46 protein-coding genes (2 of these 46 cut by a window edge) are annotated in these 57,671 nt (G+C 42.6%); 33 read left to right on the top strand and 13 right to left on the bottom strand.

Annotated features, from left to right (window positions below; all coding sequences use genetic code 11):
- Positions 1-319 carry the 3' portion of a hypothetical protein gene (locus M1L62_RS06515; RefSeq protein WP_254412220.1) on the top strand. The gene continues 20 nt to the left of window position 1, outside the view, so only the last 319 of its 339 coding nucleotides appear in the window; its start codon lies beyond the left edge, outside the window; the stop codon is at positions 317-319.
- 77 nt (positions 320-396) lie between these two features.
- On the opposite strand, the gene M1L62_RS06510 is transcribed toward M1L62_RS06515, so the two are convergent.
- Both M1L62_RS06510 and M1L62_RS06505 read right to left on the bottom strand, forming a co-directional pair.
- Positions 397-954 carry a hypothetical protein gene (locus tag M1L62_RS06510; protein ID WP_254412219.1) on the bottom strand — a complete coding sequence of 186 codons (558 nt, stop codon included), beginning with the start codon at positions 952-954 and terminating at the stop codon, positions 397-399.
- A gap of 350 nt (positions 955-1,304) precedes the next feature.
- Complete coding sequence (locus tag M1L62_RS06505) at positions 1,305-1,685, bottom strand: hypothetical protein (RefSeq protein ID WP_254412218.1); 381 nt, start codon at positions 1,683-1,685, stop codon at positions 1,305-1,307.
- Between the two features lie 11 nt (positions 1,686-1,696).
- Between M1L62_RS06505 and M1L62_RS06500 the strand changes: the two genes are divergently transcribed.
- The 22 genes from M1L62_RS06500 (at position 1,697) to M1L62_RS06395 (ending at position 28,683) form a co-directional block, all read left to right on the top strand.
- Entirely contained in the window at positions 1,697-6,934 is a 5,238-nt protein-coding gene (locus M1L62_RS06500) for a fibronectin type III domain-containing protein (RefSeq protein WP_254412217.1), read from the top strand.
- A gap of 2 nt (positions 6,935-6,936) precedes the next feature.
- Positions 6,937-7,434, top strand: coding sequence for a hypothetical protein (locus M1L62_RS06495; protein ID WP_254412216.1), 498 nt, complete (start codon positions 6,937-6,939; stop codon positions 7,432-7,434).
- Positions 7,435-7,761: 327 nt separating this feature from the next.
- Positions 7,762-8,247: a hypothetical protein gene (locus M1L62_RS06490; protein ID WP_254412215.1), complete on the top strand. Its 486-nt coding sequence runs from the start codon at positions 7,762-7,764 to the stop codon at positions 8,245-8,247.
- 213 nt (positions 8,248-8,460) lie between these two features.
- Positions 8,461-9,018 carry a hypothetical protein gene (locus M1L62_RS06485; protein ID WP_254412214.1) on the top strand — a complete coding sequence of 186 codons (558 nt, stop codon included), beginning with the start codon at positions 8,461-8,463 and terminating at the stop codon, positions 9,016-9,018.
- A gap of 9 nt (positions 9,019-9,027) precedes the next feature.
- Positions 9,028-9,783 carry a PoNe immunity protein domain-containing protein gene (locus tag M1L62_RS06480; protein ID WP_254412213.1) on the top strand — a complete coding sequence of 252 codons (756 nt, stop codon included), beginning with the start codon at positions 9,028-9,030 and terminating at the stop codon, positions 9,781-9,783.
- Positions 9,784-9,898: 115 nt separating this feature from the next.
- Entirely contained in the window at positions 9,899-10,042 is a 144-nt protein-coding gene (locus M1L62_RS06475; protein ID WP_254412212.1) for a hypothetical protein, read from the top strand.
- Positions 10,043-10,102: 60 nt separating this feature from the next.
- Positions 10,103-10,477: a hypothetical protein gene (locus tag M1L62_RS06470; RefSeq protein ID WP_254412211.1), complete on the top strand. Its 375-nt coding sequence runs from the start codon at positions 10,103-10,105 to the stop codon at positions 10,475-10,477.
- Positions 10,399-10,920: a hypothetical protein gene (locus tag M1L62_RS06465; RefSeq protein ID WP_254412210.1), complete on the top strand. Its 522-nt coding sequence runs from the start codon at positions 10,399-10,401 to the stop codon at positions 10,918-10,920. The genes M1L62_RS06470 and M1L62_RS06465 overlap by 79 nt, the downstream gene beginning before the upstream one ends.
- A 5-nt stretch (positions 10,921-10,925) precedes the next feature.
- Complete coding sequence (locus tag M1L62_RS06460) at positions 10,926-11,186, top strand: hypothetical protein (protein WP_254412209.1); 261 nt, start codon at positions 10,926-10,928, stop codon at positions 11,184-11,186.
- Between the two features lie 30 nt (positions 11,187-11,216).
- Entirely contained in the window at positions 11,217-17,501 is a 6,285-nt protein-coding gene (locus M1L62_RS29545) for a DUF3289 family protein (RefSeq protein WP_254412208.1), read from the top strand.
- Positions 17,502-18,840: 1,339 nt separating this feature from the next.
- A complete protein-coding gene (locus M1L62_RS06450) occupies positions 18,841-19,347 on the top strand; it encodes a hypothetical protein (RefSeq protein ID WP_254412207.1) in 507 nt (168 codons plus the stop codon).
- Between the two features lie 200 nt (positions 19,348-19,547).
- Positions 19,548-19,799: a hypothetical protein gene (locus tag M1L62_RS06445; protein WP_254412206.1), complete on the top strand. Its 252-nt coding sequence runs from the start codon at positions 19,548-19,550 to the stop codon at positions 19,797-19,799.
- Positions 19,799-20,047 carry a hypothetical protein gene (locus M1L62_RS06440; RefSeq protein WP_254412205.1) on the top strand — a complete coding sequence of 83 codons (249 nt, stop codon included), beginning with the start codon at positions 19,799-19,801 and terminating at the stop codon, positions 20,045-20,047. The genes M1L62_RS06445 and M1L62_RS06440 overlap by 1 nt, the downstream gene beginning before the upstream one ends.
- A 14-nt stretch (positions 20,048-20,061) precedes the next feature.
- The gene (locus tag M1L62_RS06435) at positions 20,062-21,087 is read left to right on the top strand and encodes a hypothetical protein (protein WP_254412204.1); all 1,026 of its coding nucleotides are present in this window, start codon (positions 20,062-20,064) and stop codon (positions 21,085-21,087) included.
- 22 nt (positions 21,088-21,109) lie between these two features.
- Complete coding sequence (locus tag M1L62_RS06430) at positions 21,110-21,496, top strand: hypothetical protein (RefSeq protein ID WP_254412203.1); 387 nt, start codon at positions 21,110-21,112, stop codon at positions 21,494-21,496.
- Between the two features lie 134 nt (positions 21,497-21,630).
- Positions 21,631-22,218: a hypothetical protein gene (locus tag M1L62_RS06425; RefSeq protein WP_254412202.1), complete on the top strand. Its 588-nt coding sequence runs from the start codon at positions 21,631-21,633 to the stop codon at positions 22,216-22,218.
- 284 nt (positions 22,219-22,502) lie between these two features.
- On the top strand, positions 22,503-24,359 hold the full coding sequence (locus tag M1L62_RS06420; protein ID WP_254412201.1) for an NHL repeat-containing protein: 1,857 nt from the start codon (positions 22,503-22,505) through the stop codon (positions 24,357-24,359).
- Positions 24,360-24,441: 82 nt separating this feature from the next.
- Positions 24,442-25,026, top strand: coding sequence for a hypothetical protein (locus M1L62_RS06415; RefSeq protein ID WP_254412200.1), 585 nt, complete (start codon positions 24,442-24,444; stop codon positions 25,024-25,026).
- A 243-nt stretch (positions 25,027-25,269) separates the two neighbouring features.
- Positions 25,270-25,923 (top strand): porin family protein, encoded by a 654-nt coding sequence (locus M1L62_RS06410; RefSeq protein WP_254412199.1) that lies wholly within the window; start codon positions 25,270-25,272, stop codon positions 25,921-25,923.
- 54 nt (positions 25,924-25,977) lie between these two features.
- Positions 25,978-27,519 (top strand): M43 family zinc metalloprotease, encoded by a 1,542-nt coding sequence (locus M1L62_RS06405; protein ID WP_254412198.1) that lies wholly within the window; start codon positions 25,978-25,980, stop codon positions 27,517-27,519.
- 213 nt (positions 27,520-27,732) lie between these two features.
- Positions 27,733-28,128, top strand: coding sequence for an inner membrane protein YiaA (gene yiaA / locus M1L62_RS06400; protein WP_254412197.1), 396 nt, complete (start codon positions 27,733-27,735; stop codon positions 28,126-28,128).
- A 258-nt stretch (positions 28,129-28,386) separates the two neighbouring features.
- A complete protein-coding gene (locus tag M1L62_RS06395) occupies positions 28,387-28,683 on the top strand; it encodes a hypothetical protein (protein WP_254412196.1) in 297 nt (98 codons plus the stop codon).
- A gap of 113 nt (positions 28,684-28,796) precedes the next feature.
- Here M1L62_RS06395 and M1L62_RS06390 read toward each other — a convergent pair whose 3' ends face one another.
- Positions 28,797-30,065, bottom strand: a complete 1,269-nt coding sequence (locus M1L62_RS06390) for a thioredoxin domain-containing protein (RefSeq protein WP_254412195.1) — start codon at positions 30,063-30,065, stop codon at positions 28,797-28,799.
- A 255-nt stretch (positions 30,066-30,320) separates the two neighbouring features.
- Here M1L62_RS06390 and M1L62_RS06385 point away from each other — a divergent pair, with 255 nt between their 5' ends.
- Positions 30,321-32,696: an ABC transporter permease gene (locus tag M1L62_RS06385; protein WP_254412194.1), complete on the top strand. Its 2,376-nt coding sequence runs from the start codon at positions 30,321-30,323 to the stop codon at positions 32,694-32,696.
- A gap of 165 nt (positions 32,697-32,861) precedes the next feature.
- Entirely contained in the window at positions 32,862-33,530 is a 669-nt protein-coding gene (locus M1L62_RS06380; RefSeq protein WP_254412193.1) for an FAD-binding oxidoreductase, read from the top strand.
- A 34-nt stretch (positions 33,531-33,564) separates the two neighbouring features.
- Here the strand turns inward: M1L62_RS06380 and M1L62_RS06375 are convergent, their stop codons facing one another.
- From M1L62_RS06375 to M1L62_RS06360, 4 genes are all read right to left on the bottom strand, one after another.
- Positions 33,565-34,233, bottom strand: coding sequence for a response regulator transcription factor (locus M1L62_RS06375; protein ID WP_254412192.1), 669 nt, complete (start codon positions 34,231-34,233; stop codon positions 33,565-33,567).
- A gap of 19 nt (positions 34,234-34,252) precedes the next feature.
- Positions 34,253-35,047: a sensor histidine kinase gene (locus M1L62_RS06370; RefSeq protein ID WP_254412191.1), complete on the bottom strand. Its 795-nt coding sequence runs from the start codon at positions 35,045-35,047 to the stop codon at positions 34,253-34,255.
- On the bottom strand, positions 35,026-35,676 hold the full coding sequence (locus tag M1L62_RS06365) for a hypothetical protein (RefSeq protein ID WP_254412190.1): 651 nt from the start codon (positions 35,674-35,676) through the stop codon (positions 35,026-35,028). Before M1L62_RS06365 ends, M1L62_RS06370 begins: the two co-directional genes overlap by 22 nt.
- Before the next feature lie 100 nt (positions 35,677-35,776).
- Positions 35,777-36,469 carry a hypothetical protein gene (locus tag M1L62_RS06360; protein ID WP_254412189.1) on the bottom strand — a complete coding sequence of 231 codons (693 nt, stop codon included), beginning with the start codon at positions 36,467-36,469 and terminating at the stop codon, positions 35,777-35,779.
- Between the two features lie 526 nt (positions 36,470-36,995).
- On the opposite strand from M1L62_RS06360, the gene M1L62_RS06355 reads away from it, so the two are divergent.
- From M1L62_RS06355 to M1L62_RS06325, 7 genes are all read left to right on the top strand, one after another.
- On the top strand, positions 36,996-37,697 hold the full coding sequence (locus M1L62_RS06355) for a hypothetical protein (RefSeq protein ID WP_254412188.1): 702 nt from the start codon (positions 36,996-36,998) through the stop codon (positions 37,695-37,697).
- A 763-nt stretch (positions 37,698-38,460) separates the two neighbouring features.
- Complete coding sequence (locus M1L62_RS06350; RefSeq protein WP_254412187.1) at positions 38,461-38,970, top strand: phage tail protein; 510 nt, start codon at positions 38,461-38,463, stop codon at positions 38,968-38,970.
- 44 nt (positions 38,971-39,014) lie between these two features.
- Entirely contained in the window at positions 39,015-39,521 is a 507-nt protein-coding gene (locus tag M1L62_RS06345) for a phage tail protein (RefSeq protein WP_254412186.1), read from the top strand.
- 53 nt (positions 39,522-39,574) lie between these two features.
- Entirely contained in the window at positions 39,575-40,090 is a 516-nt protein-coding gene (locus M1L62_RS06340) for a phage tail protein (protein ID WP_254412185.1), read from the top strand.
- Positions 40,091-40,132: 42 nt separating this feature from the next.
- Positions 40,133-40,636, top strand: coding sequence for a GNAT family N-acetyltransferase (locus tag M1L62_RS06335; RefSeq protein WP_254412184.1), 504 nt, complete (start codon positions 40,133-40,135; stop codon positions 40,634-40,636).
- Positions 40,618-40,926: a DUF6916 family protein gene (locus M1L62_RS06330; RefSeq protein WP_254412183.1), complete on the top strand. Its 309-nt coding sequence runs from the start codon at positions 40,618-40,620 to the stop codon at positions 40,924-40,926. The genes M1L62_RS06335 and M1L62_RS06330 overlap by 19 nt, the downstream gene beginning before the upstream one ends.
- A 53-nt stretch (positions 40,927-40,979) precedes the next feature.
- The gene (locus tag M1L62_RS06325) at positions 40,980-45,419 is read left to right on the top strand and encodes an Ig-like domain-containing protein (protein ID WP_254412182.1); all 4,440 of its coding nucleotides are present in this window, start codon (positions 40,980-40,982) and stop codon (positions 45,417-45,419) included.
- 90 nt (positions 45,420-45,509) lie between these two features.
- Here the strand turns inward: M1L62_RS06325 and M1L62_RS06320 are convergent, their stop codons facing one another.
- Both M1L62_RS06320 and M1L62_RS06315 read right to left on the bottom strand, forming a co-directional pair.
- Positions 45,510-46,760, bottom strand: coding sequence for a sensor histidine kinase (locus M1L62_RS06320; protein ID WP_254412181.1), 1,251 nt, complete (start codon positions 46,758-46,760; stop codon positions 45,510-45,512).
- A gap of 69 nt (positions 46,761-46,829) precedes the next feature.
- Positions 46,830-48,080 (bottom strand): styrene monooxygenase/indole monooxygenase family protein, encoded by a 1,251-nt coding sequence (locus M1L62_RS06315; protein WP_254412180.1) that lies wholly within the window; start codon positions 48,078-48,080, stop codon positions 46,830-46,832.
- 194 nt (positions 48,081-48,274) lie between these two features.
- Here M1L62_RS06315 and M1L62_RS06310 point away from each other — a divergent pair, with 194 nt between their 5' ends.
- Positions 48,275-53,935 carry a hybrid sensor histidine kinase/response regulator gene (locus M1L62_RS06310; RefSeq protein WP_254412179.1) on the top strand — a complete coding sequence of 1,887 codons (5,661 nt, stop codon included), beginning with the start codon at positions 48,275-48,277 and terminating at the stop codon, positions 53,933-53,935.
- On the opposite strand, the gene M1L62_RS06305 is transcribed toward M1L62_RS06310, so the two are convergent.
- From M1L62_RS06305 to M1L62_RS06290, 4 genes are all read right to left on the bottom strand, one after another.
- Positions 53,936-54,256 (bottom strand): Hpt domain-containing protein, encoded by a 321-nt coding sequence (locus M1L62_RS06305; protein WP_254412178.1) that lies wholly within the window; start codon positions 54,254-54,256, stop codon positions 53,936-53,938.
- Between the two features lie 11 nt (positions 54,257-54,267).
- Entirely contained in the window at positions 54,268-54,957 is a 690-nt protein-coding gene (locus M1L62_RS06300; protein ID WP_254412177.1) for a response regulator transcription factor, read from the bottom strand.
- Between the two features lie 268 nt (positions 54,958-55,225).
- Entirely contained in the window at positions 55,226-56,431 is a 1,206-nt protein-coding gene (locus tag M1L62_RS06295) for a serine hydrolase domain-containing protein (RefSeq protein WP_254412176.1), read from the bottom strand.
- Between the two features lie 373 nt (positions 56,432-56,804).
- Positions 56,805-57,671, bottom strand: the 3' portion of a protein-coding gene (locus M1L62_RS06290) for an LLM class flavin-dependent oxidoreductase (protein ID WP_310589960.1). 162 nt of this gene lie beyond the right edge of the window; 867 of the gene's 1,029 nt are visible here — the last part of the coding sequence; the start codon falls outside the window, past its right edge; it ends in the stop codon at positions 56,805-56,807.

Raw genomic sequence — 57,671 nt, 5'->3', positions numbered from 1 at the left:
AGACCAGCTCTGGCAGTATGGTAGTAATCGAGGTCAAGGACAACCAGACCCGGTTTGGGATCAGGATGGAGTGGCTCCGCAATGCTCAGTAACAGGGCTTACGGATCAGAGTAGAGCCTTTATCCCTGCTACCTATGGAAATGGAGAGAAAATTCCGAAAGGCTATTTAGAAAGTCATAAGATTAGTAATTATGGATGGATATTTGAAATTAAGTCTTCTGAACCAAAAGGTTATGTCATACCCTGCACAATCCACGAACAATCCGAGCAAAAACGTACGAATATTCGTACATGGGGGGTGAAAATTTTGAAAGAATAGTGTGGAACGAACGTAGCAATCCCCTGAGTATTTCGAGTGAAGGACCACTACGACAAAGAACGGCCAATTTTAACTGTTCACGTTTGGCAAACCTGATCGCAGGCGACTTTTCGGTTGGTCGCTATCCGGTCTTGTTTTGCTTTCTGGATTTTACTTTTGAAAAAATGCTTGTCGGGAATGGTGCCTGTCAAAACTTCGTCTGGAGTAAATCCGTGTAACTGGCCATTAGGCATGTTGTTATAGTTTTCAACTGCAAGTTCCAGCGTTTTTATTAATTCTGATGTATCCATAATCGGTTTTGGAAACAGATATCTATACTTGATAATCTTGTTGGCTGCTTCCACCATGCTGTTGCTTTGAATAATATCCACCTGGGCAACAATTTTCTTCCAAAGTGTGGCTGATGAAGCCAGCCATTTGGTAAGTTCACCTTGGTTTTCAGCTCCATCATCGGTGATCAGGCTTCCGGATTGTTTGAGTAGATCAAATTTTTGTAAAACGCTTTCCAGGGTTTGTCTGGCGATGTCGCTATTGTAAACAGCAGAAGCTTGGCAAGCAAGGATTGCTCTGCTGAAATTGTCTCGGATGACATATATGAAATGTTTTATACCGTTGATTGTACGGAAGATTGTCACATCTTGGTGTAAGATTTTTAAAGGTGCAATCGGCGAAAGAGGCTGGTAATTTCTTGGTTTTCGGATCGGTTTACGAGTAATGTTCAGAAGCCTGCAATATTTGTAAAATGTACTTTTTCAGCAATGCAATTTGTTTTTCCTCATCAGTTGGTAATAAATGCTGGACAAGGGCCAGTGGGTATAGTTTTCGTCAATGCAAGCCGTTGCTATTATTTCCTGTTCGGTCATGGAAAGTTGCTGTGAGTTTTGTTTACGGCAAAGGCCCAGGAGCGATTTCCAGCAATGTTTACGGCCATTCCAGGCACTCCATTGTTTGGAGGTAAAGGGCAGATATCGCCAGACAATCCGATCTAAATGATGTTGCTGGCAGGTTTGGAGAAGCCAATTTGTTCTTTTTTTACCTTCAAAAAATGGCTGTTTTTAATTGATATCAATGCCAGCAGCTCACGGTATAAAAGCAATAGTTGGAATGCTGCTTTCAATTGAATTCTAAGCAATTTATTTTCATCTTTTAGCCGAGTAATAAGCAAGTCACTATCTTTTTGATCTTCAAAAGTCAGTGGATTCCAGAACGAACCAGGGCTTTTGTCCTTCCAGCCCCGGCGGGTAGACCTGGGAATCAATCCTGAAATACTATCTGGCAAGGTTCCATTTCCATACTGGATTTTGAACTGGGAATGATAGCTTCGGTAGGATTGGGGCTTCGGTAACGATTTTATGACAGCAGTCATTGTGACAAGCGATGTCCTATACGTCACAGGTAAATACACGACAAACCCTGATGCCCAACCGCTTTTTCTGCAATTTGATCCTGTTTCTGGCAGCTGCTTTCAGCTTTCAGAAAGTCAGTGCCCAGTCGACCGACGGGGCGGCCTCCCGCCAAACCTACCCAGTCACAGCCCAGGCGTTCATTGTAGCGCAGCCCAACCAGCGTCTTTCATCTTATTTTTCCAGCAGCACGGCTCTTTCTGTGAACCTGTTGCTGAAAGATCTGACCAAGAACAGCATTCAGGTTTATCTGAGGTGGAGTATGGAGGGCCCTGGCGTTCGGGTGTCAAGCATGGACGGGTATATCCCTGCGAACCTGATTACACTGGACAGGGGCATGATCCGGCGTTTTAGTGGCCTGGACCTGCAACACGATTATTTTCGTCAGGATTTAATCGAGGAGCAGGGACTCGGGAACTCTCCATTACGGACAAACTTACCCGAAGGCTTTTACACCTTCCGGGTGCAGGCATTGGAAGCGGGCACGGGTCGTGAGGTCTCCAACATCGGTGAAACCTATTTCAGTATTACCACCCCTTTGCCGCCAATCATCAACATTCCTTTCAACGGGGCAGAACTGACGACGGCCGGCGTTCCGGGGACCGAGCCGCAAAGGGTAAATATCCAGTGGATGCCACGCCATTACCGGATGCCTGGCAATATCACGACGTACGACCTGAAAGTCTGCAAAGTGCCGGACGGATATGAGCCAACCGAAGCACTGGATGCCTGTGTAAACCCTGTGATCGATGACAAAGGTAACCCGGGTACTTTTTATCCGGGCAATACGGGTATCGGAAATAGCCTGATCGGTGCTTTGGAGCGCGGCGCCCGTTATGCGGCGCGGGTTACGGTGCATGAGTTTGATACGGATGGGAATGAGGTTGTTTTTGTAAACGAAGGCCGGAGTGAGGTGAACTGGTTCCGGTATGGGAAAGAATGTGTTTCACCGGAAAGTTTTGTGATTGCCGAAACGGGGCCGGGACGTTTGCAGCTATCTTGGGAAGCCGTGGCCGCGGCATCGGCCGCCGATATCAACAGTTACAAGGTTTTGTACCGCAAAGCCGGAGATAGTCAGTGGACCACGCAGGTGGTTACAGGAACCAATACCGGACTTTCGGATCTTAAAGCTGGCGGTCCGTCGCCCGAGAAAATAGAAATAGCGGTTCAAGCTGAATGTACAGATATTTTCCCTGGTAACGCGCAGGTTTATACGATTAATTCTACTGTTATTCCGGAACCTTCATCTGGTCCTTTGAACCCTTTGCAAATCGTAGTGAGTACCGCCGCCGGAGGTACTCCTTCGATTCTAATTGATGGCCTGCACAGTGTGCTCGATTCGATAAAAATTCCTTGTGCTTCGCAAATCAGCACATTTGATAATTGCGAGGCATCGCTGCCAAAGGTACTTCCAACAGGAACCAAAGAACTTACCATCCTGAATCCGGGCGATGTACTGAGCATTTATGACATGGCGGTGATTGTAACTTCTGTATTATCTGATAACGGGTTAAGCGGCAAAGGTCTGGCCAGATTACCCTTCGCCCAGAACGTGCTGACACCTGTTGAATTCAGCGGGGTGAAAGCCTATGCCGGAGAGGCAGGGACGAAAGGTGGCTGCGTATATCAGGTGGCTTCTTCCGGCGGATATTTCCGCATGCGGAGCGTTTCGGGCAGTGCGCTTGGACAAGAGCAGATCGCGGCAGTAAAAGCGCTTAATGGTGATGTCGGCGCGGATTCTTCGGGTTCAAAAAAAGGCTTCACCGGAACGATTGAAGAAGCTCTCGAAGCGATCGACAGCCTGCATTTGGTCATCGCTGGCGGGCAGGGTACGGCCGATACCGAAAAATTGTTGGATGATCTCCGCCAGACCGTGGTGGAGGCGACCCAGGCCTGGACCCAGCAGGTTAACACCCGCTATCCGGCGGGAACACCGGGCCGGGCGGCTGCGGATTCCATAGTCACGGCACTCAGCAGGTTCAGCAACGATATACGCACAGGGACAGCATCGGGAGGCGCAGCACCCGGTGGCACGCTATCTGTTGAACAGGTCTACAAAGATATTATCTATGACTTTAATCATCCGGTACCACCCACTGGGATCACAGGCGGGAATGTGACACTACTTAACGGCATTACGATAGCTGATCTTGGCGCGTGTCTGAACCAGGTAACAGGGTATGATCCGCTGAGCACAGCCGGGGAGCGGGGATTAACCTGCCTGGGGAACCTGAACGGAGCGCCATACTGGACCTACACCGATCCGGCAGGCAATACCATCTACATCACCGGACAACCGGCTGCGGACGGAACAATCAACTATTTTTCTGCCACTGAAACGGACTGGCGTGTGTGCGGGCGCAGTCCTGTTGAGCTATGTGCCGGTCTCTGGCATCCGGTGTCCATCGAGCCCGGAACACCGGACAGTCCCAATCCGCTGGTAGCAGCCATCAGCAACGTAATCCCTGACCCTGTGGGCAGTACTACGGCTACCATCAGCTGGGCCGGGCATAGCAGTTTTGCCAGGTATGTTGTGACTTATGTTGGCCCTGGGGGAGCGGAATTGCAGCAGGAGATCCGGAATACTACGGGCAGCAGCACCGGAAAACTGACGCTGAACAACCTGCTCGAAGCAAGCAGCTACACCTTTACCATAGATGCCTATGGAGCCGACGGCGCTCCGCTGTCCAGCTACAAGAACGGTGCATTCAGTACGGTTACTGAGAAGCTGGCGATGCCTGAAAACCTGCGGACAAATATCACCAACAGCAGCACCATTGTGCTTACCTGGGACAAGAACGTAACCCATGAAAGTTACGAGCTGGTATATACCGATGCGAAAGGTGAGAAACATAACATCCCGGCCACGACCAACAGCATCACCATTTCCGGATTGGACTCGACTGTGACCTATCCGTTTACCCTTGTAGCGAAAGGCAAGAGTGCAACAGGCAAAATACTTGTGAGTGACCCTGCCAGCGGGACGCTCACAACCAAGGCGGCGGAGCCATGCTCCCAGCCGCTGGTGGTTACAGCTTCTGTAAGTGCTGATGCCAAAGGCTTCCGGCTTGCCTGGGTGAGTATACCCGGGCAGACTGGTGTGGAAATCCGGTACCGTAAAGTTCAAAACCCGGAAGCATTGTGGACGACTGCAACCGTAACAGGGGTTAACGAATTTTCGGTAAAGTACCTGATCACACGGAGCCAGTATGAATACAAGGTAAAAGCAATTTGCAGCAAAGGTACTGCCACTGAGGAAGCGGGAGGTTTTGTAACGCTCAGTAAAGATAAGATCCGTCCAACGGTTGCGTATCAGTGTGGAAAAAGCAAATTGCCCCCCTCGAATAACAAAACCCCGCTGGATGTGCCGCTTGAAGTGGGAGATTATATTCTGATCGGGGATTTTCCGGCGCAGATAGACCGGCTTGAAACCGGTAGCGCTCCTTACCGTGGCCTGGCGCATGTGCTGGTGCCATATCTGGGCATGAGCAATTTCTTAATGGAATTTACCGGACTGGCTGTGAATACAGACTACGAGGTGCTTGCCGGGGAAATGCACAGTGTTACGGATCCGGTGGCGCTGTCGTCGATCAAAGAGCAGAATGCGGAGCGGATCAGGGAACAGATCGCAGCTGTTAAGCAGATCGTAACCGAGGCCAAAGAGCTGATCAAGGAAATTGGCGGCCTGTTCGCCAGCGGCCAGCCGGTTTCCAAGGAAAAGTATGATGCTTATGTACAGAAACAGAATGAAATTGTAGCTGAGCTAAACAATACTGATCCCGAACTCGCAGCGGAAATAAAAGCCAAACAGGATGAGTTAATGGCTATTTATATGAAGCCTGAGTACCTTACTGCCGGCACTAATGACTACAAACCCACGCTTTCAGCGGAAGACCAGGCTCAGGCGGCGGGTATTGCGGGAGAGCTTGGCGGCTTGAATGAAGAGGCTGAAATTGCAACCATAGCTTCCCTGCCTCCATTACCACTTAGCGTTGAGGTTGGAGGTTCTACTCCGGTTATTTCGTATCAAACGCTGATGAGCTGTGCAGATGGCTCAACGGTGGGGCAGCATTCGGGCAAGAGTGATTGCAGCTCGTGTAAAGGCAGTGGGTTGTGTTATTATGGCCCTTATTATCCAAACAGTAGTTATGAATATTGGTATTCTTCAACTGATAAGAAGTGGATAGCGCGTTCATTGTTTGTCGATGAGAAATTCGTTTACTTTGAGAAAGATGCTCAGGGAGACTGGCATGAATATGCTTTCGAGCCGGAAGGTTTGCCCCGGCCGTTTGCCGAAGTGATGCAAAGCTACACCGGGTTTTCTGTCATTGCCGATGCGATAGAGAATACCGTTGTATATGGCAGTGTAGCTGTTGGTACGGGTGGTTTGAGCCTGGAGTTACAGGCTGTGGCCCTCGCGTTTACAGAAGAAGCACTGGTAGAAAAACAGGGGATGAGTGTTGCGGGAGTTGCAGAAAAGACGATCCGTAACTATCTGGTAGGTAAAGCGGGTGAAGTGGTCATAGGAGCAATGGTTAAAGCATATCCATTGCTGAAAAACAGGTTGGGAGAGCTTTTAAGGAAGAAGGGCAAGGATATTGAGGTGGAGTTGCCTAAGTGGAGGCCGGAGGTTGGAGGACGATTTATTGCCAAAACAGGAATAGAATTAAGGGCATTCCTGACAAAACTTACTAACAAACCTGTAGGTAAAAGTTATAATGGCGATTTAATCCGCTCCCTCAGTAAATCTTCTGAAATTAATTTCGGGGCTCTTCCTGATCAGATGACAGATCATTATATCTACAGCTCTTGGGGCCGATATGATTTACCTGGTGCGGAAAATGCTATGTATTTAAGTAAAACTGTTGCAGGAAATCAAACTGAATTAGTGCCACACTATGGCGTTTGGAATGACTTTAGTACTTATAAGTATGTAAATATTCAAGTGGATAATTTATTGGATCTTACTGATGATGCTATTAGACTACAATTAGGGACTGAGTTTCAGCAATTAACTAAAGTACTCGATGATAAAGCTGACATGTATGAGTTTACAAATGAATTAGCTGAGTGGGCAAGACAAAATGGATATAACGGTTTAATTGTACCAGGTGCAAGAGGAGCTCAAAATTATGAGAATGTTATCGTATTTGAACAGTCCTACATTAATCAAATTTTGCAAGGTAAAACAGCAATACAAATCCCTAAGTAATAATGAATAAGATAGAAGTGAAAAAATATGAAAACTATCCGGATGGTAGTGGTGGAAGAAAGACATATGATATGTTTTATCTAACATTTCAAGAATATCTGGCTAAGTACTACAAGACACCTGATTTATCTCGATGGAACTATATAAATCAGAAATTTATAACACCTTTATTTGACGGAACAAGTTGGGAGGACTATTTGATTTTTTTACATGAAGTTAAACCGCCATTTATGCCTGATAAAACAAGAAAAATTGAATTTTGGGAGCAAATTAAGAATGATGCTAGATTTAGTGTAGAGTTGAAGCGCTTCTTTACTTTTCTGTACTCAATAGGTTTTTATAGGAGTTTATCATTTGAGGAATGGTTGGCATCCACTAACTGGATGCACCCTTGGTATGAAGATGAAAGTGGACATTTGGAATCTATTGTAGGATTATTGGCGTACAATTATTCAGAGAATTTCTTAAAGGAACGATTAGCCACGCTAAACATATTTTAAGAACATGTTTAAAAATTATAATTGGTCCCATTTAAAATCTGTTCAGGATTATTTGGCAATTGGCCCAAAGTATCCATGCTTCGGCACTGGTAGTGTCTCAAAAGTGTTGCTGACAGAAAAAAAGAGGTTTTAAACTCAAAGGAGTGACTTTCGGTCAAAATGGGGTCAAAAATGAGGGTAACGATAAGGCTACCTTTATTTTTTTCAAGGCTCAAACATTAAACCAGCGGCCAGCCGGTTTCAAAAGAAAAGTATGACGCTTATGTAGAAAAGGAAAGCGAAATTATTGGCGAAGTGAAAGGCAGCAGCCCTGATTTGGCTGAGGCAATGGAAAAAAACCGAGATGAGCGTAACGCGATCCTTGCTAAATACTCTACTGCAGATACCGGCAGCCCGAACCTAAGCCCAATAACAGATCCGGGTGATCAGGCTCAGTATGATCAGCTTGCCAAAGATATGGCGGTTTTGCAGGAGCAATCCAATTATGCCAAAGAAGCGTTGGGTATCAGTGATATCCTTGATTTTTTGACCGCGATGGACGGTTGTTATGAGGGATGGAAAGCGCAGACAAGGGGGATTGTTCCTGGTTGTCTTTGGGATAGCCGGGATGTTGTTAGTCCTTATATGGCTGGTTTTGTAGACCGGGGTTGGGAAATGGCATCAGGCGGAGATGTGAAGGCACTGATCGGAAGTTTTGATTATATGTATTGTGCTTATAACTGGCTGGCACGCAAAGTGCAACGTCAGATAAGTCTTGGCGCCTGCCGAGATATGAGTGAAGACGAAGCGCGCCAAATTCGGGATAAAACATAGGAGACGCTTCGCTTCGTAGCCAAATTTGTCGTAGATAACGAATTTAAGAAGGAAATCTGGGTTTCTGTCAGCGAAAAGGTAAACCAATATCTGGAACAAGTTCCAACGAGTAAAGAGAAGCAGTATCAGCTAGGGGGCCTTGTTTTCGATGCCGCCACGATCCTTGGGCCGATAGCAATTAAAGCGGTATCGAGCAGCCAATTGATTTCCAAATTGAATACGGCCTTTAATGATAGCAAGTTTACCAGCAAATTGTTAGATTTGATGGAAGCGAAAGGGTTTAAGGTGAAGCGTGGTGGTGGTCTTTTGGACGATATTTTTAATCTCCAAAAAGCAGTAGTCAATCAAAACAAAAACATTATTGCAAGTGCCTCAAACAATTCCAAAGGAGCTTTTGGCGAAATAGCTTCGGATGCGTTTCTAACAGAAAAAGGCTATGCGCCACTTCACCCGAGAAAAAAAGCTTTGACAGAAGGCTGGGGAGAAACCGGTATTGATGGGGTTTTTAAGAAAGATGGGGTTTATTATATTGTTGAGGCTAAGTATAAAGGAACGGCGACTTTGAGTACAATGGCTGATGGAACAAAACAAATGAGCAATACTTGGATTTTGGGAAATAATCGCTTAATAAATTCTGTGGGTCCATCTGTATTTCAGGATATTAACGCCGTTGGATATAAAAGCTTACTCGCAGAAATTGCACCAGATGGTTCGATTATCTACCGAGAATTAAACGTAAGTGCTAGTGTTATTGGAACATTTACACCATAATTATATACAATGATTAGGCAAAATATTAAGACGGAAGAATATTTTAAAAACTATTTAAATGAATATAAATCACATATCAAACGTGGTTTTGAAATGATTTCGAACGGGAAAGTATTACCTGAGAGAATGGTTTTTTTTAAAAAGGGGCAGCTAGACTTTATTATTAATTATTCAATCGCTACCTATACGTCTGGATTAGATATTACTATATTGAGAGAGGAATATAGCAAAGTACTCGATTATTGGCCCCAAGGTTGGTCAAAAAATATTGCTAATCTAATTATCGAAGGAGAAGTATACGATCAATACGTTTTATCTGCGTACGACGAGATGTTGTGGATGCTTTCTTTGGGTTATTTATTGGATGTAGGCGCTGGTGATTTCAATAAGCTGGTTGAAGTTATTGACCGGGACCAAGTAAAGGATTTTCTCTTTGAATTTATCATTGGTGCCCGGATAAAGGATCGGGAACCAATTGAGTTGGAGAGTTACCGGGAGTATTTTGGAGTGCCTAAGGTTTTTGAAAAGCTTCGGCAAGCTATCACAGAGACAGAAAAGGAGAAGGTTGAGAAATTAGTGAAAGAATTTGTGACCAGGGAATGGTACAAAAACCATAAAGACGCCGGGTGGTACAATAGCCATAAAAGCAAACATGATTCCTATTTTGGTTACTGGAGTTTCGAGACAGCGGCGGTGGTGAAGATAATGGGGCTGGATGACAGTAGTTTCAAAGATTGTCAGTACTATCCCGGGGATTTGGTTTGAGCAGGTTCTTACATAAGGTTATGTAATAGAGGATGGGCTGCATAATCCACGAACAATCCGAGTGAAAAAGTACGAATATTCGTACATGGGGCGTAAAAATTTTTGATAGAATAGTGTGGAACGAACATCTGAAGCTATTGGATTCCAGAACGAAAAACTATTTATTCCTTTCCAGCTCTGGCATGTGGACCTTGGAATGATTGCTGATACGTCGTCAGGCAAGGTTCCGTTTCCATACTGGATTTTGAACTGGGGATGATAGGTTCGGTAGGGTTGGGGCATGGTGATGATTTATGACAGCAGTCATTGTGACAAAGCGATGTCCTATACGTCACAGGTAAATACACGACAAACCCTGATGCCCAACCGCTTTTTCTGCAATTTGATCCTGTTTCTGGCAGCTGTTTTCAGTTTCAGGAGCACGTATTCCCAGTCGACCGACGGGGCGGCCTCCCGCCAAAACTACCCGGTCACCGCCCAGCCGTTCATTGTCTCTCAGCCAAACCAGCGTTTGTCGTCCTATTTTTCCAGCACCACCGGGACGCCGGCCGCCGCTTTAACGGTGAACCTGATGCTGAAAGATCTGACGAAAAACAGCATTCAGGTTTATCTGAAATGGAGTATGGAGGGGCGGGGGCGCCTAGCCCTGGCGTTCGGGTATCAAGCATGGACGGCTATATCCCTGCGAACCTGATTACACTGGACAGGGGCATGATCCGGCGTTTTAGCGGTCTGGACCTGCAACACGATTATTTTCGTCAGGATTTAATCGAGGAGCAGGGGCTGGGCGGTTCTCCTTTGCGAACGAATTTACCCGAAGGCTTTTATACTTTCCGGGTACAGGCATTGGAAGCGGGCACGGGTCGTGAGGTCTCCAACATCGGTGAAACCTATTTCAGTATTACCACCCCCTTTGCCGCCAATCATCAACATTCCTTTCAACGGGGCAGAACTGACGACGGCCGGCGTTCCGGGGACCGAGCCGCAAAGGGTAAATATCCAGTGGATGCCGCGCCATTACCGGATGCCTGGCAATATCACGACGTACGATCTGAAAGTCTGCAAAGTGCCGGACGGATACCGGGGCGCCGGACCGGAGCCAACCGAAGCCAACCGAAGCACTGGATGCCTGTATAAACCCTGTGATCGATGACAAAGGTAACCCGGGTACTTTTTATCCGGGCAATACGGGTATCGGAAATAGCCTGATCGGTGCTTTGGAGCGTGGTGCCCGTTATGCGGCGCGGGTTACGGTGCATGAGTTTGATACGGATGGGAATGAGGTCGTTTTTGTAAACGAAGGCCGGAGCGAAGTAAACTGGTTCCGGTATGGGAAGGAATGTGTTTCACCGGAAAGTTTTGTGATTACCGAAACGGGGCCGGGGAGGCTTCAGCTGAAATGAGAGGCGGCTGCAGACGTGGACAGTTATAAAGTGTTATACCGAAAAACGGGTGATACTAAATGGACAGCCCAAACGGTTTCAGCAACGACAGCCTCGATTACAGACCTAGCTTTGGGTAGTTATGAGTTTGCCATTCAATCGGGTTGTACGGATATAGTCCCCGACCATGTTCAAACCTTTGAGGTTACAGATGAAAGTGACGACTTGGAAGACCTTCCCATCGTGCTGGCAGATCCGATGCAAATCCCGGTTCAGGTTTCGGGTTGTACGGCGGTCACCCCCGGAGAGCTGGCAGATTATTATTCCAATTTTCCGGGAACAGATGGTACGGTTCCGTCTGATACTACCGGAAAGTTGAAACTTCCTGGCTGTGCTCTGCAAAGCAGTGCCTTTTCGGTTTGCAGTCCGGAGCATCCTATGGTGCCTTTGCCAACCGGTGGCACTGCCCTAACAAACCTGAAAACCGGGGATGTATTGGGGATTTATGATTTTGCTGTTTTTGTAACCGAAGTCAGCGGCTCCGAAAGTTTTAGCGGGAAAGGGTTGGTTCGTCTTCCGTTTATGGAGGGAACCCTGGCTTTGGCAGAATTCAGCGGTGTAAGGGCCATCCGAAGTGATGATGGCAATGGCGGCTGCGTATATGAAGCAACGAACTTTCGTTTGCTGAACATTCCGCAGTCGGAAGTAGCGGCGGCGAAAAGTAAGCTTTTAAGCACGCTGGCACAGCAGACAGACCCGGCCGCTTATGCAGGAACGCTTGCGGGAGCACTGGCTGGTTATGAAACGATCTCCGATACGGCTTCGCTTTTCTGCACGTACACAGCTGCTATTCTTCAGGCGAGTGAAGAGATCCGTAAAGCACTTGTGGATGCGGGCGGCGTTCCGTCGGGCGGCGATCCGTCGGGAGGGGGTAATCCAGATCCTCGGATCACGGACATTCTAACGGGCCTGAAAACCATAACGGACCAATTGACGGCCGGAAGTCCAAAAGTAGATGGCATCACCCAAAAATATCAGGACCTGATCAGTAAACTCGATGCGTTAAAGAAAGACAGCCAGTCAGGCGAACCAGGCAGCGGCCCCGGCAATCCGGTGTTTGCGATTCGTAACGTACAGGTAAGTGGTATTGACAACAAATCAGCACGTATTAATTGGGAATTGTCGGGTGGGCCGACGCTCGGCGGCGTTCCGTCTGGTGGCACGGCGAGCAAATACATCATCGAGTACCAGGATAAAGACGGGGCTGTTCTTCAGGAAACTGTAAAAAGCCCGGTAATTGATTTGTCGCGTTTGCGGGAAGGGATGGAGTATAAGTACAGGATATTGGCGTATGATGGGGATCAGTTGCTAGCCAGTTCAGACGGGAATTTTACAACGATCAGGAAGACTGTTCCAATGCCGGAGAATTTGGCTTTTACACGTATTGATGATCATTCGGTAAAAATCACCTGGGATAAAAATGCGCTGCACAATACATATAAAGTTGTTTATACGGATGAGCAGGGGATTCTTCACACCTTGTACCCGACCACCAACAGTGATACTTTGATTGGCCTGGATCCATCCCGTTTTTATGATTATAAGATTGTAGCCTACAATGCTGAAAATCTGGTGAGCGATCCGGCAAATGCGCGTGTGAGTACTGAAGTGCCGTGCACATTGGGTGTGAGTGTGTCCAGTCGTCAAAGTAATCCGTCGTTAGAAGAAAACCAACATGTTTTGTTGGTAACAGGTTGCTTTACACCGGATTTTAAAGTAGTAGATGGTTATCCGAAAGTGACCTGGACTAACGGAACCCCAGGAACCATTGACCCGAACGGTACTATCACTTTTGCAGATGGTGAAGTTGCAGAGATCAGTACCGGGAATTTTCCCTTTATAGCACCGGATCGGGCTCTGATAGTCAACCCGACAGCATCGAAAACATACACGGCCATTTGCAAAATGAGTGCCACGGCTCAACCATGTACGTATCCTGTGAATGTGAAGGTCTCCTCTGCTGACTGTAAAGGAGATTTCAAGATATCTGCCTCTGTTGACGGGCAAACATATCAGACAGAAGACATAACAGCACAGCCTAATGCTTACCTGAATCTTAGGGCAATCGGCTGTGCAGGACAAATTATCTGGAACAATGCATTAGGGAACCAAGCGAATGTAAAACTGTTAGTTGATGGCAACCTAGTTGTATCTGCTCAATGTAAAGAAGAAAACAAAACATGCTTCTCTAACTCGATTTCAGTGCTAGGCAAAATAGAACCAAATTCTTTGGACATTCGATTTGTTCGCGGCAAATATTATGGTACCGGAGAGCCAATAGAAGCTGAAGTATTGATTAAAGACAATTTCTACGACCTGGCTAGTTTGCCAAAGTATTGGACTATCGATCTGCAAGCAAATAATTGTAGTGGACAAGTACTATGGACCAGCAGCAATGATGAGACTTTCAAAGTCGATAATAAGCAAATGCGTTTTGGCATTGAAATACCACTTCCAATTACAACAACGACTTATTATGCTACTTGTCTTGACAAAAATGGTGTTTCAACACCGTACTCGCGAAAAATTACGTTAGTCAGCAACTCGAATCAATGTGTAAGGATCTTGGGTCCTGAATCTGTACCGAAAGGTAACATTTTGAAATTAACCGCCGATGGATGTCTTGGGAATATAAAATGGAGTAGAGATGGAGAGGCAACTTTTGCCACGGGAACTACCATATACGATCAACCTATCCCCAAAGACAATGGAAGTAGTATAATAGTATACAACTTTAATACTACATACCGGGTTGATTGCGACTACCCTATATGCAGTGGAACAAAAGTCATTAATGTATTTGAGCCAACTTGTTCAATAAACGTAGAACAAAATAAATTATCTGCCAAACCTGGTGACGAAATCACATTGAAAGGAACAGGGTGTGGAACAATCATCTGGTCTCTGAAGGGAAATAGTCTTGCAGTAACGTCAGAACTCAAAATAGCACCTTCGGAAACAATCAAAATCATCGCATCATGCCGCGGTACACAATGCTGGAAAGAGATAGAAATTAAGGTGCCTACAATATTGCCTCCCAAAATCATATGCGAAACATTAGAACCGCATGCTTCCCCAAGCCAGATTTACAGAGGCGAGTCAAATACAATCAACCTAACTGCGAACGGATGTGAAGGAGGGACGACGATTTGGAACGGGCCTGGACTGCCAAAGGACAGCAAGGGCCAGGGGCAAAATCATTTAGTAATAGCACAGAGTGTCACCGACAACGCAAAATACACTGTAAAGTGCAAAAAAGATGTCGTCGATGATACCGAGGCTGAAATAGAAGTAAAATCAGTATTACGTCTTGATCTTACTGCAACTCCTTTGTCTGTTAAAAAGGGACAAAAAACCACGTTGACCGCTATCGGGTGTTCAGGAGGAACAATTTCCTGGGTTGGGTATAATAGGATTTGCCAGTCACCTTGTAGCCTGGAAAACCAGATAATAAATGAACCTACTGATTTTAAGGCCATTTGTACTTCCGGAACAGAGACCATAACGAAAACCGTAACCGTTGTCCTGAAAACAGATGTTTCGGGACCTTCCGGGAAGGACTATAATGAGACTTTCAGTTCGGCATGTAGCAGTTTCTCGGCCTATGTGTCTCCGGAAGACACACGTGTAATTGAGTATCCATACCCGTCGAAAACAAAATTAAAACTTGAAACTTCGGGCTGCCCAACCAATGGTAAGGTAGCGTGGGAAACCTGGGATCGTGTCGCAATATCGGGAAATACACATTCTCCAGTTGAAACAACCACATATGTGGCCAACTGTATGGTAGGGGGAAATGCCTGTGCTACATCTTACAGAACAATAGATATTGCAGCCACTTTCGATTGCGATAATTTCTATGTCGACAAACAAGCTCAGGGTTACCGAAGATTCAAATTTAATGCAGAGGGGTGCCCGGCACTTGGGGAACTTACAAATACTTGGTATCTAAAAGATGGAAGCACAAAAGTAAACCAGGACTATTTTCCTCAGGCTTCCATCGATCCGACCATTGCTGCTTACGAAGTCAAATGCGTTCCTGACCGACTTAAACCTAATACAGCATGTTACTTCACTTATTCGTTCTCTGATGACAACGAACAGGCGAATTTCTACGGAAGAAGGAAATATAGTTATCCATCAACACCTTCTAACGGACGGATCAGTGCAATGAGTGAAGCAACAGAGTCCGCAGCAGTTATTCCCTGCCAGCAGAATTTCCCCATGCAACAGCTAATGGCCAGTTACTTTACTACACTCTCATGTACCTTTTTGGAAAACTATACAGGAACCGATGGACAGTTATCAGCAGCGGAAGCATTGGAATTTCTCAATAAACTGAAACAGGCGATAGCTGCCGAGCCAGAACTACAAAAGTATAATCTGGATTTTTCAAAAGTGAGCAGCTATGTTCTTGTTGAAGCTTTTGAACAAGGTAAGTGCGGGGCCGTTGGCTCAGTTTTAGGACAGGCAGCACAGGGTAATGTTTCGACAGACACCTACAATAATGATGTACGCCCTACGTTTACAAATGTAGCGAAGGTATTCGTGGGTAAGTCAATCGTTTGCAAAAGTCCCCTTGTATCGACCTCTACCATTATATTTGGAGCGCCTCCAATAGATGAAAACTCTGTTTTTGCACTATGGACAGAAAAGTCCACTCGTTATACTTATCGTCTTAAAAAAGGTTTTGAGATAACGAAAGGTATAAACATCTTTACCATTCACTCAGTACCTAATGGCGTGAGTGATAAATGGAAAGGGGCCTATGTAGCATACTTCAATACCGAGGCTCCAAATGACTTTATAGGATTTTACAAAGATGAACAAAATGGAAGTTGTGCTAGCACCCACCGAAGGCTCTTATTTGGGAATTGCGCCGATTTATGTGAGGAGGGTTTTTTACCTAAAGAATATTATGACATGGCAGGCCCGCTCTCTCTCTCCGCTACCGCTACCGATGCGACCTGTGCAGCAGACGACGGAAGTATTAACTTAGAAGCAACCGGAGGCGTTGCCCCTTATCAATATAGCAAGGATGGCACTGTGTTTCAGGACAACCCTGTTTTTGTAGAGCTGAAAGTGGGGACATATACGATAACAGTCAGAGATAGTAAAAGCGCTGTTGCTACGGCGACTGCAAATATTATGTTTGTCCCTGATCTTGTAAATGTCGAAATGTCTTCTTACCAACCGCCCGTAACCGCGACGAATGCCCGTACCGATCAGAGGTCAACCATTACGGTTCAGTGGGGCACCACAGGTGTACCTTATACTTTTACACCTAAAACCGGCGTGACAATTGAGTACATTGCCGGAGGCAAGGTACATGTAACGACCACCGATGAAGCTGATAAACAGTACAATGGGGATTATGGTGTTTACTTTGAAAACAATCATAACATTTTCGTGGGCTTCTACAAGGGTACCAACCTCCAGAAATGCAGCCCGAGTGGCTACGGGATTGACTGCCAGCCTATGTGTAAGGAGGGTTTTTTACCCCAGGAAATTTATGATGAAAGTTTTGTACCCTATGTTTTGGCAGCATCTGTTCACCGTAAGGGGATGAACGATGACAATACTGGTATTCATCATGATATGGAGAGTTGCGATATGGAAAGTGATCAGATTATAGCTTTGAATGCATTGTGCGAAAGTGAATTATCGAATCAGCTCACTGAGACGGATTTGATTAACGAATGGAAAAGGATGGCGTCATTTCAATCGATGGGTAAACTGGGTAATAATATTATGGCAATGATTGATAAATTTGCAAGGAGCGAAGGCGGTGAGTATTCAAATACTGATTTGACGAGTGCAGGGAAAAATCACAAAAGCACACGGCGTTTTATTGATAATATAAATACGAGTTTAGCATTCGAATTGACCAAGGATCCTGATTTTGTTAAGAAGCAAGGAATTTTGAAGTATATTGTTAATGGAGAAGAGCAACAAAGAAAAGATATCCCAAGTCCAACTTGGGACGAAAAATTTACCGGTTTGGGTATTGCTGTCAATGATACATGGGGTTACGATGTTAAAATTGAAAGCTTTACAATTGACAAGGTTTCAAGATCTTACCAGGCAAAAATTAGTGTTAAAATATTTGATCATTTCGGGCTTGATGCAAATGACATTGATCCAAAGATAAAGCCAGTATTTGCGGCATTGTCAGGCTTCCGTGCGTGGTTTGTATTGCAGCATTCGAAAAAATATTGCAAAAAGCCCTTTGTTACAATTGTTAATTTTGAAGAAAGTATAAACGGAACGTATTAAGTGAAAAACACAGTCTATTTTATTCTATTACTATTTGTTTTCTTCAATTCTTGCACTACCAAACCAGAAATTATCAAGCTGGATTTGGAGCAGAAATACCCATTTACACGGGTTGCCGATTATTTCGTTATTAGTAATCCTCCGGAAGATATCAATGAGATTATAACACTGGTTCAAAGTAATTTGAAAGTTGGCAACCAAAAATATCAAGAATCTGAATATTATACTCAGATTTATTACAAGGAACGATTTTGTTTTACAAGAAAATACAAGCCTCACTACAAATGGTACAATCCTTACACATTTGATGATATTAGAGATGGGATATCGCATTTGGAAGACAGATATATCTCGATAATTTTAAAAAACTCCAGTGATACTTGCCTTACATGTCCTAATGTGCCGATCTATATTCTTCACAGTAAAAAACTAAAATATTATCCGAATGGGTTTAGAAATAACTCTAACAAGCATTGGGCGAAAATGAAGGATTAGGTTAAAATAATCATTTTGGTTTTGCATGGTAATGGCATTGATTCAGATAGGTTTAACTAATATTCAAAAGTTCCGAGGTTTTCGTTCGTGGTTTGTACTACAACATTCTAAGAGATATTGCAAAAGACCATTTGTCACAATTGTTAATTTTGAAGAAAGTATAAATGGAACGTACTAGATATGAAGCTGAATTTTTTTTTAATCGCCTTGCCAATTTTATTTGCCATTACCTCATGTGATAGCAAGACTGAAATACTTAAACTTGATGTTCAAAGCCAATACTCCGACTTTCATGTGGATTACTTTATGATCAGTAACCCCCCCGAAAACTTAACCGAATTGTTATTATTGGTTAATCGGAACTTGGATACAACTCTCCGTAAGCAAAGTTCAAGTATATTAAAATCGGAAGTTTATAATCAAGTGTATTACAAAGAGGATTTCTTTTTTGACCGAAATTATAAGCCGCACTTTAAGTGGTATAACAACTTTATTTCAGATGACATCAGAAATGGGGAGTCGCATGCAGAAGATAAAATTATTTCAGTTAGAATTAAGAGTAATAGGGATTCCTGTTTTATGTGCCCGCGTTTGCCATTTTATATGATCTACAAAAAAAAGCTGATTTATTATCCCAATGGGTTTAGAAACAACCCCAACAAACATTGGGAGAAAATGAAGGACTAAGTTAAAGTTGAAATTGATAATCGATTTGGTTTGAGAGAAATACAGAATATTTAAAATACAAGCGACTGATTCAAGTTTTTACAGCAAAATGTACTCATTTTTTACGAAAGCCTTTTTATTGCCACTTCTTAAAAGTGGCCGTTAATAAATACGAATTATGAAAAAATATATCAAAAATATATTGTTGGCCTTTATTTTAATGAATGGCTGCAACAGTAGACCTGAAGTTTTTAGACTTGACGTGAAAGGCAAATATCCTGATTTCTTGGTTGACTATTTTATAATAAAAAATCCCCCGGACGATATTAATGAAATCATCACAATAGTCAATAATAACTTAGATACTACTTTTTTAAAGAAGAACATACAAATATCAACAGCCACTGTTTATGGCCAAATTTACTTCAAAGAACGATTCTTTTTTGATAGAAGTTATAAACCACATTTTAAATTGTTTCAATTATTCGGGAGTGAAGACGATATTCGTGATACAGACTCTCATTACGAAGATCGTTTTGTATCGTTAACATTAAAAGACAAAAGACAAAATTGCCGGAGATGTCCTAATATGCCAATTTACGCTATATACTTTAAAAAATTGCTGTATTACCCGAATGGGTTTAGAAACAACCCCAACAAACATTGGGAGAAAATGAAGGATTAGACTAAAATAATCATTTTGGTTTTGTATAGTAATGGCATTCACTGCACAATCCACGAACAATCCGAGCAAAAACGTACGAATATTCGTACATGGGGGTGAAAATTTTTGAAAGAATAGTGTTGAACGAACATAGCAATCCCATGAGTATTTGGAGTTAAGGACCACTACGACAAAGAACGGCCAATTTTAACTGTTCACGTTTGGCAAACCTGCTCGCAGGTGACTTTTCGGTTGGTCGCTATCCGGTCTTGTTTTGCTTTCTGGATTTTACTTTTGAAAAAGTGCTTGGTTTGTATGACGCTGGCTTGAATGATGTGCAGAAACTTTTGAATGGCGGCACGTTCCTGAGCAGTGTTTTCAGTATGAAATCAGGAACGAACCACATGATCTCGGATATGCGGGCTCGTAATCTGAACCGGTATAGCCGGGTTGGCAACGCTTTCGCTGTCTGATGCGAAAAAAAGAAAATGATCTGAATAAATTGAAGGTAGAATTTCAAAATATGATGATTCAGAATGGGACATTAACATCACAAGGCAAGGGAATTTTTGATGCAATTTGGAGCAATGCGGTACTAAGAGTTAGTTTATTTCCAAACCTGGATTATTCTAACTCTGATCCGGAAATAATAAAACAGGAGGGGCTGGGAACTTTTAGGCTAGTAGTCTCTCAAACAGGAATGATTTCTATAATAATATAAAAGTTAAATGAAATATGTATAAAGTGATTGACACAATTTTAAATGTTGATAGAATTCAAGTTAAATACAATTTGACTCTGATCAAGCTTAAAAATGGCATTATCTTATTAAATGGACAACAGGAAAATGAATATGGATATATTGTGTTTTGTGAAAATGGTTATCTCATCAAAGGAAATGATAAGGGGAAAACTCTCTTAAATGTATTTACCAACAAAACTTTCAATATAAAACATAATTATTCTGGTGTGACACTTTCGGATAAAGGAGGGGTCTATACCACAAATAGCGAACTGGATGAAATTCTTGTAGCCTATAAACATGATTTTTACTTTCATAACTTTGAAACAGATAAGGTTGTTTTGTTGATAGAGCAGGCCGTTGGATATTTTGCTATTAATTATTCTGAAAATTCAAAAGCTATATTTCGTTCTAATAAGGGTCTCGCTTCTTTTCGCCTTTTTAACGGTGAAAATGAATGGCAATTAACTCTTAGTCAATACGGAGAGATTCGTAAACTAATAGGTATTTATGCAAATACATTATGGATATCGGTGAACGATATTAATGACACCACTTTATGTCATTTGGTTTTGATTGACTGTGAGAATGGACAAATTCTAAAATCTTTTGAACACGATTATCATTTTTCTGCTCACGGGGTTATGCTGTCTGAGGAACACAAAAGTCTAGTTTCTTTACAAGGACAACTTTTACGCAGTTCCTGGTTTTTTGAATATGATTTGGAAACGATGGATATTAAACGTGAGGTTGAAGTAATTTCTTTGAAAGAAAAGAGGCTTGTGGTGAGATCTTTTATGGTCAATGGAGACTATATTTATTTCACGGCTAATGATTCTACCCAGGTAGTAGCAAATTGTGTTGGGATATTAAACTATTATACGTTGGAGCTGCTTTGGTATGATAAAGTTTCGCCTGGTAATTTAAAACTTGATCCCCCGCAAATAGCCGGTGACAAACTTTATATATTAGGAGCGGAGGGCACTTTACATGTTTATAAAAAAGAAAACACTATGTAGATAATGTTCTGTTAACCGACTAGTGAGCCAACTCCGCCGGGATTGGGAGAGGTTGAGTACTGTTCATAATATCAGACTGAATGATTTTTCATCATTAAACCACTTGTTTGCTGTTATAAATGCAAGTACGGATGCTAAAATCGTTAATGGAAAAAACGGAAACTTCAATCTCAGACTACAAACATTCCTTAAACGGTATTCGGTAGCGGATTGCCGGCTGTGTGGAAACCCTTCCGGCTATGGCATTCCAATACTAAAAGATGTTTGGGAAACAGTATTTTCTGGTGGTATGAGTAAGATTGAAGCGGAGGTTGCGATCAATAAAATTTGCGCAGCGGTTGGCAGTGAAAGTGCTCTACTTAATTTTACGCCATTACTACTTACTAATAATGAGCTTTACATACCATAGGATTCAATACCGTTGACCTATTTTTGACGTAAAAGCATCTTAAATTTAATCGATAAACTTTCAATTCATTCAGTTAAAAGGCCGTGACCGTAAAGCTTTTTTATCGTCTAATGTTTTATTTAATCCTTAAGACAATGAAGTTTATCGCCATTCCATTACTCCTTCTTCCATTATTTACTCTCGGCCAACAAACTGATTGGAAACTAATGAAGTTGAGAGGAAAGCCAAAATTAGTAATGACCAGGGACTATTATGTACATTATTCTCATTTTTCACGATCGGGGTATTTAATTTTAACAACAACTGAAATTCAAGGGGAATTGTATCGGACAGAATTCGAATATGCCGCTGACGGGCGGAAATCACAAGAAATAAATTATAAAAATGGAGAAATTAGCGATAAGATAACTTATAGCTATGACTCAAAGGGAAGGCAACAAGAATCTCGTTCAAGACAGCTGGTAGAAGTAGTAATGGCAGAAGGCCCCAAAGTGACATTCGATAGAAAAATTAAAAAAAATGACAAATATGGTAATCCTTTGAAAATTACAATGACTGAGACTGTGGAAGGTAGGCACCCTGAAATTTCAGAAACAGAATTGTTTCACTATAAGTATGATAAGTATGGCAACTGGATCGAACGAGAGAGGGAATTACGGTTCCGGGATGATAAGGAGTTTCGTCAAGGCGGGATTTCTGAAAGGGAGATAACATATTATTAGTAACTCTGGTAGGGTGTTGATTTTAGATTGGCTCAAGATGCTATTTAGACCTGGGAAAGAAGTCGACTAAAACCTGGGTTACTGACACTACCAGAATTCAAAAAAAAGAGGAGGGATTGACATTTGAGACTTTCCGGAGACGTTGTTATTCGAAGTTTCGGACAGCTATTAACGGAATGAAATCTGAGATGTACCTCAATAATTTACAATTAAGATTACGAATGTTTACTGGCTAAACAATTTTCTAAATTGACTTTTACTATTTAAAACTAATTGTGAATTGTATGCATTTTGCCATGTTGCGTAGTGTTATTTTATTGAATAGATATCGGCATATGTTTTGTTGGTCAATACTGTTCCTTTTATCGGCTCCATACTTTTCTTTGTCACAGACGTTGAGCTTAGAAAATGTAATAGGAGAGGAGGCCAAGAATGAATGTATCCTACGGGAAGTTGAAAATATAAAGATTCTGGGGAATAATTTATGTATTGTTGAAAATGACCGGGTTGTGATTGTAGATACGTCTGGAAATATGATTACCAAATTTGGAGGATTTTCAAGTACAAACGATAATACAATAGCGCTTACAGATGTGGCAATGGATGAAAGGGGAAATTATTTGGTAGCAACTCAGCTTGGCTTGAAGATGTTTTCTAGTGCCGGACACTTTATTAAGGAAATTGCCTTTAAGAAACTTCCTTCGACAGGATACGTTATTAATGTCAGCAAGTTGCATTTTAGAAATGGAAAGTGGTACATATTAGATGGTGCAAATCACAACATTAAGGTATTTGACAGAAACTTTAATATGTTGCGTATTATCGGAAAAGTGACAAGGGATGCGTCTGAAACCGATATGAGATATAATATGAATAAATATAAAAAAGATGTTCTGATTGAGCCAAAATCATTTTATTTCGACAAGATTGGCAATATTTGTATCGTAGATGTCAAAGGGGATTTAAAGCGTTACGATAAATATGGTAAATTTATTGACTATTTGAATGTCGATGATGTACAATATTGCTTGCGGTCTGCATATGATACAGATAATGGTGTACTGATCGGTCACCCAAATAAAGGGGAAATATATAGCTATATCAATAACGAGCTTGTACCTCATTGGAAACTTAATGCAGAGTTAAGTAATCACCCGGAACTTAAACTTTCGAAGATCTCGAGTTTCTGCGTCGATAAATACAATTACTATGTGACGCTCTCGCCTATACTTGCCTCAATAGCAGTCATATCCAGGAAAGATTTTAAGTTAAGAAAGATAATTTCATTTAAAATAAAGGAAACTTTAAGGATAGACAAACCGACTCGAATAAGCGTAAAAGATAACTTTCTTTACGTGCAGGAACATTATTCAGCAGTGAAAAAGATTGATTATTGTGTGAAACCGTTTGTCGCTGCACATATAGGAATTGAAGGCCCAAGCTTTGATTTTCTAAACGATAGTACAATCCTAAATAGCTTTTTTCATGACGATAAAATTTTTATCTGTGATACAACTGGAAGACGATTAAGGGAGTGGGCAATCGATTTGCGGTTTCATCACCCTTCTTTTATTAAAAGAACAGGTTCACATATACTTGTGATAGACGAATTTAGCAAAGCCTCTCGGATTTCTCAACTTTCGAAAGATGGAAGGCTTGTTAAGCAGTACGTTAAGAATGAAAGCAATGCTAGTATACATTCTTATAGTGCTGTAATGGACGACAATGGTAATCTGTATTTTTCCCAGGATGGAAGTATTTATGTGTACGATTCACTTGGAAACTACAATAGAGAATTGGGAGGTTATGGTAGTCCTATTAGATCGGACCTGAACTTGGGGCTCGGCGTGACGAAATCAGGAGAGCAAGTCAAGCTTCATTTGGGAGACTATGATACCCAACCCCTACACTTTAGAACCATACTAAAAATGGAGATATATAAAAATATTTTGTTTGTTGCCGATGACCAAAAAATAATTCTGCTGGATTTTCAGGGTAATATTAAAGGGTATATCGGAGGGAAGCGGGGTTCAAAAATAGGCGAATTTCAAGATATATCTGATTTCTGTATTTCGAATGACAGGATTTTTATCGCTGACACGTATAATAGAAGAGTCTTCGTATATAGGATTTCAATGTAGGTCGATTGAGCAAGTGTGCCATTTTATGAATGTTTTGTTCGAATAATAATTTTTGAGAAATTGAATTTTAAATCCCTCCCATATGAAAATTGTTTTATTTACTCTTTTTTTTATACCGTTCATGTTGAGAGCGCAAGTGAAAAAAAGTGATATTGTCGTTAGCCCACAACTATTTGTTTTTAATTTTACTTATACCTCCAAAAATTTTGGGGTTAGTACGTCAATGCACTATTTTTTAACGAGGAATATCTCGGTTGGAGCAATCTTAATGCAGAAATTTTCATTGTATAAAGCGCCCGATCTTAGGACTTTCGATCGTGGCACTACTTATTTGCAATTATTGCCGGAAGTTCAGTATCAGATGTTTTCGGGGCGCCTTACTCCGTTTGTCAAGCTTCAATTCCTAAACGAGAATTTTTATTTTCAGCACTTTTACGTCGATAATCCTGCGATACCTGATAAGCAACAACGCTTACGTTTGCTTGTTCACCAGCAAGGCTTTACAGGTATCGGAGGTAGTATTGGATTAAATTGGTATCTGAATAAAAAGACGAGTTTGTACGGAGTCGTCAATCTCGGCAGAGAGAACTCAGATATTCATTTTAATAATCTCGGCGTTGGTGTCCAGTTTATAGCTCCTCATAGAAAAAATAAAAATAGTAGGTAAATATCTATTCAGTGTGTTATTCCTGCTTGTCTATTTTCGCAATATCCATAGTCTCTTCGCTGCATTCTGCGCGAGTGTATCAAAAAGCGTACAAGATTAAGTAGCTTCCAAGATTGATCGTACATTTTCAGGCAAGTTGGGAGTCACCAAACTGGATTGAGATTTAAATACTTTTCATGTTTCCCCACGTTACTTTCTCCCTCCACCCATGTCTAACAACCATACAAACCTCCAACCAAATAAATGAAAGCAATTTTTCTAAGTCTGTGTTTACTATGTACCACCGCATTGCGTGCTCAGACTGATAGTATCGATGCCCGGTCTTCGGTTCTTGTCAAGGGGACTAAAAATTATCTGGGCTTCAAAGTAGGCGGTGTTGCGAGCACGTTTACACATAACCGTAGTCTTGCAATCCCTTCGCTGAATGGTGGGGCGTTGCTAGCCTGGCAAGCGGGTATATCGGCGGATTTATTCACGCGAAAGCACTACAACGCCAGGGCAGAACTAGTCTACCTGTCAAAAGGGGCGAAGGAGACATTCAGCAATGACCGGATCGATATCCATAGTAAGAACAAGCTGAATTATATACAACTCAGTGTTTTACCACTCATCGTGAAGGCCGGGTTTGAAAAAGTAAATCCATACCTGGGTATTGGGGGCTACTATGCCAGGCGGGTTGGCATTCGCTCTTCCTGGAAGTATGGCGATGAGTGGCAAAATGATGCGCTTAGTGCCGATGTTCTTAATGCCCGGAATGATTTTGGATATTCTGTTGCGCTTGGTATTTATGTCTGGAAAAAACCGTTCGCCGAGATAAGGTATGAAGGTGGGCTGAAATCGGTCTCGGCATCGCGAAATGTAAAAAACAGCTCGATCATTTTGTCATTTTCTATATAGTACGAAAACGAAAATTCTCAACCAGATATAACACACTGCACTAATTTTTTTATAATGATAGTACTCTCCCGACATTTGAAATTTGTTATCTGCCTTACTTTCGTCTGCTTTTTTATTGTCGCCTGCGACAAACCGGAGTATCTTCTGGATGATTTTTACCGCTTTGAAAACCTCGAAAGAATTGAATTGCAAAAAACTGAAAAACTTGATTATTTCCTCGGTTACGATAACTATGCAATTCCCTTGCAGGCAAAGGTTTATGATATTAACGGAGCGGTGATAAAAACCCCCGAAAAGGCGATAAGTTATTATTCAAACGGTGATAAACTACCGGCAGAATCTTTTATGCCGGAGAAAACGGGAGTATTTGAACTTGTAGGTAAACTTGCCGGGAAGGAAAGTAACACGCTCAGCTTACATGTATGGGATCTGAAAGATTTGTCCATCAGAGTTTCTGCCCAAAACAGGCCATCCAATGAGATTATAGCCAATGGATCGGATGCGATAAGTTTCAAGGCCGAGCTTATTTCGGGAGATGGGGTTATTCCGGGAGATTTTCCAATTTATATTTATGTCAATGACAGGCAGGTGAGCGGCACTTTTTCAACTTCTGTTCCCGGCGACTATCAAGTTGTGGCCAGAGGACTTGGTCTGACAAGCAAGACGCTAAACGTTAAAGCGACTGCGCCAACGACTTATGCCGTGGTAAGATTGCCGGTGATTTTCCATGAAGTCAATACCCAAAATCTTACAGCTGCGAAGGTGAAGGAGTTGACAGACGGTATGACCAGGGCATTTCGTAATACGTTGAACCGATCAGGCAAAGCAAAGGATGTGAATGCGACGGATATCCGTGTAGAATTTTATCCTGCGCCAACCGGGTTGAACGGCAATCGGCTTGCGTCGGCTGGTCTGGAAAGGGTCAGCTCGGGAAATACGGACTTTACTTTTGAGGATATTTATTCGGATGCTTTTAAAACATTCTGGGATCCAGAATACTATCTGAACATTTGGGTATATCCCAATATTAAGGGAGACTATGCCAATGCTTCCTGGGCTTTCCACCCGTATGTAACCGAACCGCTGGCTGGATTGCGTGTTCTGGATAAAAGTGTAAGCCCGGGAATGCCTTTTGGAATATTCCTCAATGCCCGACATCTGGTCGGTCAGAATACGGATGAAATTTTATCGCATGAAGCGGGTCATATTCTGGGACTTCTTCATGTGTTCAGCGGAGATCTGACTGAATTCAACGGTTGCCCGACAACTGACCCTGACTACTGTGCTGACACTCCTTACTATGATCGGGCAGCATACGCTGAGAATATGCCGTCGGTCTACGACGACAGGTTTAAACGTACCTCGTGCAGAGGCAGCGGGTATGTGGCGACTAACTTTATGGATTATTTTTACTCTTATAATAATTCATTCACCTCAGAACAATTTAAACGAGTGAGGCACGTGATCAGCTACGGCCTGTGGTTGCCAACTCCATTTAACAGTTTGAAAAACGGCCGGACGGATGGAACTGTGTCAGTCGTCAAGCACCCCGATCATTTGGAAATTGTCAAGCCGGTAATATGTAAAATGCCGTGATGCGGAAATTTCTGCTGACGTTAAGGAACGGAGTTTTAGCAAATTATCAGGTTAAATAAACCACAAAAAAGAAACATCAACCTTTAAATAAATCGGTCTTTTACTTGTTGAGAGACCGGTTTATATTGCGTGAAATTTCTTCTTTTCCGCAGGGCGCTTAAAGTCCCGACAATTCAAAAAAACATAAACTAATTATAAAGCTAATTTAAGAACATGTACCAAAAACCATCAAGTGCATTTATTGCAGCCTCCTGGATTGCGCTGGGAACCGGAATGTTAGGATATCTGATCGGGCTGTGGCGCTCGGAAATGTTGCTAAACGAAAAGGGTTATTACTTTACCGTTTTGATGTACGGTCTTTTTGCAGGTGTTTCAGTACAAAAATGTGTTCGGGACAGGTTGGAGGGGATTTTTGTCACGGATATTTATTACGGACTGAGCTGGGTATCTACTTTAATGTGCATCTGTTTGCTGGCCGTAGGGTTATGGAACGCAACGTTGCTACCGAGCGAAAAGGGTTTTTATTCTTTTGCTTTTCTGTTAAGCATATTTGGCGCAATTGCCGTACAGAAAAATGTTCGTGACGCACAAAGTTTTAAAAAGGACTGAGTTAATCGTATATACCAGAGGGGCACAGGTTTTTTGCTGTCCCATTATCTGATTCCCTTTCCGAAAATACTGCGGTCCACGAATTTTGCTAGACAAAAATTCAAAACAATTTACCCGTATTGACTACCGGAATTAATCTCCTGTTGGTTGATATGGGTAAAGTTTTATGGGATAGTTTGTTAAAGTAATGTGACAAAATTCAATTGTTGCGTCTCAAAAATACCTCTTTATTATTTTAACTTTAACGCCCTCTGTTTTATGATTGTTTGGTCTGGTTTTGGATTTTTGACGCCAATTATTTGTGTTCTCTGTATTCTGTTAGGGAATTCCGTGATTCCTGGTATTCCTTATCATTTGTCTATTGCATTTATTCTCGCTGCGGTGATCAATTGGTTTGCAGGAAAAAAAGTCAACGGTGGACGAAGCCGGGTTTTAAAAGATGAACAAACCGGCGAAGTATTCGAATTAAAACACAGAAGTACTTTTTTCTGGCTGGCTATGGAATGGTGGAGTGTCGCATTGATCGTATTTGCAGCTATTGAGTTCTTTCATTAACAATTTGCTTTAAAAGCTAGGATATGGAATGTTACCCCGGAAAGGAGGTAGGGGCGCATTCCATTACCTATTATAGAGCTTTCTTTTTCAATTGGAGTATTTGCGGCATGCACCTACTTCATCCTGCCAACCTGTTCCTGAAACCGTGTCAAATTATCTTTGGCGGTTTTGGCCGTTTCCAGTCCTTTGCCTGCACTTTTGATTGCCTCTGGCTTTTTGTCCATTTTCCAATATGCTTCCGCCAGTTCATAATACAGACCGGCCATTACTTTGGTATTGACTTCCGTTGGTTTGGCCAGACGTATGCCGTCGTTCGCCCAAATGGGAACCTCCGTCAAATATGAATTGTCGGTTGCTTTTTCATTGAAATATTTCATCAGATAAGCGTAATCAGAAAGCCCCAGCGACGTGGCCTGTTTACGATATTCATTAAATCGGAGTACGGCCGCTTTTGTATTTTTCTCGCGTAAATAAGCGTCCAGTTCTTTGAGCAGCAAACGGGCAGATGCCTCTGTTTCAGTCACGCCGAGCTTAACCATATCCTTACGCATGTCCACGATCCTGGCCGAGGGGTAAGCATCGCCTTTCGGGCCGTACAAAGAATGGAAAAGTATAGCTTCACCGGCTTCCTTCACATCTTTTGCAGGATATTTCGACTTAAACTCATTCAAATGGGTGAAGAAATAAGCGGACAGCGGGTTGTCGACATCGTTAATAAGGCGTTGCAAAATGTAAAATCCGGCCTGACTGGTGATATCCTGCGGGCTGGTCAGGAGTTTACCCAGCGTGTCATTGATTTCTGTCAGGGTTATCTGGTCTTTAATCGTTTTACAATATTTCCCATAATTGATGAGGAACATCAGATCGCGGTCTCCGCTTTTGAACCGGGTTGCATAACTGCCGGTGCGTTGTGTGGGATCAAGTGCGACCAGTCCTGCCGACAACACTTCTTCAATAAATTCTGTACGTGTTTTACGCTCTGCTGGTGTTACAAGGTGAATAAGGTCGCCGTTGAAATCGAAGAAAAACATGATCGGAAATTCCGGATAGGTAACTCCCTTGCTTTTTTGAAATGCTGCGGACTCTTTGGAATTGGCCTCGGTTTTCCAGCTTACAAAATTGGCGTTGAAAAAATCGCCAACACTTTTTTCGGTTAATACGGGAGCAAGGGCCTCACAATGCGGGCAGCCGTTCAAATAGACTTCGACAAAAACTGGTTTTTTTGCAGCTTTGGCTTTTGTCAAAATAGTGTTGAAATCGCCGGAAATGAAGTTAATACCTTGGTTGACGTTTTTTTGTGCCTGAGCGACGAGGATTTGGTTTCCCAAAAAACTGGCAATAAAAATGAAGAAAACAACGAGGGTGCGTTTCGAATTTTGCATGAAAAATAATGTGTGTAACGTATACGATAAACTGTCGGCAAAAATAAGCAATTTTATATTTATTGAAACAGCCGACCAGGATTCGGAAACAATTTAAATCCTGATCAAAAATGAAATGACAGTGTTCGGATTTGAACAATAAAGGGATTTGTTTTTGGTGTAATATGCTGCAAATCAGTGTGTTTATTTTGGGGTATGATTATTTAGTCTTCATGGTTTACGTTTGGATAGTTTTCGATTTTAGACAAATAAGATATGTTTCAAAACTACTTTAAAATTGCTTTTCGTAATCTTTGGAAACATAAAATGTTTTCGGTGATCAATATTGCCGGCCTTGGGCTGGCCATGGCATTTTGTTTTCTGCAACTGATGCAGGTTCAGAGTAGTTTTGAGAAGGATTCTTTTCACCCTTATCCCGACCGGACTTACAGGATTTTGACTGATGCCACGGGCAATGACGGGAAGAAATATTCGCTGGCGTCAACGCCGATGCCTCTTGGTGAGGGTTTGGCCCGAAACCAGAGCGTGGTGGAGAAATCTGCGCGGGTGATCCGCAATTTCGGTACAAAGCTAAATAATGGTATCAAATCGCTCGACGTAAGAGGGTCATATGTCGATCCTGCCTATTTTGATATTTTTGGGTTTAAACTGGAAAGGGGATCGCCCTGTGTTGAGCCGGGCACCGTTGTTTTATCGCATGAAACCGCTGAGCGTTTTTTCGGAACTGCAAACCCGGTTGGTAAAACCCTTATCAGCCAGGAGCTTGGGACCTTCACTGTTGCCGGTGTTTTTGCCTCTTTAAAACCTTTTACGTCACACCTGGAAGCGGATATTGTGGTTTCGATGGCAAGCTTTGCCGGCATCAACAAAAATTTGAAAACAGATAACTGGCTCGATTACAATAGTTATACTTTTGTCCTCCTTTCAAAGGGGAGCAAGCGTGAAGCGCTGGACCGGGCAATAACGCAGGTCGCAAATGACAATAATAAAAATGTAGATTTTAAGGATATAAAAACGCACGCTTTCCGCAGTCAAAAACTGTCCGAAATTTCTCCTGACTTTGAAGGGTTGCTCAATAATCCCCATGTAGAGCCAATTTGGAAGATCGGCGTTAGTTTACTCGTGCCGCTTATCGTCATGTTTCTCGCAGCCTTTAATTATATCAATCTTACGCTGACCAGGTCGCTAAGTCGTGGGCGTGAGGTGGGTGTCCGTAAGGTGGCAGGTGCGGCGCGTTGGCAGCTGATTCTTCAATTTCTGGTCGAAACCGTGGTAATTGCCTTTTTTGCGTTGGGAGTTGGCTATATTGGCCTGGTCTTTATTCAGTCGACGGTGCATGTCCGGTGGCTGCATTGGGAGGTTCAAAATGTTGCTTTGTTATGGACCTCTTTCGTCGTGTTTACTTTGCTTACCGGTATTTTGGCCGGAATATTGCCCGCCCGGATTTTGTCATCTTACGAACCTGTTCAGATATTAAAAGGGGATCTCGGTCCGGCTGGTTTCGGTAAAATCAGTTTTCGCAAATCACTGATCGTCGTGCAATTTGTCGTCGCGCTGGTTTTTATGACATTTACCGGCATTTCGAACAGCCAGTTTCAATACATGGCAACGGATAACGAGAACTTCAATCGCAAAAATATCATTAATATTCCGCTGACATCCGGTGATTTCAAACTCCTGTCAAACGAGATGGCCAAACAAGCTGATGTTGAACGGATAGGGTTGGCGTCCGCTATGCTTAACGAAGGAGCCGGAAAAGTTAAAATCGGTAAAGTAGGGTTGAAAGATGTCGTGAATCCTGTCCATGACGCCTATATTTATTCGGTTGATGCAGGTTTTATAGAGAACATGAAACTCAAATTTATCGCGGGGGAAAACATGCCAGCCTCGCAACAGGATACCGTATCCCATTTTGCAGTCATTAATGAAAGAGCTGTCAAAATGCTTGGCCTGGGCTCTGCTTCGGAGATCGTCGGGAAAACGATCAATTTAAATGAAACCCAGGTCCAGATATCCGGCGTGGTTAAAGATTTTTGCATCATGCGTTATGAACTTCCCGTTTCGCCTTTGATACTGGCCTATGATTCAAGGGAAATAAAAGTTCTGTCGCTTAAAATTGCAGAAGGGGCTTCGCAGGAACAAGTTACGGCTTCGTTGTCAAAAATCTGGAAGAAATTTCATCCGCATGAATCATTTGTATATTCCTGGTACGAAAAACAACTTTATGATGATTATGCAGAAAACGGTGACCAGCAGTTAACGCGCATCATCGTGTTCATTGTCTTCGTGATTGCGGGCATGGGGCTGCTTGGCATGGTCACGTATACAACGGAAAAGCGCACGAAAGAAGTGGGTGTAAGAAAGGTCATGGGAGCCAGTGTTCTGCAAATTATGAGTCTTCTATCCGCTGGTTTTGTGAAGCTGATTTTAATTGCATCAGTCATTGCCATGCCGCTTGGCTATTTTCTGGGCTCACTATTTCTGAATATTTTCACTTATCACACGAAACTGGGACCGCAGGTATTTTTCGTGTGCATCGGTACTTTGCTTTTGATCGGACTGTCCACAATTGGTATTCAATCCTATCGTACTGCTTTAAGCAATCCTGCCAAAACGTTAAGATCTGAATAGTTTATTGATTAACTGAGTTTTGAGTTCAAAAAAATAAGCCAAAGTGATTTCTCGTCACAAGATTTTGATTCGGGAAATCACTTTTCTTTTTCTCGGAAAAAGAAGCTATTTTAGTCAGCTTGCCAGCGAAAATGTATGCAGTCCGGGATTCTAAAATAAAATATCATGGCAGATTATCAGGTAAAAGTGATTGAGGTTAAAAATGTAACCCATAATGTACATTCTTTTACGGTGGAAAAGCCGGAGGGATTTAGTTTCAATCCGGGTCAGGCGACGGACCTCTCCATTTTGAAAGACAACTGGAAGGATGAAAAGCGGCCATTTACCTTTACATCGATACCTGAAAACCCTACACTGGAATTTACAATCAAATCTTATACCGATCACGACGGCGTGACCAACCAACTGACACAGGTAAAACCCGGCGATATTTTTGAAATAAGCGATGCCTGGGGAGCCATTGAATATAAGGGTGAAGGCGTTTTTCTGGCTGGCGGAGCTGGGATAACTCCCTTTATTTCCATTTTCAGAGCGTTGTATTTGGCGGGAAAAATTGGCAGCAACCGGCTGTTTTTCTCAAACAAAACGACGGCTGACATCATCCTGAAAGAAGAATTTGAAGAGATGCTGGGATATAACTTTTTTAATATTATTTCGTCCGAACAGGTCGACGGTTATGCGCATGGGCGGATCACCAGAGATTTTCTTCAAAAGCATATTGAGGATTTTAGTCAGCCGTTTTATGTCTGTGGTCCGGATTCTTTTACAACCTCAATTTTAGAGGCGTTGCAGGAGCTTGGCGCGAAGCCTGATACGTTGGTGTTTGAAAAATAAAACGACAGATCACTTTCATGAGAGGAGGGCAGGTTTACATTTCGATCAGTCCGTGTTTCATGGCAAAAACGACAAGGCTTACCGAGTTGGCAACTCCCGTTTTTAACAGCAGGTTTTTACGGTGTCCTTCCACGGTGCGATAGCTTATAAAAAGTTCTTCCGCGATTTGCTGTGTGTTTTGTCCTTTGCATATTAAACGTAAGACATCCATTTCACGGTCTGTTAAAACGATGTTTTCAGATTCTATGACTGTGCTTTTTTTGAGGTTTTTCCGTTGCCCCATTTGCAGCGCCTCCCTTAATACCGCCGCAATTTCGTCATCCATATAATGCCCTTTTGAATAAACCTGATCAATGGCTTCTACCAGTTTTCGCTGGTCAATGTCCTTGGGCAGATATCCGTGCACGCCGATCTTCATCATCTGGCGAATGTAGTCATGCGAATAATTCATCGAAAGAATAATGATTTTCATATCCGGATAATCGTGGCGTATAATCACACTCGCCTGCTGACCGCTCATGCCCTTCATGTTCAGATCCAGCAGCAGAATATCAGGCATTACGGAAGACAGTTTTTCAAACATTTCCTCAGCCGATGCAGCTTCAAAAACAACATCGTAGTGATTGAATTTTTTCAAGATTTGAATCAGCCCCTGCCTGAACAGGGTGTGGTCGTCAATAACAGCTAATTTTAAAGTATCCATGTTGATAAAAATCGTTGAGTTATGCGGTAAGCGGAATGATAATTTTGATCTCTGTACCCGTTTCCGGCGACGAGTTTACGGATAGTTGCCCATTAATCAGTCCCGCGCGGATCTTGATTCCACTCAGGCCCATCGAAGTGGTTTTTGTGAGGTCCGTTTTTTGGTAATCAAAACCGGTACCGTTGTCAGAAATCGATAGCGTCAGTTGCTGCTTTTCCTGTGTCAGGTTTACTTCAATCAAGCTAGGATTTGCATGTTTTAATGCATTGCCCGTCGCTTCCTGAATGATCCGGTATAAGCCAAGCTCAGTTTCTTTTTCCAGCGTCGCATCCAGATCAATGTAACATTCGGTACGGATTCCGCCTGCCTGAATTCTGGTCATGAGCATGCGAATTGCCTGCTGAAACCCGAAGTTTTCTAAAATCAGCGGCGACAGATTCTGCGCAATTTGCCTGATATCCTGAACAATATTGCCAATGATGCCGTTTGCATCACCGGCCAGCTGGATCATTTCCGTCGGAGAAGTTTCATATTGTATCTGGCTGATATAAAGTTTTGCAGCGGAAAGTGAGACGCCGATCTCGTCATGTAAATCTCTTGAAATTCTTTCCCGTTCATTTTCCTGGGAGCGGACGACAAGGCTGGTCAGGTTTTTCTGATAAGCCAGTTCCTGATCCTGCATATCTTTTTGCTGACGGTATAACTTACGCTGATAGAGCATAATAAACAGGACAATAGCCAGTGACAGAAAAAGAGCAAAGGCCAGGCCTCCAAACAGCAGGTGGGCAAATTCTAATTCTCCGGGCTTTTCCATAGGGCGAAAGTGTAGATCAGGTATAATACGCAATTTAAAGATGCATGGATAATCCAGATCTGGTAATTCAGTTTTTGAGAATATTGCAGTATAAAATTAATAAACAGGAAAATGAAGAAATTTCCCGCGAAAAAAATCAGCAAACCGGTTGATACGCAGAACATCGGTACCGACCATAAATTAGACAAAGGCTGGTTTACATACAATTTGTAATAGTAAAAAAGAATAATCGAGATCAGTACCATGCTTTCCAGTAATCTGCCGCTGTTATCGATCAGATTGATCCGGCTTGAAACCTGAAGTGTTTTATAACTGACGTAAGCCGTGAAAAATAAAATAAGCCAGATTTTTATTTTGGAAAGGAATTTGTTTTGCAGTTCCATGCTGTAAATCCATATCAGAAAAGCAAACTCAACGCTGACGTAGACAGGCCATAAAAACAGATTGGAAATTTTGTAAAGCCAGAGAATTCGGGAAATTGACTCGACGACAAGTGCGAAAAAAATGAGCAGGCTTAAAAGTTTTAAAGTAGGGTCAAGTTTTTTGAATTTGACCGCGCCGGTTATGGACGCGATGAGTATGGGCAAAAAGGCAAAGAAAATAATAAGCTGTTCGCTCGAATAATGCATGGTCTATGCTGGAAATCGTGGGTTAGATGAGATTGTTGCCGCCAAAATATACAAACCGGCATAGGGAATTGAAATTATGGCGGCAACGAAATATATTATATTAACAGGTTCTTGGGCAAGGAGCTGTCAGGTCATAATATGGGTCGGGATCGCCCTGCAAATTCACTTCGGATGAGCCTGCTTTTTGCGCATGAAGCACAACGCCGAAAGTTGAAGTAACTTCTTTTGTTGTAAGATAGTTTACACCATAATATTCGTGAAGTACAAAAACGACGTTGATATCCGGTGCCGTCTGGAATGTAAATAGTGTTTCAATAAACTCCTTCAAAGAATAATTATACCCTCTGGTGAAGCCATAAGGCGTAATGAAGTTCTTGTTGGTAACTTGCCCGGCTCCTGCTGTTACAAGCCAGTTTTTTTTCCATTGCTTGATTAGTTCGGCAGGAACTTTTCCTTGCTCGCCAAGTGCTGCGTCCGGTGTGTAATAGGTTTTTCTGCTGGGAACATAATAAGGCGTCATGATCGTGCCGGTGCTGTCTGTTCCAAAAAGGATAATTTCGAACCCATTGGTTTCCGGGTTAAGTCCAAATCTGACTTTGATGGTGCTTACGCCTGTTGTTGACAGAAGTGAGCTCATGTTGTGGCTGTCAAAAACCACGCCGGAAAGAATCTGCTCCCCGTCTTTGAAAAAATTGAAAGGGTTGGGATCAAATTCCAGTTTCTGCCAGGCGAACGCCCAGTTTTCAAAAATCTGTTCAGAAATGAGCTGGGCCGTCGAGCTAATGTTGGTCATAATGAAATAGGGTTTACAGTATTCCTACCGTTAAAGTGGAAAAATTAAACAGGGAAAAAATATGATCTGAAAGTGTGTGAAAAATGGTGTCACGGACGAAGAAAACGATACAAAAATGTCCAGGCTGATTGGCCGGCTAATGTATGTCAAATTATATAATTCACCAAAAAAAGGATGTTTATTTTACTTTTTGGTTACATACCCCCCGTAAAACACGTGTTTTTGAAAACGCGTGTTTTACGGCTTAAATACGGGGCCATTTCAGCGGAACTTTGAGGTGTCAAAAGGCAGGAAAACGATATGAACTTATTCTTTTAGACTCTTTAAAACATGAAAACTAAAACAGTAAAAGAAATTTACAATCCCCGTAGCGTCAGTCATTCAAAATCTGATCGTGTGGGAGGGCTTTCTTTTACAATTTCGGTTTTATTCCGGGCGTGTATAACTGATGTCCTGATTTTACTTAACACTCAGCGTATTGGAGTAGTTACCCGCGCTTATGATACGGGGTATTGAATTTATGACAATGTTAGCAAATGACACACTTGGGCAGCTTTTTACGGTTCCTGAAAAGGATTGGACTGTGATCAATAAAAGGGTAGGTGAGGCCGCTGCGGTTGCTAGTGTGACAGGCTATATTGAGCAATATATACCCGAATTTCCGTTGCTGGTCAGCGTGTGTGATGTATGGAAAAATCAAACCTATGATAGCCTTATCAGACAATCGGCAGGTATTATTCTGTATGCACGAAATGCGGCTGAGGATTTTGCCAGTCTTTCAGATTTAATAAAAATGATGGACAATTCTTCGGACGAGCTTTCGGATAATATCAAACAACAGGTTTGGGCGCTGTTGAAAAAATTGAATGAGCGTACCGTTTTCTTCAGTAAACCAATGGAAGAAATTGAAACCGATATCAGCATTTTTCTTTCGGTAAATGAGGATGTTGACAGGCAAATTTCCCGATACAAGGATAAACTTGGCATATTTTGGGAGCCATTTGAAGATGTGATTCCCGAAATTAACCTCGCAGCAGGAATAATGGGACAAGGATGGCGGGATCTTTCGCAAAAATTGCAGGAGTTTTCACAATCAGGGCTAAATATAACTTTACCGCTGTTAAAAGAGCTCGATATTGAAACCGCGCTCGTCTATTGGCAAAACCTTGAATCGGATGCCAGAATTTTTCGGGCAGTGGCCGAACGGCAAAAATTTTACTGGGATTAACAGAGCACAATCTCATCTGTGTTAACTGGCAAACCAGAAATTTACATGTTTATAAATCATTTGTTGCACTGTGCACACCACACACGCATTATCATTAAAGAGCTTTTTCCCTCCTCCTAAATAAGTTACGTCAGGCTGACCGGAACCCTGGCCCAATAACACTCAACGTCAATTGTGCCAGGTTATACGGCATTTAAAAAGTCCATTCCATTGCAATTGCGGTGGAATGGCTTACTAAGTTTTCAGGTGAACGCATGCAGAAAAGAGCCGTTTGGTTATTCAAGTATCTTGTAATGAATTTGTTAAAGATTGTTCATTGACATTGCTGGAAAGTTGCGAATGCTTGTGGCATTTCTCTGCGTAAAAATTTGTAGAAAATTAATAGAACAAATTCGATCGTTAAATAAGTTTTTTGATGATAAATAGTAATATTTTACTAATATTGGTTACTCATTAGAACTCGACCCGAATCTTAAACATTCTTACGTTAAAATTATGATACTTAGCAAGATCAACTGTTTCCAGAGCGTATCTTTAAGTCTTTGTTTCAGCCTCACCTTTATGCATGGTAAAAGGATATTGACCTGAATATTCCCGGTAAAGTTTCATAAGATATAAAGTATCAATAAGCGGCATTTTTGCTTGTTTTTTGAATGCACTGCTAGTTCTTTTCGGATTATTACCCGTATGCGATTTCCTGAATCTGAGTTTATAATTACCTGTAATATTTTCAATAACCCTTTCAAATTAACTACCGTATACTATGGCAGAACCGTTCCTATCCGAGATTAGATTAATGAGCTTTGTCTTTGCCCCCAAGGGCTGGGCATTGTCTAATGGGCAATTGTTGCCCATAAACCAGAACCAGGCGTTGTTTTCGCTTTTGGGAACCACTTTTGGTGGAGATGGCCGTGTGAATTTTGCATTACCTGATTACCGTGGCCGTGCACCGATTCATGTTGGGTCAGGGCATACGTTGGGTGAAAGAGGAGGAGAGCAGGCGCATACGCTGAGCATATCAGAACTCCCGACGCATACACACGTTTTGAATGCGCGGGATACCGGATCATCAGACGCTAATGTTAATGTGCCGGCGGGGAACCTCTTTTCAAATTCCAAGCCAAACAATCTTTACCAGAACACGACCAGCGGCCTTACACCCACGGCCGGCGTGTCAAACGTTGGGGGAAATCAGGCTCACCTTAACATGCAGCCGTTTCTGACCATTTCATTTTGCATCGCGTTGCAGGGAATTTTTCCTAGTCCGAATTAAAATTAAGCCCGGTTCTATCTTTCAAAATTAACTATCAGAAATAAATGGCACAGCCTTATGTAGGAGAAATCAGAATATTTGCCGGAAATTTTGCTCCGGCCGGCTGGATGTTCTGTGAAGGACAATTACTTCCGATATCGGAAAACGAAACGCTTTTTCAATTAATAGGTACCACCTATGGTGGTGACGGAGAAAGTACTTTTGCTATGCCTGACCTGCGCGGCAGGTTACCTATCCATCAGGGAAATGGTTTTATTCTGGCGGAGACCGGAGGCGCTGAGGAAATTACGCTTACTATCAACCAGATACCTGCGCATAACCATCCGGTGATGGCGTCACCGAACATTGCAAATTCGGCTCAGCCGGCGAATGAAGTGCTGGGGACGGCATCATCGGTTTCGATGTATTTTAACGAACCGCCTGCGGGAGCGCCGATGAATGTGGCAAGCATTTCGGCTACGGGAGGCAGCCAGCCTCATACGAACTTTCAGCCATACCTTTGTGTGAATTTTATCATTTCTCTTTTTGGTATCTTCCCGTCTCCAACCTAAGGCTTTCTTAATGCCGTCCGGGGACTTATTATACTTTAACCTTAATCAATATTATGGATCCTTTTGTAGCTGAGATAAGAATATTTCCTTTCAATTTTGCGCCCAGAGGATGGGCTTGGTGTGACGGTCAGCTGTTGCCGATCTCACAAAATACAGCGTTGTTTTCTTTGCTGGGTACTACTTATGGCGGGAACGGGAAATCGAATTTCTCCTTACCTGACTTGCAGGGAAGATCACCGATGCACCCTGGCCAGGGCCCTGGCTTGTCGTTACATGATCTGGGGGAGACAGGTGGCTCAGAAACAGTAACGTTACTGGAATCTGAAATACCCTCTCACTCACATGCTGTTGGTGTTTCACCAGAACCGGGAGAGGTAAAAACGCCGACCGGCAACACAATTGCCAGGTCAGTAGGTGGAAATATATACGTTGCCGGTAGCCCGAATGTTATAATGAATGGTGCTTCACTCGCTCCATCGGGCGGTGATCAGCCTCATAATAATTTGCAACCTTATCTGACGACCTATTTTTGTATCGCCTTGCAAGGAGTTTTTCCACCAAGAGGATAATCAAAACGGATACTGACGGAATTTTTATTTTAAGAATAATCAATGACGCTTAAGCTCACAAACCCTTCTCTTTTTCTCAGGCCGATTGCGGAGAAAGACATGCCTTTGCTGCTGGAAATGTATGCCAGCACGCGAAAGGAAGAAATGGAAAGGGTAACCGACTGGTCGGAAATAATGAAAACGGAATTTATTTCCGGCCAGTTTCGTGCACAGCACGAACATTATCAGAGGAATTATCCAGGAGCATACTTCTGGGTGATCGAACTGGACAAAAAACGAATCGGACGTTTATATCTGGATACGAATTATCAGTCCAAAGAAGTCAGGATCATTGATATTACCATTCTTCCTGAATTCAGAAACCGTAAGATAGGCGGACAAATTCTTTCCGATCTTATGGCCAAGGCGGCGGAATTGCAAAAACCTTTGCGTATTCATGTCGAATCCTTCAATCCCGCTAAAAACCTGTACAACAGGTTAGGGTTCAAAAAAATAAGTGAAACAAACGGAGTATATCATTTAATGGAATGGAAACATACGATCTAAGTAAAATAACCTCTGCCGATTTTAGTAAACATCTGGATCAACCGATAAAGATCTATTTTTCAGAAACAGTTGCTGCTGATGCCAGAGTTGTTAAAGTGACAGATCTTGACAGTTATTCTCCATTGGAAAGAGGAGCATTTTCAGTTGTTTTACAGACAGTTGAAGACAAATCGCACTACCCTCAGGGAGTTTATGTGGTCGATCATCCGGAAAACAAAAAGCTTGAAGTTTTTTTGGTGCCGATCGGTCCAGGTCAAAATGGAATGAAATACGAAGCCGTTTTCTCATGATTATGTCAGGGGTTATCAGCAGGGAACTTCTTTCTTTACTCAATAAATAAAACATGAAAAACTTTTACCTATTTCTCGCAGGGGTTGCCTTGCTTGCATCGGGTGTGCCATTCCTCAACAATACTAAAGATGGTTTTCTTTACGACGTATTGGTATCCGATAAAGCAGAAAAGCCAGCGGAGGTTGCTATTAAACAGCTTCCCTATTCACCCTTAACAAAAAGCAGGCTAAAAAGCCGTGCTTTGCTTGTGCCAACTATTTCGGCTACCAACGTTTATGCTTTAACCAACGACACCGGATTGCCTGGTGCTTCGGCTGGTGACGAGCTCGAATACACCGTGACAATCAGCAACAGCGGCACGGATGCAAGCGGAGTTTCGTTCACAGAAACAATCGACCCAAACACAACTTTGGTGGCGGGTTCTGTAAAAGTAAGCCCTATTGCAGTCAATGAAACCTATTCAACAATTGGAAATGCTGGTTTAAATGTGCCTGCGGCGAATGGTGTTTTAGCCAATGACATAAGTCCCACGGCGGCAACTTTAAGTATCGCAGGTTCCACCACGATCGCAACGTCGGAAGGCGGGTCGGTTACAATGAACCTCACAACCGGCGCCTTTGTCTACGAGCCGAAGGCGGGTTTTACGGGAGCTGATACCTTTACTTATACCTTGCAGAATGGCTCAGGACTTACCTCAACGGCTACCGTTACGATCAATTCCAGTGGTATGATCTGGTTTATCGATGATAATGCAGCACCTGCTGGTGCTAACGGAACCTTTGCGAAGCCTTTTCCTTCCTTTGCAACTTTTCAGGCGATTAATACCAATGTCGGATTTGGTGCCAAAACCGGGCACTCTATCTTTATTTATTCCGGTAATTATGATGGCACACTTACGCTACTTGCAGACCAAAAAGTAATCGGGCAGGCTGCGGGACAGTCCCTTAGTGCGATTGTGGGCATAACGATTCCGATTGGTGGCCAATTGCCAGGTACTGGTGGAGGGGCTCCTGAATTGACAAGTTCAGGCAGTGCCATCACGATATCTCAAAACAATACGATACGCGGGCTTAACATTGGCAACACTGCGGCGAATAAAATATTCGGGGTGAGTTATGGAACGCTAACGCTCAATGAAATGTCGCTGACAGGGAATGGCCGTGCGCTTAACCTGTCTACGGGTACGCTGAATGCGACGCTTACGACTTTATCAGCAACGGTAACAGGCAGTACTTCGGGAATAAATGTAACCGCAACAAACGGTACGTTGACGGCTACTTCCGGCTCTATTTCGGCAGGTGCAGCCAGCGCAATTAATATATCCGGGAAAGCGGCTAACGATCGCCTGACACTTAACCTGCCTTTTACAACGGTTTCATCAAACGGAGCTGTCAAAGGTGTATCGGTCTCGAATACGACTGGAACCTTCCAGATTACAGGAACTGGTACGACGTTGGGATCCGGCGGGACGATTCAGAATATTTCGGGGCGTGGGCTGGAATTTATTAATGCAAACGGCATTACACTCAAAAATATAAATCTTACCAATGCCAATACGGCCGAGGGGACTGTACCAAGCAGTGGCGACAATACCAACAGTAATGCGGCTTTGCATGCGAATAATGTAACCGGCCTGACGATGGACAGGATCATTGTTACAGGTACTACTGTTCAGCAGGGATTCAATCTGACAGACGTTACGACACTTACGCTGTCCAATAGCTCTGTTGCCTCGGCAGGGACGGCGAATGTACCTGAAGAGGGCTGTATCTATGCTGTGAATACGATGGGTACAAACACGATTACGGGTTGTACTTTTTCCAATTCGGGAGGGCGGATTGCTTATTTTAGAAATACGAGTAAAAACCTGGATTTACTTACGGTAACCGGCTCAACCTTTCAAAATGCAGCAAACAGTGCGGGACTTTTGTTTGAAGGATATGGAACTGCGGCGATGAATCTTAAAGTTACAGGCAACAGCCAGTTCCTTGCCTGCCAGACCGACGGTGTGGAAGTATATGGAAACGAAAACGCGCAAATGGTTGCCGATATACGATCAAGCGTGATGAATAATCAGGGGAATTCGGGTAAGGGAATTGATATTGCCGGTTCCGGTTCTTCATCGGTTAAGTTTAACGTATCGGGTAATACGGCTTACGGAAAAAATGGTACAGCCATTAACATGTTTGCCAATACCAATGCGACCCTTGAAGGAACGGTTGAAGCTAATACCATCGAGAAAAACGGTGGTGGTGGTTCAGGGATTTTCTTTGATGCAGAGGGGGCTACGGCTAAAGGTATTATTAAAATTCATAACAACGTTGTTAAAAATATCGAAGCGGATTATGGAATTGGTGTTTCTGTAAAATCAGTCAATACAACCAGAAGCGATGTAACCATATCTAATAATACCGTTAATGTGGTTAATTCAAATGCTTTCTGGAATATTGATGTAAATGCCGTTGGGTCCTATCCTAACAATAAAGCCAAGGTTTGTGCCAATGTTTCGGGGAACAACGCTTCGGTCAACAACGGTACTCTGATGAGGACGCGCTCCGGGCTTGCAGGAGGTACGGAGGTGATTTTGCAGGGAAATGCAGCGAGCTCTCCTGCCATTTGGAACCTGACGAACACACCGAACGGAGCAACATCCTCAAATGTTCTTCAGAGCGGAGCTGGTACATTTACTTTTAACCAAAATTGTACGACACCTGCCGCAGTCAACCTACGGGTTGCCGCTCCGGAAGAAACGGCTGAAAATGCGAGAAAATCTGCTGTTGATTCATCGTTGGCTCAAAAATCTATTGAGACAGTAACCTCCGTTGCTGCACCAGCTGAAATCAGGACGAATGAAATATTAGATGAAGCGGTTTCGTATGAAACTGCCAGAACCGAAGCTCCGCTTGCGGGTGAAACTGTGACCGTCAATGGATCAGGATCGGGTTTTGCGATTCCGGCTTCTAAAACTGTTACCATTAAGTTTAAAGTTGTAATCAATGCCAATATCCCGGTAGGTACCTGTCTTGTTTCTACGCAGGGAACGGTAAGCGGAACTGGCTTCACTTCTGTACTTACGGATGACCCGGGCAAACCTGGCGTTGCGAACCCAACAGATACTCCGGTTACTTCTGCTCCTGTTATCACTTGTCCGGCTAATTTGTCGGTGAGCCCTGATGCGGGAACCTGTACATCATCGCAGTCACCTGTTGCTACTGCACAAGGCTGTCCTGCTCCAACCATTACCTATCGTGTGGCGGGTAACCTGATTACATTCCCTTATGTTTTCCCGTCGGGTGTAACAACCGTTCAAGCGACAGCAGCGAATGGTATCGGAACCAATGCTGTTTGTTCATTTACAGTAACGGTGACGCCTACGCCAGCTCCGGTTATCAGTCAGAATCCGGTTGCGAAGAGCATTTGCGTTGGTGGAAATACAACATTTACTGTGGCAACAGCAGCACTCAACGTAACCTACCAATGGCAGAAAAAACCATCTGGCGGAGCTTTTGCAAACATTACGATCGGCCAGAATGCAACTGCTACTTCGGCTACCTTGTCGCTGTCGAATGTTCCGTTTGGTGATAACCTGTCCGAGTACAGATGTATCATCACAAATGCATGTACCAATGCAAGTACTTCAGATCCTGCGTTACTTACGCTTAATCAGGTTACTGCATCCTCGTTGACTGGTACGACCAGTGTAGAAAAAGGAAGTGCTCCGGTTCCTGTAACATTTGGTGCGACGGGTGGAACTTTGCCTTATGCGTTCAGTTACAAGATTAACAACGGACCTGGCCTGACTGCATCGACTACTGGTGGTCAAAGTACTGTAATTGTTAATCAGCCAACTACCGCAGAAGGTGCATTCGTTTATGATCTGACAATCGTAACGGATAACCAGGGTTGTACCTTCACTCCTTCGCCAGCTCAGTCTGCTACCGTGACAATTACACCGCCGTTGCCGGTTACGTTGGTTGACTTCACTGCATCAAAAGAAGAGAAATCTGTTTTATTGCAATGGAAAACAACCTCTGAAACAAATAGCGAGAAGTTTGATATTGAGCATAGCCAGGACGGTAAAAACTGGAATGTAGCTGGTACCAGACAATCAAAAGGCGAAAGCACGGTGATGGTAAAATATTCTTTCACGCATAACGAACCGACTTCTGGTGAGAATCTCTATCGTCTGAAAATGATTGATAAAGATCAAACCTACGCTTACAGCCGTATCGTCAGCGTAAGCTTCGACAATCTGATCAAATCGATACTTTATCCGAATCCGGTTACAGATCACTTAATCCTGGACAGCGCTGACTGGACTAAGGTGTCTGCCGTTGAAATCCATAACCTTGCCGGAAATCTGGTGTACAAATCTGGCAAGACTGTTTCGAAAACGATTTCGGTAAAAGATCTTCCGGTGGGTATGTACATTGTCTCAGTTATTCAGAAAACAGGCGAAGTGGATACACATAAGGTGGTCGTAAACAGATAGATTGGTTTTTGATATACGATTATCGCTTAAAACAATTGAGGCAGGGAGAGTGATCTTCCTGCCTCAATTGTTTATAATGTGACCTTTTATTTATTCAGAAATCACCGGCAGCACGATGGAAAAGATGGTTCCCGTATCGGATTCAGACTGTGCTGTGATTGTCCCGCCGTGGTTTCTGACAATTTTACGGCAATAGGCCAGCCCGACTCCCTTTCCCTCCGGCACATGTTCATGCGGTAGCTGCGAGAAAATGTCGAATATTTTTTCCAGTTGAGATTTTTCAATTCCGATACCATTGTCTTCCAGGCGGATTTCAGCGTATTTTACGTCCGGCTGCTCGGCAAGGTCATGATCTGTGTGTATCAACGGAATGGATTTTGTCCGGATCTGTAAATGTAATGGTTTGTCTTTTTTTGAAAACTTAACTGCGTTATGGATCAAATGATAGAACAGCTGTTCTATTTGTAACGGAATCCCCTGAATCTGCGGCAACAGATCCGAATCAAATGTGGCATTCTTTTCGACCAGATTATCACTTAGCTGTACCCAGACATCGGCCATGACCTTGTTCAGGTCAACTTTTTCAAATGATTTTTTCTGATAATCCAGGTCTGAAAAATCAGACAGATCTTTTATCATCATTGAAAACCGTTGCGCACTGGAGTTGATCTTTGAGGCGAAATCTCTGGTTTTGAAATTGTCATTGGTATCGGCCGCATTAACAAGCATATTGCTGAACATCCTGATCTTACGCAGCGGTTCCTGCAAATTATGGTCAGAAATGTAACGGTACTGGCGGTTTTCGTCCATCGAATCTGTCAATTGCCGGCTGAGTTCTTTAACCGCAACATTGCTTCGCTCCAGCAAGTCCGCACTTTGCAGATGAAATGAAATCAATTCCACGAAGAGGCTAAACATGCCAATTATTTTTGGATTGTTCAGTTCGGCAGGATTAGGGTCAATGGCGCAAAGTGTGCCAAAAAAATCTCCGTTCTTTTTGATGATCGGGAATGAAATATAACTCTGAAGTCCGTAAATTTTTGGTGTGTGGTGATTGCGATAGAGGTCACTTGTATCGACATGATCAATAACAACGGCCTCACGCATATCACGGATTTCGTTGCAAATGGTTGTTTCAATTTTAAGCTCGCCCCCGGAAACAAGGCCAAAGCCAACTTCGTCCCTTACGTCACAGGCAATCCATCTGTCCTGAGTAACTCTCGCAATCGCCGCAAATCCCATGCCGGTCGCCCGGCATATCACTTCCAGCATTGTCGGAACAATCGGAATTTGCTTTATATTTTCAATGTCTAATGCTAAACTAGCGTCAGTATATTTCATTTTTGTCAAGTCTTTGATAACAGCACTTTTCAAATATAGAAATTAACCGAAGAATAATATTTGTTTTGTCTAGCCGTTTGCCTGTACGGGCGTCATTTTCCCGGAAATATACATACGAGCCTCTTCTTCGTCACCCAGCCATGGAAATAAACCTGCGGGATTATTAAATCCGTTCACAAAGTCGGAGGCAATTTCAGGTTGTTGGATGGCTGCCTGAAGAATATCCACAACGTATGGCGCTGGCGGTGACAGGAAAATATCGCAGAACCGGTTAACATGTTTAGAATATTCCCAGAATTTGTCAAAAGTCTTGTTCATCCATGCTGCATCGAATGGCTTGTCCCCATGTTTAATTATTTCCTGCGCATATAAATTCGCCATTTTGGTTGCATTATTACCTCCCTGACCAACGATAGGATCATTTAAAATAACAGTATCGCCAATGCCCAAAACGGATGAGGTAGAATTAAGATGTACAACAGGTTTCCGCACAATGGGAGTAAATGAACCCTTTAAAAAAGCATCATCGCGGATAATATCGGCATTTTCAAACGCCTGATATCGCCAGGGCAGAAGAGATCGGAGCATTTCTTTTGATTTTTTCAGAAGTTCCGTGCCGGATTTAGCATCATCGAAGATATCCATTGGGCCACCAGGGATACTCTCAATCAGCAAAAATGCACATTGAATATCATCTTTCTGATAAAAGGGAGCTGTAATAATTTCTCCCGCTCCCATAACCGCGTCAAGCGTGATCGATGTGAATTTTGTTTTTTCAGGATGTTCAAAATTATTGATATGTAGCTGGACAAGCTTGCGGGCCGGTTTTTCGTGGGTCGACTTATTATCATCTCTTTCAAAAAGTTTGGCAAGGGGCCCTTTTCCTGACGATACCACTACCAAATCAAACTGTTCTGTGCAGGCAAGCAAATCCGACGGCGTGGTGTCACTCACAATGAATTTGCCTCCATTTTTTACAAACAATTTAATCCATTGATAAAATTTCAACCGCTGATCGATTGACACGCCGGGCTTGCTGGTTTTGGAGTTAATGCTGAAAGCATAATTCCCGTCAGGCGTCCCAAAATTAATATTGAAAGCAGTCGAATGGCAGGCCGTATCATTCCATAGATCCAATCCCAGTTCTTTTTCCAGAAGCAATGAGTCGTTGAATAAATATGTGGCGCCGGTCGGCGGTCCGTTAAATATTTCTTCGGCGGTCCGTTCAGAAACGATGGTGACGTCGTAGCCGCTCTTTAAAAGTCTGATGGCAAGGTGCAAGCCCGATTGTCCGGCTCCCATGATTGCTATTTTTCTCATCCTGATATACAAATTTGGGTTCGTTTTTATGTAGGTAAAGATAAGGTTCGTTAAAAAGTGAGTTTATAAGCAATCATTAAAAAGTATAAAAAATTATAAAAATCGGGATGGTTGGTTATTTCTTGATGGTGCTGAATACTAACTTTGTGTACAGTGGTCAATAAGAGGGGTTTACAATGCAAAATCATGTTAAGATGATACAGATTCCAGGTTATGATATCGTTGAAGAGATTGGAAGGGCACCTTTTAAACTAATGGTAAGGGCTATTCGTACCGAGGACTCTGTTGCTGTTATTTTGAAAATAGCACTGACCTCGGATCCGGAATCCTCTGTGTACAAAGAAATGGAGCACGAATTTTCCGTTAGCCATGTCCGCTTGTTCGATAACATTCTGAACTACACAGGTAAAATAAGGCTGGAAAACTACCTGGTACTGGAATTAAGTGATTTTACAGGCAAAAACCTTAGTCAATATATTGAACAGGAAATTCCGCTAAGAGCCGCATTAAGCATAGCGAGTTCTTTGGTTCAAATTGTATCTGAATTGCACTATAATGGTATTCTGCACCGGGATATAAGACCGGAAAATTTCCTGATCGATCTGGATACACTTGATATCAGACTGACTGATTTGAAATTCTCCTGTCAACTTGGGAAAGAAGATTGTATATCGGAAGTTGTAAATAATAATCTGATTTCATTTGAATACATTTCTCCGGAACAGTCGGGACGGATGAGCCACAAGGAAGATTACAGGTCAGATTATTATACGCTTGGTATTGTGCTTTACAGACTTTTTGCGGGGAAATTACCTTTTGAAAATGCGGATCACAATGAACTGATGCACGCTCACATGGCTAAGCAAGCCATAGCACCTTCACAAGTTAATGACAAGATTCCATCTGCCGTCTCTGATCTTATTTTGAAGCTGATAGAGAAAAAACCGGAAGGGAGATATCAAACGACAAAGGGAATTTTACATGACTTAAATCAATGTAAAAGCCAGTTGATGGTTTATGGTGAAATTGTACCTTTCCAGGTTGGACAATATGATCTGCGCGGTTTTTTTGAGATATCCAAGCAGCTTTACGGCAGAGAAAAAGAGATTGATTTTATTTTCTCGGCTTTTGAGAATGCCAAGTATAAGAATGAAATGGTACTCGTTCATGGGACGTCCGGTATTGGGAAATCTTCCCTGGTGCAACAGGTCAAAGACAGATTGGGAGAGAAAGAAGCTCTTTTTGTTACGGGGAAATTCGAACAATATGTGCAAAATATTCCGTTTGAAGCCGTAGTAAAGGCTTTTGAAGAGTTGATCTGTAAAATTTCCCGCGGAGATAGTTCCAGAGTTGCGGTATGGAAAAGAGCGATTCTAGAAGCGGTTGGTGATTATGGACAAGTGATCATTGAAGTAATACCTCAGCTCGAATTGATTACAGGCAAGCAGCCAGAGGTTCAGGCGCTCAATCCGGTTGAATCGCAGGTCAGATTTGTCAATGTTTTCAGCAGTTTCATTAATGTGTTTACAAAAAAAGACCACCCGCTGGTGATATTTTTGGATGATTTGCAATGGGCGGACGCTTCCAGTCTCAGATTTTTAAGTCGTGTTATGGAAGCTGTTGAAGGCCGTTACTTGTTTATTATTGGATCATACCGGGATAACGAGCTAAGTGAGGATCATCCGCTGGTTCATACCCTCGAAGAAATGCGGAAAGGAGGAAAGAATTTTCATCAGATTGGTCTCTCATCACTAAAAGTCAGTGAAATTTCAGCATTGGTTGCCGATACCTTCTCCTGCCCGCCTTATGCGGCACGTCCGCTCGCAGAAATAATTTTCACGAAAACGCTGGGCAATCCGTTTTTTATCTGCGAATCGCTGAAAACTTTATACAGGGAAAATCTGATATGTTTCGATGACAGGGTCAATAACTGGGTATGGGATATCACAGCGATATTGGGTTATTCGGATTCGAAAACTTCTTTGGAGTTACTAACCCACAGGATGAATCAGTTGCCCGAAACAGTCAGGCATACGCTATCATACGCATCCTGCATCGGACAGCAGTTTAATCTTGAATTATTGGCGGCGCTAAGTGATAAAACTCCGCAGGAAACGGCAGAAGAAATAAAGGAATTGATTGGTGCAAACCTGATAAATATTTCAAGTGAAAGGACAGCAGATCCTGATAGGTTTTTGTCCCGGGTTATTTACGGTTTTACGCACGATCAGGTTCAGCAGGCAGCCTATGCGCTGCTGACCGGGCATGTGAAAAGAGAATTGCATTTAAGTATCGGTTACTTTATGCTGGAAAGACTGTCTGCGAGAGAAACAGACAGTCAGATATTCGAAATTGTCAACCACTTGAATCACGGCGCAGGTACAGTTGAAGCGGATAAGGAAAGGTACAGATTGGCGGCGCTAAATCTCAAAGCGGGGAGAAAAGCAAAAATATCGGTGGCTTATCCGGTTGCATTGGAATATTTCAAAACAGGTATTAAGTTCCTGAGCGAGCAGGACTGGGATTATCAATATCAGCTGGTACATGACCTGCATACGGAGTGTGCAGAAAGTACATATCTTACCGGCGATCTTGAAGGCATGGAGGCGCTTACCGCAATAATCCTTCAAAATTCGATATCGATACAGGATAGGGTAAATACGTATCAGATTCAAATTCAGTCGCTTATTTTTCATGATAAGGGAGATCAGGCCATAAAACTTTCGCTGAATGTATTGAGGGAATTAGGTGTCAGCTTTCCCCAGCCTGTCGGTAACGTGCACATACTGGCAGCATATCTGAAAACCAGATGGAATATGCGGGGAATGAAAATAGAGGATCTCGAACAGCTGCCGCTGATGACGGATATTTCTGCATTGGCCGTGATGCGGATCATGCAGAGTATTACGGCGATTGTTTTCGTTCGCATTCCGTTGCTGTACCCTTTGATGGTTTTAAAAATGGTGAGTTTGTCCATCAAGTATGGTAACGCGCCCGAGTCAGCATTGACCTACATTACCTATGCAGCCATCGATAATGCCATTCGCGGGCAGAATCAGGCCTGTTATCAATATGGGAAAATGGCTTTGAAACTGCTGGAAAAGGTAGAAAGTCTGGCAGTGAGGGAGCGATCTGTTTTGATTTTTAACATCATTAACAGACCTGCCGGCGAGCACATCAGTCATTCGCTTGAACCTTTGAAGCGATCTTACAAAGTAGGAATTGAGTTGGGCGATATCGAGTATTGTATTTATTCTTCAAGTGCGTATTGCTTTTTTCTGCTTCTGTCAGGTAAAAATCTCAGCTGGATCAAGGAAGAAATGATTCATTATAACCATCTACCCAAGTCGTTTTCAGAACATCACAATTCAAATCAGAATGAGGCGCTGATACAAATTGTTTCCAATTTGCTCGGGGAAAATGAAAAACCTGTTGAGCTGAATGGGGTTTATTTTAATGAGGGAGAGAATTTTTCGGGGATAACAGCGCTCAACGAGCAATCCCGGGTTTTTACATGCTTTACTTATAAAATGATATTGTGTTATATGACGGGCCAATATGAGCCAGGCCTACAAAATGCCAAACTGGCTTTGTTATATATGGATAACGTAAAAGGGATGCTGTTTCAGCCTCTTTTTTACTTTTATTATTCCCTGTTAAATTTTACGCTGTTTTGCAATGATAAGTCACAAAAGCATTATTTAAAAACAGCGGTCACATACAAGGAGAAATCAAAAAAATGGGCTGATCAGGTGCCTGTGAATTATTTGCACCGTCAATATTTGCTGGAAGCGGAATATTTTCGGTGCACTGACAAAAATGATAAAGCGACATTGTTTTACGATAAGGCGATAAAACAGGCACAGGACAATAGTTACTGTCAGGATGAGGCATTGGCTAATGAGCTTTACGGGAATTATTGGATCAATAAAGGACAACATCGATTGGGTGACATTTACATCAACAGCGCAATTGAAGCGTATCAGAAATGGGGCTGCCTGCTAAAATGCGACCAGCTGAAAGCAAAGTACACCGACCAGACAGACCTGTCTGGTGAGTTTTTGAAAAGCGGATCCCAGTTACCAAAATCAAAGAATGCCAATATCCCCTCTATTGATCTGTCAACATTGATGAAGGCGTCAATGGCTATATCAAGTGAGGTTGTTTTTGCCAGATTGATGGATAAGTTAATGAAATTTGCCATTGAGAACGCAGGAGCGCAGTCAGGTTTTTTTATTCTCGATTGGGGCGGAAAGTTGTTCATCGAAGCAAGACAAACGGTGGAAGAACAGCAAAGCGATGTAAGGAAAATTCCTTTGGAAGAATCTCATCTGGTGCCCAGGAGTATTATTGAATATGTTTTTCAGACCCAGTCGGATGTTGTGTTAAATGATGCGAAAGCCGATGAGCAGTTTAAAGATGATCCAGTAATCATGGAGAGTGAAATTAAATCAGCGTTATGTATACCCGCTTTAAATCAGGGGAAAGTCGTTGGCGTCCTGTATCTTGAAAATAATCTTACCAGGGGAGTCTTTACCCAAGAGCGAACAGAGCTGCTCAAATTGTTATCCGGGCAAATTGCGGTCTCGATTGAAAATGCCATTCTATATGAAAAGCTGGAACAGAAAGTGGCCGTTCGTACAGCCGAGATTCAGGTGCAAAAGGAGGAAATTGAAAGGCAAAAATTACTGGTTGAAGAAAAAACCAGGTTTAAGGAGCAGTTTTTTGCCAACATGAGTCACGAAATCCGTACCCCCATGACGGCTATTATTGGCATGTCCGAATTGATTTTTGACACACAGCTTAGCGCAAAACAACTTGAATATGCTAAGGGAATAAGATATTCATCGGAAAATCTTTTGGCAATTATCAACGATATTCTTGATTACTCGAAAATTGAAGCCGGCAAGTTTTCGTTTGTTAACAAACCTTTTGATATCAGGGATCGCATGAATCGTCTGGGTTATGTACTGAAAGTGATCGCTGAGGAAAAGGGTATAGCACTTCACATTAACGTACATGAAGAAATAAGTGCGCAGTTGATCGGAGACCCTTTACGACTTCATCAGATTCTGCTGAACCTGGTGAGCAATGCCATTAAATTTACCGAGCACGGAGCGGTGTGGATAGATGTCAGCAGTCTTTCAATCAATGAGGAGTCGGAGGAACTTTTGTTTAAAATACGTGACACGGGTATTGGCATTGCTGAAGACAAGCTTCAATATATTTTTGAAACCTTTACAAGGATAGACGAAGATCTTAACAGCAAACAAACCGGCACCGGGCTGGGACTTTTTATCGCGAAGAGGCTCGTCGAGGAACAGGGTGGAAAAATGACCGTTACAAGCCAGTTGAAAGTGGGGACAGAGTTTTGTTTCAACCTTTCATTTGAGCCATGCGGCATCGGCAGTTCTGCTGAGGATGCAGACAGCGCTATTTACCTTTCGGATGTGAAAATTCTTCTGGTTGAGGACAATCTCTTTAATCAGGTTGTTGCCGAGGAAACGTTAAAAAAGATCATTTCAAACGTAGAAGTGACAATCGCTGACAATGGTCAGGTTGCGCTGGAAAAATTGGAAAATCAAACATTTGATATTGTTTTAATGGATGTAAAAATGCCTGTCATGGATGGATACAAGGCAACCAGAGCCATCAGAAGTGGAAGTAAGCAAAGCGATATCCCCATTCTCGCTTTTACCTCAAACGCTAACCCTGCCGAATCACAAAAGTGCAAAGAGGCCGGAATGAATGACTACATCACCAAACCCATTGAAGCAAAAAAGCTTAAATCCAAGATTAAAAAACTATTGGATATTCAAAAAGAAAAGTTTGCACAGTTGAACCCGGCACGATGATCAGCATGGGAATTCAGTGTCGTAAAATTTCCTGAAATCATCTTCGAAAATATCGATCATCTTATCCAGATTATGATAATCACCGTTGTCGACATTTTCTTCAATGTTCTTGACCTGCGTGGCAAAAGTTTCCAGTCCGAGATAATTAAATTGTGTTTTTAAGCTATGCGCAGCATTCGACAGCTCTTCCCATTGCTGCCGGATCAAAAGTGGTTTTAACGCTGCAACCTGTCCGCGCGATTGTTTCCTGAAAATTTCGACAAAACGATCCACCAGCAATTCATCCCCGTTCATCAGGTTTTTAAGAAAAAGCAAATCCATCTCCGCCGTCTTTATTTATTGATAAGCTTGTAGCCTTCCCCATGCAAATTCAGAATTTCTACCATAGGGTCTTCCTTTAAAAATTTCCGGATTTTACTCACGTAAACATTCAGGCTGTAACCCCTGAAATGCTCTTCGTCTCCCCAAATACCCAGCATGGCAATATCACGTGTAAGAACTTTGTTCTGGTACTGACAAAGTAATGTAAGCAGCTTGGATTCTATGGACGTAAGTTTGATGGTCTTATTCAAAACTGAAAGCTCACGCAGCTCAGAGTTAAAAACGGAGCTTCCAACCTTAAACTCGTTAACTATTTTTGTCTTTTCCTGGGCCTTAACCCTTTTTAAAATAACCCTGATCCGGAGATAGAGCTCCTCCATGCTAAATGGTTTGGTAAGATAATCGTCAGCACCAAGGGTCAGGCCTTTTATCTTGTCTTCCTTTAACGACTGGCCGGTCAGGAAAATAATCGGGACACATTCATCGATGGATTTTATTTCTTCGGCGAGCGTGAAACCATCGATTTTGGGCATTTTTACATCCAAAACGCACAAATCAAATTGGTTTTGTTTGAATGTTTCAAAACCTGCGAGTCCGTCATGTTTGAGTGTAACTTTACAGCCGCGCATTTCAAGATATTCTTTGGTTAGCTCGCTGTATTGTACTTCGTCGTCAATCAGAAGTATGTGCAAATCATCCATTATTCATAACGTTAAATAGAACACACAAAAAGTTCTATGTTCAAAATAACAGAATGTTTAGGACATCGGGAAGATTTTGCATAAACAATCCTCAACCTTTTTATTTAACGTATCGCATATTCTAATGTGTTGTAAATGAGTGACTTTGTTTTTTGTAAATAAAATTGGGTTGAAAATTGCCTTTTCAGCAATAATCAACCCAATTACCTTATGCTATATACGTAATTTTACTTATAACCCGGACTCAGAATTTTGAAATTCTTCGCTGTTAAAGCGGGATAAAGGAATTTTCAAACATTTGAGCTAAAACAGTTGGAGAGCTTATGTCGCTTTGTAATGAGTTGGCGAACACAGCTACCTGCACTTTTCCAAAATCAAAGATCATTGTTTCGCAATTGTCGCCAACACCTCTTTTCCAGTAATAGGCTCCTTTGGTTCCTACCAGCTTATTGTCAAATCCTAGCATCTTTGTTTTCATATTGGTAAGTGATGTAGCGCTGATAACCTTGTTTTTAGCAACGGCAGACTGGATTTTGCCAAACTCAGACGCACTGATGTACAATCCCGTCACGCCGCAGTTAAACCGATTGATCCCTTTTACAATACCCGGTTCCTCTCCATTTTTTGAAGGATACCCTTTGGTTGCCAGTGACGGACTGTACGTGCCGTTGTGGTCCCATGGCTGCCAGTCAACCAATGTTGGTGTGTTCAGTCCCGCAGGTGTAAATACGTTGGTTCTGACAAAGCTGCGGAAATATGATCCGTAATCCACAAAGTTTTCGTCAAATTTGTTGAGCGTATTCAACATTGAGCTGCTGCCGATATCGGCAAGTTTTTTTGCTTGTATGTAAGGCAGGATGATCCCCAGAAGCAGGTAATTTACATCGTTATTCTGATACGATTCTGTTGAAAATAAGGCGTTATTAACCGGACCTTCAACGGTTTGTCTGAGTTTCGTCAGGTCGTTGTAGTTAATTAAACCTGTCTTATGCGCCAGTAATCTTTCAAAGGTAAGTGATTTGAATTCATCACTTGGAACCCAGAATTTAGGAAGAAATGGCCAGACTTTTGACGAAAGCGATAAGTTATAGATTTCAAGGGCTCTCATCACCGCAACGGCCGTCACAAACTGGGTTGAGGTGACAATTTCCTGTTTAACGATAGCGCCATGGAGCTGAAAAGGCGTTTCTATTTTTTTTCTTGCCCAGCCATCTCCTCCGTTTGTTCTGTAATATTCTTTTCCGTCGTTGTAAATTGCATATCCGAAACCGGCTACTTTTGGCTCCATGTATTCTTCTAGCAGCAGGGCAAATCCTATTTCGTCAAATTTTGTCGGGATACCTAACTTATCTGATTTATCAGCTTCTGTTGGTGTTACCTCGTTAAGAATTTCGTTCTCTTTGCAACTTGTAGATAATAAGGCAACGCTTAATAATAAACCGAAGCTTAATGATTTAAAAAATTGAGTTTTCATTTTTGATTGAAATTAAAGTTTAACTAACTGTTTGAGATGAATAAAAACTTATTGTGATTTTCAAAAGCAAAATAATCCCTGACTTCCTGACGGAAGATTTTTAAAATCCGGTTGTTTGCGGTTTTTAAATAAGTGCCTTATTTCGCTTTGATGGATACAAAGGTATAGCACGCAAAGAGGCCAAACTTTTAACGTCTAATTAAAAAGTATAAAAAAATATAAAATTATTTACGTTCTGTTTTCCTTTTTAATAAAGCTGAAATTCAGCAGGTTATATATATCAAAGCAGGATGTCTTCGAACACAGGCTTGTAAAACAAAAGGGCTACGAGACAATCCGTCTCGTAGCCCTTTTGTGTGTTTTTCGTTAATTCTTAAACCTCAACTGTATTAATCTCATTAACAACCTGCGAGAAAAGCTGGTAAGATTTTACTCTGGCCTGGTGATCAAAGATATGTGAGGTTGCCATGATCTCGTCAACCTGTGTTTGCTCAAAGAATTTTTTAATACGCTGTTTAAGCTTTTCAGGTCCGCCAATGAATGAATAGGCCAGCATTTGACTCACGGCATGTTCTTCCTGAATGCCCCAGATGTCATTCATATCTTCTACCGGCGGCTGCAAAAGTTTGCGTTTTCCGCTGACCACACCAAGGAAAAACTGTAATACCGATGTTGACAGCCAGTCGGCTTCTGCGTCCGTGTCAGCTGCTACTACATTTACACAAGCCATCACATAAGGTTTATCCAGATAAACGGACGGGCGGAAATTTTTCCGGTATAGTTCAATCGCTTCCAGGAAATAAGCCGGTGCGAAATGACTGGCAAAGGCGTAGGGAAGGCCCATGGCCGCTGCCACGCGTGCGCTGTCCGTGCTTGATCCAAGTATCCAGATCGGGATATCCAGTCCTTCCCCCGGATTTGCCCGCACTTTACTGTTTTGATTATCTTTTGAAAAGAATGTCTGAAGCGCCTGAATATCACTTGGGAAATTGTGTACTGCATTGAAATTTTCCCCGCGGATCGCTCTTGCTGTAACCTGATCGGTTCCCGGAGCGCGGCCGAGCCCCAGATCAATCCTGCCCGGATACAATGAAGCGAGCGTTCCGAACTGTTCAGCAACGATGAGCGGCGCATGATTAGGCAGCATAATGCCGCCGGAGCCAACACGAATAGAGGACGTGCCGCCCGCAATATAACCGATAAGCACCGACGTCGCTGAACTGGCAACGCTGATCATGTT

Origin of the sequence: Dyadobacter diqingensis, assembly GCF_024220585.1 — a bacterium.
Classification (GTDB): Bacteria; Bacteroidota; Bacteroidia; order Cytophagales; family Spirosomataceae; genus Dyadobacter; species Dyadobacter diqingensis.
Note: the sequence above shows the minus strand (reverse complement) of the source record. Positions and strands in the feature narration are given on the sequence as shown.

Bases quoted from the DNA above. Each gene is read 5' to 3' on its own strand.
- M1L62_RS06505 (WP_254412218.1), bottom strand. From the start codon at position 1,685: ATGACTGCTGTCATAAAATCGTTACCGAAGCCCCAATCCTACCGAAGC.
- M1L62_RS06500 (WP_254412217.1), top strand. From the start codon at position 1,697: ATGTCCTATACGTCACAGGTAAATACACGACAAACCCTGATGCCCAAC.
- M1L62_RS06495 (WP_254412216.1), top strand. From the start codon at position 6,937: ATGAATAAGATAGAAGTGAAAAAATATGAAAACTATCCGGATGGTAGT.
- M1L62_RS06490 (WP_254412215.1), top strand. From the start codon at position 7,762: ATGGAAAAAAACCGAGATGAGCGTAACGCGATCCTTGCTAAATACTCT.
- M1L62_RS06480 (WP_254412213.1), top strand. From the start codon at position 9,028: ATGATTAGGCAAAATATTAAGACGGAAGAATATTTTAAAAACTATTTA.
- M1L62_RS06470 (WP_254412211.1), top strand. From the start codon at position 10,103: ATGTCCTATACGTCACAGGTAAATACACGACAAACCCTGATGCCCAAC.
- M1L62_RS06465 (WP_254412210.1), top strand. From the start codon at position 10,399: ATGGAGTATGGAGGGGCGGGGGCGCCTAGCCCTGGCGTTCGGGTATCA.
- M1L62_RS06450 (WP_254412207.1), top strand. From the start codon at position 18,841: ATGAAAAAATATATCAAAAATATATTGTTGGCCTTTATTTTAATGAAT.
- M1L62_RS06440 (WP_254412205.1), top strand. From the start codon at position 19,799: ATGCGAAAAAAAGAAAATGATCTGAATAAATTGAAGGTAGAATTTCAA.
- M1L62_RS06435 (WP_254412204.1), top strand. From the start codon at position 20,062: ATGTATAAAGTGATTGACACAATTTTAAATGTTGATAGAATTCAAGTT.
- M1L62_RS06425 (WP_254412202.1), top strand. From the start codon at position 21,631: ATGAAGTTTATCGCCATTCCATTACTCCTTCTTCCATTATTTACTCTC.
- M1L62_RS06420 (WP_254412201.1), top strand. From the start codon at position 22,503: ATGCATTTTGCCATGTTGCGTAGTGTTATTTTATTGAATAGATATCGG.
- M1L62_RS06415 (WP_254412200.1), top strand. From the start codon at position 24,442: ATGAAAATTGTTTTATTTACTCTTTTTTTTATACCGTTCATGTTGAGA.
- M1L62_RS06410 (WP_254412199.1), top strand. From the start codon at position 25,270: ATGAAAGCAATTTTTCTAAGTCTGTGTTTACTATGTACCACCGCATTG.
- M1L62_RS06405 (WP_254412198.1), top strand. From the start codon at position 25,978: ATGATAGTACTCTCCCGACATTTGAAATTTGTTATCTGCCTTACTTTC.
- yiaA (WP_254412197.1), top strand. From the start codon at position 27,733: ATGTACCAAAAACCATCAAGTGCATTTATTGCAGCCTCCTGGATTGCG.
- M1L62_RS06395 (WP_254412196.1), top strand. From the start codon at position 28,387: ATGATTGTTTGGTCTGGTTTTGGATTTTTGACGCCAATTATTTGTGTT.
- M1L62_RS06390 (WP_254412195.1), bottom strand. From the start codon at position 30,065: ATGCAAAATTCGAAACGCACCCTCGTTGTTTTCTTCATTTTTATTGCC.
- M1L62_RS06385 (WP_254412194.1), top strand. From the start codon at position 30,321: ATGTTTCAAAACTACTTTAAAATTGCTTTTCGTAATCTTTGGAAACAT.
- M1L62_RS06380 (WP_254412193.1), top strand. From the start codon at position 32,862: ATGGCAGATTATCAGGTAAAAGTGATTGAGGTTAAAAATGTAACCCAT.
- M1L62_RS06375 (WP_254412192.1), bottom strand. From the start codon at position 34,233: ATGGATACTTTAAAATTAGCTGTTATTGACGACCACACCCTGTTCAGG.
- M1L62_RS06370 (WP_254412191.1), bottom strand. From the start codon at position 35,047: ATGGAAAAGCCCGGAGAATTAGAATTTGCCCACCTGCTGTTTGGAGGC.
- M1L62_RS06365 (WP_254412190.1), bottom strand. From the start codon at position 35,676: ATGCATTATTCGAGCGAACAGCTTATTATTTTCTTTGCCTTTTTGCCC.
- M1L62_RS06360 (WP_254412189.1), bottom strand. From the start codon at position 36,469: ATGACCAACATTAGCTCGACGGCCCAGCTCATTTCTGAACAGATTTTT.
- M1L62_RS06355 (WP_254412188.1), top strand. From the start codon at position 36,996: ATGTTAGCAAATGACACACTTGGGCAGCTTTTTACGGTTCCTGAAAAG.
- M1L62_RS06350 (WP_254412187.1), top strand. From the start codon at position 38,461: ATGGCAGAACCGTTCCTATCCGAGATTAGATTAATGAGCTTTGTCTTT.
- M1L62_RS06345 (WP_254412186.1), top strand. From the start codon at position 39,015: ATGGCACAGCCTTATGTAGGAGAAATCAGAATATTTGCCGGAAATTTT.
- M1L62_RS06340 (WP_254412185.1), top strand. From the start codon at position 39,575: ATGGATCCTTTTGTAGCTGAGATAAGAATATTTCCTTTCAATTTTGCG.
- M1L62_RS06335 (WP_254412184.1), top strand. From the start codon at position 40,133: ATGACGCTTAAGCTCACAAACCCTTCTCTTTTTCTCAGGCCGATTGCG.
- M1L62_RS06330 (WP_254412183.1), top strand. From the start codon at position 40,618: ATGGAAACATACGATCTAAGTAAAATAACCTCTGCCGATTTTAGTAAA.
- M1L62_RS06325 (WP_254412182.1), top strand. From the start codon at position 40,980: ATGAAAAACTTTTACCTATTTCTCGCAGGGGTTGCCTTGCTTGCATCG.
- M1L62_RS06320 (WP_254412181.1), bottom strand. From the start codon at position 46,760: ATGAAATATACTGACGCTAGTTTAGCATTAGACATTGAAAATATAAAG.
- M1L62_RS06315 (WP_254412180.1), bottom strand. From the start codon at position 48,080: ATGAGAAAAATAGCAATCATGGGAGCCGGACAATCGGGCTTGCACCTT.
- M1L62_RS06310 (WP_254412179.1), top strand. From the start codon at position 48,275: ATGATACAGATTCCAGGTTATGATATCGTTGAAGAGATTGGAAGGGCA.
- M1L62_RS06305 (WP_254412178.1), bottom strand. From the start codon at position 54,256: ATGGATTTGCTTTTTCTTAAAAACCTGATGAACGGGGATGAATTGCTG.
- M1L62_RS06300 (WP_254412177.1), bottom strand. From the start codon at position 54,957: ATGGATGATTTGCACATACTTCTGATTGACGACGAAGTACAATACAGC.
- M1L62_RS06295 (WP_254412176.1), bottom strand. From the start codon at position 56,431: ATGAAAACTCAATTTTTTAAATCATTAAGCTTCGGTTTATTATTAAGC.